The sequence below is a fragment of the Trinickia sp. Z7 genome, assembly GCF_056498045.1.
The window spans coordinates 453,534-511,204 of record NZ_JAUEQW010000003.1; the positions used below are offsets into that span (position 1 = coordinate 453,534).

46 protein-coding genes (2 of these 46 cut by a window edge) are annotated in these 57,671 nt (G+C 63.2%); 32 read left to right on the top strand and 14 right to left on the bottom strand.

What is annotated here, in order from left to right:
- The 3 genes from QQS38_RS08560 to QQS38_RS08570 form a co-directional block, all read left to right on the top strand.
- A protein-coding gene (locus QQS38_RS08560; protein ID WP_479644934.1) for an autotransporter outer membrane beta-barrel domain-containing protein crosses the window boundary here: on the top strand, positions 1–1,684 show its 3' end. The gene continues 1,886 nt to the left of window position 1, outside the view; 1,684 of the gene's 3,570 nt are visible here — the last part of the coding sequence; its start codon lies beyond the left edge, outside the window; it ends in the stop codon at positions 1,682–1,684.
- A gap of 514 nt (positions 1,685–2,198) precedes the next feature.
- A complete protein-coding gene (locus QQS38_RS08565) occupies positions 2,199–3,002 on the top strand; it encodes a ferritin-like domain-containing protein (RefSeq protein ID WP_479645001.1) in 804 nt (267 codons plus the stop codon).
- Positions 2,986–3,648, top strand: a complete 663-nt coding sequence (locus tag QQS38_RS08570; protein WP_479644935.1) for a hypothetical protein — start codon at positions 2,986–2,988, stop codon at positions 3,646–3,648. Before QQS38_RS08565 ends, QQS38_RS08570 begins: the two co-directional genes overlap by 17 nt.
- Positions 3,649–3,754: 106 nt before the next feature.
- On the opposite strand, the gene QQS38_RS08575 is transcribed toward QQS38_RS08570, so the two are convergent.
- The 3 genes from QQS38_RS08575 to QQS38_RS08585 all read right to left on the bottom strand — a co-directional run bounded on the left by QQS38_RS08575 (position 3,755) and on the right by QQS38_RS08585 (position 7,674).
- Positions 3,755–5,446 carry a DEAD/DEAH box helicase gene (locus tag QQS38_RS08575; protein WP_479644936.1) on the bottom strand — a complete coding sequence of 564 codons (1,692 nt, stop codon included), beginning with the start codon at positions 5,444–5,446 and terminating at the stop codon, positions 3,755–3,757.
- A 180-nt stretch (positions 5,447–5,626) separates the two neighbouring features.
- Positions 5,627–6,922 (bottom strand): c-type cytochrome, encoded by a 1,296-nt coding sequence (locus QQS38_RS08580; protein ID WP_479644937.1) that lies wholly within the window; start codon positions 6,920–6,922, stop codon positions 5,627–5,629.
- A gap of 20 nt (positions 6,923–6,942) precedes the next feature.
- Complete coding sequence (locus tag QQS38_RS08585) at positions 6,943–7,674, bottom strand: c-type cytochrome (protein ID WP_479644938.1); 732 nt, start codon at positions 7,672–7,674, stop codon at positions 6,943–6,945.
- 601 nt (positions 7,675–8,275) lie between these two features.
- Between QQS38_RS08585 and QQS38_RS08590 the strand changes: the two genes are divergently transcribed.
- Positions 8,276–9,193, top strand: coding sequence for a copper resistance D family protein (locus QQS38_RS08590; RefSeq protein WP_479644939.1), 918 nt, complete (start codon positions 8,276–8,278; stop codon positions 9,191–9,193).
- Positions 9,194–9,242: 49 nt separating this feature from the next.
- On the opposite strand, the gene dgoD is transcribed toward QQS38_RS08590, so the two are convergent.
- Entirely contained in the window at positions 9,243–10,391 is a 1,149-nt protein-coding gene (gene dgoD, locus QQS38_RS08595) for a galactonate dehydratase (protein ID WP_479644940.1), read from the bottom strand.
- A gap of 292 nt (positions 10,392–10,683) precedes the next feature.
- Between dgoD and QQS38_RS08600 the strand changes: the two genes are divergently transcribed.
- The 3 genes from QQS38_RS08600 to QQS38_RS08610 all read left to right on the top strand — a co-directional run bounded on the left by QQS38_RS08600 (position 10,684) and on the right by QQS38_RS08610 (position 12,561).
- Positions 10,684–11,364, top strand: a complete 681-nt coding sequence (locus tag QQS38_RS08600; RefSeq protein WP_479644941.1) for a FadR/GntR family transcriptional regulator — start codon at positions 10,684–10,686, stop codon at positions 11,362–11,364.
- 137 nt (positions 11,365–11,501) lie between these two features.
- Complete coding sequence (locus QQS38_RS08605) at positions 11,502–11,654, top strand: DUF6496 domain-containing protein (RefSeq protein ID WP_162878203.1); 153 nt, start codon at positions 11,502–11,504, stop codon at positions 11,652–11,654.
- A gap of 151 nt (positions 11,655–11,805) precedes the next feature.
- Positions 11,806–12,561 (top strand): DeoR/GlpR family DNA-binding transcription regulator, encoded by a 756-nt coding sequence (locus QQS38_RS08610; RefSeq protein ID WP_479644942.1) that lies wholly within the window; start codon positions 11,806–11,808, stop codon positions 12,559–12,561.
- Positions 12,562–12,737: 176 nt separating this feature from the next.
- On the opposite strand, the gene QQS38_RS08615 is transcribed toward QQS38_RS08610, so the two are convergent.
- Positions 12,738–13,847: a 2-aminoethylphosphonate--pyruvate transaminase gene (locus tag QQS38_RS08615; RefSeq protein WP_479644943.1), complete on the bottom strand. Its 1,110-nt coding sequence runs from the start codon at positions 13,845–13,847 to the stop codon at positions 12,738–12,740.
- Positions 13,848–14,064: 217 nt separating this feature from the next.
- Between QQS38_RS08615 and phnS the strand changes: the two genes are divergently transcribed.
- The 7 genes from phnS (at position 14,065) to QQS38_RS08650 (ending at position 21,690) form a co-directional block, all read left to right on the top strand.
- Complete coding sequence (gene phnS, locus QQS38_RS08620) at positions 14,065–15,156, top strand: 2-aminoethylphosphonate ABC transporter substrate-binding protein (protein ID WP_479644944.1); 1,092 nt, start codon at positions 14,065–14,067, stop codon at positions 15,154–15,156.
- A gap of 30 nt (positions 15,157–15,186) precedes the next feature.
- The gene (locus QQS38_RS08625; protein WP_479644945.1) at positions 15,187–16,284 is read left to right on the top strand and encodes an ATP-binding cassette domain-containing protein; all 1,098 of its coding nucleotides are present in this window, start codon (positions 15,187–15,189) and stop codon (positions 16,282–16,284) included.
- The gene (gene phnU / locus QQS38_RS08630; RefSeq protein ID WP_479644946.1) at positions 16,262–17,209 is read left to right on the top strand and encodes a 2-aminoethylphosphonate ABC transporter permease subunit; all 948 of its coding nucleotides are present in this window, start codon (positions 16,262–16,264) and stop codon (positions 17,207–17,209) included. Before QQS38_RS08625 ends, phnU begins: the two co-directional genes overlap by 23 nt.
- A gap of 44 nt (positions 17,210–17,253) precedes the next feature.
- Positions 17,254–18,069, top strand: coding sequence for a 2-aminoethylphosphonate ABC transport system, membrane component PhnV (phnV, locus tag QQS38_RS08635; RefSeq protein WP_479645002.1), 816 nt, complete (start codon positions 17,254–17,256; stop codon positions 18,067–18,069).
- Positions 18,070–18,340: 271 nt separating this feature from the next.
- On the top strand, positions 18,341–19,636 hold the full coding sequence (phnA, locus tag QQS38_RS08640; RefSeq protein ID WP_479644947.1) for a phosphonoacetate hydrolase: 1,296 nt from the start codon (positions 18,341–18,343) through the stop codon (positions 19,634–19,636).
- A complete protein-coding gene (gene phnY / locus QQS38_RS08645; RefSeq protein ID WP_479644948.1) occupies positions 19,633–21,096 on the top strand; it encodes a phosphonoacetaldehyde dehydrogenase in 1,464 nt (487 codons plus the stop codon). The genes phnA and phnY overlap by 4 nt, the downstream gene beginning before the upstream one ends.
- Positions 21,097–21,099: 3 nt before the next feature.
- The gene (locus QQS38_RS08650; protein ID WP_479644949.1) at positions 21,100–21,690 is read left to right on the top strand and encodes a phosphonate degradation HD-domain oxygenase; all 591 of its coding nucleotides are present in this window, start codon (positions 21,100–21,102) and stop codon (positions 21,688–21,690) included.
- Positions 21,691–21,714: 24 nt separating this feature from the next.
- Here the strand turns inward: QQS38_RS08650 and QQS38_RS08655 are convergent, their stop codons facing one another.
- Positions 21,715–23,157, bottom strand: coding sequence for a sialidase family protein (locus QQS38_RS08655; protein ID WP_479644950.1), 1,443 nt, complete (start codon positions 23,155–23,157; stop codon positions 21,715–21,717).
- A 519-nt stretch (positions 23,158–23,676) separates the two neighbouring features.
- Between QQS38_RS08655 and deoC the strand changes: the two genes are divergently transcribed.
- The 8 genes from deoC (at position 23,677) to QQS38_RS08695 (ending at position 33,672) form a co-directional block, all read left to right on the top strand.
- Positions 23,677–24,681, top strand: coding sequence for a deoxyribose-phosphate aldolase (deoC, locus tag QQS38_RS08660; RefSeq protein WP_479644951.1), 1,005 nt, complete (start codon positions 23,677–23,679; stop codon positions 24,679–24,681).
- An 11-nt stretch (positions 24,682–24,692) separates the two neighbouring features.
- Entirely contained in the window at positions 24,693–27,098 is a 2,406-nt protein-coding gene (locus QQS38_RS08665; RefSeq protein WP_479644952.1) for an aldehyde dehydrogenase family protein, read from the top strand.
- Between the two features lie 82 nt (positions 27,099–27,180).
- A complete protein-coding gene (locus QQS38_RS08670; protein WP_479644953.1) occupies positions 27,181–27,669 on the top strand; it encodes an RbsD/FucU family protein in 489 nt (162 codons plus the stop codon).
- Between the two features lie 3 nt (positions 27,670–27,672).
- A complete protein-coding gene (rbsK, locus tag QQS38_RS08675) occupies positions 27,673–28,617 on the top strand; it encodes a ribokinase (RefSeq protein WP_479644954.1) in 945 nt (314 codons plus the stop codon).
- A gap of 182 nt (positions 28,618–28,799) precedes the next feature.
- The gene (locus QQS38_RS08680) at positions 28,800–29,864 is read left to right on the top strand and encodes an ABC transporter permease (protein WP_479644955.1); all 1,065 of its coding nucleotides are present in this window, start codon (positions 28,800–28,802) and stop codon (positions 29,862–29,864) included.
- A 104-nt stretch (positions 29,865–29,968) separates the two neighbouring features.
- Positions 29,969–30,973: a substrate-binding domain-containing protein gene (locus QQS38_RS08685; RefSeq protein WP_479644956.1), complete on the top strand. Its 1,005-nt coding sequence runs from the start codon at positions 29,969–29,971 to the stop codon at positions 30,971–30,973.
- Positions 30,974–31,048: 75 nt separating this feature from the next.
- Positions 31,049–32,587, top strand: coding sequence for a sugar ABC transporter ATP-binding protein (locus QQS38_RS08690; RefSeq protein WP_479644957.1), 1,539 nt, complete (start codon positions 31,049–31,051; stop codon positions 32,585–32,587).
- A gap of 62 nt (positions 32,588–32,649) precedes the next feature.
- Positions 32,650–33,672 carry an ABC transporter permease gene (locus QQS38_RS08695; protein WP_479644958.1) on the top strand — a complete coding sequence of 341 codons (1,023 nt, stop codon included), beginning with the start codon at positions 32,650–32,652 and terminating at the stop codon, positions 33,670–33,672.
- 43 nt (positions 33,673–33,715) lie between these two features.
- Here QQS38_RS08695 and QQS38_RS08700 read toward each other — a convergent pair whose 3' ends face one another.
- Complete coding sequence (locus QQS38_RS08700; protein WP_479644959.1) at positions 33,716–34,444, bottom strand: DeoR/GlpR family DNA-binding transcription regulator; 729 nt, start codon at positions 34,442–34,444, stop codon at positions 33,716–33,718.
- Between the two features lie 567 nt (positions 34,445–35,011).
- Here QQS38_RS08700 and QQS38_RS08705 point away from each other — a divergent pair.
- From QQS38_RS08705 to QQS38_RS08715, 3 genes are read left to right on the top strand one after another with little or no spacing between them, the layout of a single operon-like run.
- Positions 35,012–35,380, top strand: a complete 369-nt coding sequence (locus QQS38_RS08705; protein WP_479644960.1) for a response regulator — start codon at positions 35,012–35,014, stop codon at positions 35,378–35,380.
- On the top strand, positions 35,373–36,005 hold the full coding sequence (locus QQS38_RS08710) for a chemotaxis protein CheC (protein ID WP_479644961.1): 633 nt from the start codon (positions 35,373–35,375) through the stop codon (positions 36,003–36,005). Before QQS38_RS08705 ends, QQS38_RS08710 begins: the two co-directional genes overlap by 8 nt.
- A 17-nt stretch (positions 36,006–36,022) precedes the next feature.
- Positions 36,023–36,976: a GGDEF domain-containing protein gene (locus tag QQS38_RS08715; RefSeq protein WP_479644962.1), complete on the top strand. Its 954-nt coding sequence runs from the start codon at positions 36,023–36,025 to the stop codon at positions 36,974–36,976.
- Between the two features lie 85 nt (positions 36,977–37,061).
- Here QQS38_RS08715 and QQS38_RS08720 read toward each other — a convergent pair whose 3' ends face one another.
- From QQS38_RS08720 to QQS38_RS08740, 5 genes are all read right to left on the bottom strand, one after another.
- A complete protein-coding gene (locus tag QQS38_RS08720) occupies positions 37,062–37,592 on the bottom strand; it encodes a TIGR00645 family protein (protein ID WP_479644963.1) in 531 nt (176 codons plus the stop codon).
- A 172-nt stretch (positions 37,593–37,764) separates the two neighbouring features.
- A complete protein-coding gene (locus QQS38_RS08725; protein ID WP_479644964.1) occupies positions 37,765–41,067 on the bottom strand; it encodes a bifunctional diguanylate cyclase/phosphodiesterase in 3,303 nt (1,100 codons plus the stop codon).
- Between the two features lie 14 nt (positions 41,068–41,081).
- Positions 41,082–41,462, bottom strand: coding sequence for a type 2 periplasmic-binding domain-containing protein (locus QQS38_RS08730; RefSeq protein ID WP_479644965.1), 381 nt, complete (start codon positions 41,460–41,462; stop codon positions 41,082–41,084).
- A gap of 84 nt (positions 41,463–41,546) precedes the next feature.
- Complete coding sequence (locus QQS38_RS08735) at positions 41,547–42,554, bottom strand: hypothetical protein (protein ID WP_479644966.1); 1,008 nt, start codon at positions 42,552–42,554, stop codon at positions 41,547–41,549.
- Between the two features lie 301 nt (positions 42,555–42,855).
- Positions 42,856–44,553 (bottom strand): pyrrolo-quinoline quinone, encoded by a 1,698-nt coding sequence (locus QQS38_RS08740; protein WP_479644967.1) that lies wholly within the window; start codon positions 44,551–44,553, stop codon positions 42,856–42,858.
- 1,196 nt (positions 44,554–45,749) lie between these two features.
- Here QQS38_RS08740 and QQS38_RS08745 point away from each other — a divergent pair.
- Entirely contained in the window at positions 45,750–46,139 is a 390-nt protein-coding gene (locus QQS38_RS08745; protein ID WP_232042013.1) for a hypothetical protein, read from the top strand.
- Positions 46,140–46,323: 184 nt separating this feature from the next.
- Here QQS38_RS08745 and QQS38_RS08750 read toward each other — a convergent pair whose 3' ends face one another.
- Positions 46,324–46,536, bottom strand: a complete 213-nt coding sequence (locus tag QQS38_RS08750) for a DNA-binding protein (RefSeq protein WP_425343190.1) — start codon at positions 46,534–46,536, stop codon at positions 46,324–46,326.
- 199 nt (positions 46,537–46,735) lie between these two features.
- Here QQS38_RS08750 and QQS38_RS08755 point away from each other — a divergent pair, with 199 nt between their 5' ends.
- Complete coding sequence (locus QQS38_RS08755; RefSeq protein ID WP_479644968.1) at positions 46,736–47,170, top strand: hypothetical protein; 435 nt, start codon at positions 46,736–46,738, stop codon at positions 47,168–47,170.
- A 208-nt stretch (positions 47,171–47,378) separates the two neighbouring features.
- On the opposite strand, the gene QQS38_RS08760 is transcribed toward QQS38_RS08755, so the two are convergent.
- On the bottom strand, positions 47,379–49,409 hold the full coding sequence (locus QQS38_RS08760) for a hypothetical protein (RefSeq protein ID WP_479644969.1): 2,031 nt from the start codon (positions 49,407–49,409) through the stop codon (positions 47,379–47,381).
- 460 nt (positions 49,410–49,869) lie between these two features.
- On the opposite strand from QQS38_RS08760, the gene QQS38_RS08765 reads away from it, so the two are divergent.
- From QQS38_RS08765 to QQS38_RS08785, 5 genes are all read left to right on the top strand, one after another.
- On the top strand, positions 49,870–52,416 hold the full coding sequence (locus tag QQS38_RS08765) for a phospholipase D-like domain-containing protein (protein ID WP_479644970.1): 2,547 nt from the start codon (positions 49,870–49,872) through the stop codon (positions 52,414–52,416).
- A 5-nt stretch (positions 52,417–52,421) separates the two neighbouring features.
- Complete coding sequence (locus QQS38_RS08770; RefSeq protein ID WP_479644971.1) at positions 52,422–54,119, top strand: hypothetical protein; 1,698 nt, start codon at positions 52,422–52,424, stop codon at positions 54,117–54,119.
- A 1,435-nt stretch (positions 54,120–55,554) separates the two neighbouring features.
- Positions 55,555–55,737 (top strand): helix-turn-helix transcriptional regulator, encoded by a 183-nt coding sequence (locus QQS38_RS08775; RefSeq protein ID WP_441459986.1) that lies wholly within the window; start codon positions 55,555–55,557, stop codon positions 55,735–55,737.
- A complete protein-coding gene (locus QQS38_RS08780) occupies positions 55,730–56,986 on the top strand; it encodes a DNA primase family protein (protein WP_479644972.1) in 1,257 nt (418 codons plus the stop codon). The genes QQS38_RS08775 and QQS38_RS08780 overlap by 8 nt, the downstream gene beginning before the upstream one ends.
- Positions 56,987–57,395: 409 nt before the next feature.
- A protein-coding gene (locus QQS38_RS08785) for a class I SAM-dependent DNA methyltransferase (protein WP_479644973.1) crosses the window boundary here: on the top strand, positions 57,396–57,671 show its 5' portion. The gene runs 1,284 nt beyond the window's last position; 276 of the gene's 1,560 nt are visible here — the first part of the coding sequence; its start codon is at positions 57,396–57,398; its stop codon lies beyond the right edge, outside the window.

Genomic DNA, 57,671 nt, shown 5'->3' on the forward strand with positions numbered 1-57,671 from the left:
AAATGGCGCCAACGTGTATTCAGGCGGTTCGACCGTGGCGGCCGGCGCGCTCATCGTCGGCGATACGTCGCACACCGCCGCCTCCATTGCCGGGGCGACGACAGTGGCCGCCGCCGCGACGCTGGGCGGCTATGGCACGGTCGACGGCGACGTCTCGAACAACGGGACCATAGCCGTCGCCAATGCGTGGAACGCGTTTGCGACGAGCGCGGGCGGCAGCTTCGTGATCAACGGGAAGTTGACCAACGCGGGCCTCGTGCAACTGGGCGGCGGCAACGGACAGGCGGGCAATTCGCTGCGGGTGCACGACTACGTGGGCCAGAATGCGACCATCGCGCTGAACACCGTGTTCGCAGGAGACAACTCGGCTTCGGATAAGCTCGTCGTCGATGGCGGCGCCGCAACGGGCGCCACTACGCTGAAAATAACCAACGTGGGCGGAGGCGGCGCACCGACGGTAGCGAACGGTATCCAGGTCGTGGACACGGCCGGGGGCGCGACGACCGACGCGGCCGCCTTCACGTTGGCGGGCGGCATGATCAAAGCCGGCGCATATGAATACTACTTGGCGAAGGGCGGCGTAACGCCAGGCACCTCGGAGGACTGGTATCTGCGCAATACGGTGGCGGCTGCGGCCGATCCGTCATCGGCCGGCGGTAGCCACGCGTCGGCCGGGGCGGTTGCCGCGGGAACGCCGGCGTTGCCGGCGGCGGGCAGTCGAGCCATCACGCTGTACCGGCCGGAAGTATCGCTCTATGCCCAGATTCCGAACGTGATGCGTCAACTCGATTGGATGCAGATCGACGAATTCCACCTGCGACAGGGCGATCAAATGTTGCTTGGCGAGACAGGCCGTCTACCGGCCTCGTGGGGCCGCGTCTGGGGGGCGAAAACCGTTCTGTCCGAAGCGGGCGACGTAAGCCCGCAATTCGACGGCACGCTCGGCGGTGTGCAGATCGGTCAGGACGTCTATGCCGATGGGACGCCAACCGGACATCGCAATCACTATGGGTTTTATCTCGGCATGGCTCGCGCCACGGGCGAGGTCAGCGGGTTGGCGGTCGGAATGCCGAACGCCGACGTGGGACATCTCTCTATCAATGCGTATAGCGTTGCCGGCTACTGGACGCATATCGGCCCGGGCGGCTGGTACACGGATGCGGTACTGTCGGGCACTTCGCTGGCCGCGGATACGCATTCGCGCGACAACGTTCAAGCCAGCACGCACGGAACCGCCGTCACCGCCTCGATCGAAGGCAGCATGCCGATCGCGATCGGGCATGGGCTCACCATGGAGCCGCAGTTCCAGTTGAGCTACCAGCATCTGGCGATCAACGATTTCAACGACGGTGCGTCCAAGGTGTCGTTCGGTGGCGGCAACACTGTGCTTGGCCGCTTGGGCGTCCGATTCGCGGGCGCGTGGGACGCAATGGGCGCAACGTGGCAACCGTATATCGGCTTGAATGTCCTGCATGCATTCGCCAATGGGGATCAGCAAACGTACGACAGCGTCACGTCGATCGGCACGCAGGTGAACCAGACGTCGGCGCGCATCGACGTGGGCGCCGTCACGAAGTTCTCGAAGCACGGCAGCGTATATGGGGCCGTCAGCTGGGGCACGAACCTCGATGGCGGGCACGTCCGGACCGTCGGCGGTAACGCCGGGGTGCGCTGGTCCTGGTAAATCGCGCGTCGTGAGCACCGCCTGGCTCGCGTATCCGTTTCCTCTGCGGAACGGCGCGACCCGAGGCGGTGTGCTGCATTTGGCGAAGCCGCGCAGCTGCGCGTTCCCTCGAGCCCCGGCAGTTCGAGCGATTCAGCGGGAACAACGTCTGCCGTTGCATCCCTATTTTCTATCGCCCGTTTTGACGCGATCTCGCGCGCATGCGGGATGCGCAGCGGGAATTTCGCCGCAATTCCCCCACGTCTCGAATCTATCGTCTAATACTTCGTAATACGATTGCGCCCCACGCATGCGCGCCACGCGGAACCCCACTTCAGGTCCGGCGGTCTGTGCATGATCGAAGCAGTTTCGTGAAACTGCGGCTAAGATCCATAGTGATTAGCCCTAATGAAATTTCACCGGCGCCGCATTTCGATTTCCGCAACAAGCTTTTGCGCACGACGTTCGCCGCGCTGCGGATCGAGGACTGCGGTTTTGGGAGCGCAACGCCATGACCATCGACTCGAAACACGTGATGCCTTGGCGCATCGAAGACATCGATCTCACGCGGATCGACCGCCAACGCGCCGCTGCCAACGAAGACTTGCTGCTGCTGCTATGTGCGGCCTCGTTCATCGAAAGCGGTACAGATCTTTATACGAGCAATCTCACGGCTTATTTTGACGGCGACCCGGAAGTGTCCGCTTGGCTCAATCAAGAATGGGAGCCCGAGGAACTCCAGCATGGGCGCGCGCTGAAAGCCTATATTACCCACGTATGGCCCGAATTCGATTGGGATACGGCCTTTCGCAATTTCTTCGACGAATACTCGAAGACCTGCTCAATGGAAGAATTCGAAAAAACGCGCGCACTCGAAATGGTGGCGCGGTGCGTCGTCGAGACGGGCACGGCCACGTTGTACCGCGCCATCAACGAATGCTCCGACGAGCCCGTGCTCAAGGAAATCACCGATCACATCCGCAGCGACGAGGTGCGCCACTACAAGCACTTTTTCAAGTACTTCAAAAAATACAACCTGATCGAGGGCAATGGCCGCCTAGCCGTGCTGGGGGCGCTGCTGCGCCGTGTCATCGAGATCAAGAGCGAGGATTCGGAAATCGCGTTGCGGCATGTATTCGCGATTCGCTATCCCGAGCGCGTCCACGATTCCGCCTACAACCGCGAGCGCGTGTCGCGCATCAGTTCGCTCGTGCGGCGCAATCTGTCTGCCGATATGTGCGTGAAAATGCTGCTCAAGCCACTCGATCTTCCCGCACGCATCCAACCGGGCGTGCATTACCCGCTCGCGAAAGTTGCACAGCATGTCTTCTTCCGCTGAACCGGCAGCAGCGCGCGCGCTCGAGCAGCGCACGTTCGACGCGTGGCCGCCCACGCTGCGGGCGCTGTTCGATGGGACGGCGCTCGCTTCGAAGGTCGGTTTCAGCGCTTCATTGGTTACCTGTGACGCCGGCGGGCATTTGCGGACGTCGCTGCTCGGCCCGGGCGAGCTCTATGCGCCGGATGCCCGACGTCTCGCATTCGCGCTGTGGCCCAGCGCGCGCGCGGTTCGTGCGCTCATGTCCGGCGCCGAACCGGTGGCTCAGCGCGCGGAATCGCACGCCGAGCATGCAGCGCGGACGCATCGTGATGGCCGACGCGCACGAGCGGCGCTTACCTTCGTGCATGAAGGCGCGTTCTATCAGGTGCAGTTGTCCGTCGAAACGATGTGTGCCGCCGAACCCGGGGAGGCCGACCAAAGCAGCCAGCCCGCAACCGCCGGTGCACTGTCCCATTTCATCGCATCGATCGATGCAGGCGAAATACAGCAGGTGGGATACGCCCGCCTAACCAGCGGTATCGCATTCGAGCTCACCGGCGCATCAGGCGATCGCGAGGGCGTGCTGACACGTTGGGAAGCCCAAATCGAGCGGTTGCGGCAAACCTCTCATGCCCATCTCGCCGCGAAAAAGCGCGCGGGCGCCTAGCTACTGCAGGCACGGCCGCGCCGCGCTGTCGTGCCCTCGCGACGGGGCACGCTCGTTGTCGAATCGACTTCGCCTATGGCCGCCTGGCCGCCATGTCCGGGGATGATCAGCCGCCTCGGTGAGCGTTACGTGCGGCTCCGCTACGCGGCTTGCCGCCCAGCAAGGCTCCCGGGTCGTTCGGCTGGCGGCGGCGGTCGCCCTGACCTGCGCTCGCGCCTGCCCGCGGCGCCTCGCCCGCTGGGCGCGCCTGGCCCCCATGAGGCTTGCCACGCCCTGCGGCATGCTCGGCCTGTTGTCCGCTTTGGGCCTGCGGCTTGCGTTTGTTGGCGTCCGGCTTGCCCTGCGGGGACGCCGCTCGGCCTTGCGGTTGGGGGTGCTTGACCGATGCCTGCGGCTTGCTTTGAGGCTGTGCGCGGCTAGGCTTTTGCGGCTGCGACGACTTCGGTTGCGACTCGCTCTTCGGTTTCGCCACCCGGCCGCTCTGCTCGTGGTCGGCGCCGCCGTGCCCTTCGCGCCGCGCTTCGCCGGCACGCGATGCCGCTTGGCCTGCCTGCGAGCGCCCAGTGTGCTTCGGCGCCTCGCCGCGCGGCTGCCGCCCCGCATTGGCATTGCCCTGGCCGCGGCGCAGTTGGATCGGCTCGGGTTTCGCGTTCGGATCGGGCTCGAAGCCGGGAATCACTTCCTGCTCGATCGTGCACTTGATGAGCTTTTCGATGTCTTTGAGCAATTGCCGCTCGTCGACGCAAACGAGCGAAATCGCCTCACCCGTCGCGCCCGCACGGCCTGTCCGGCCGATGCGATGCACGTAGTCCTCGGGCACGTTCGGCAGGTCGAAATTGACGACGTGAGGCAACTGATCGATGTCGATGCCGCGCGCCGCAATATCGGTCGCGCACAGCACCTGCAGCGTGCCGTCCTTGAATTCGGCGAGCGCGCGCGTACGCGCCGATTGGCTCTTATTGCCGTGGATCGCCAGCGCGGTGATGCCGTCCTTGGTCAACTGTTCCGCCAGCCGATTGGCTCCATGCTTCGTGCGCGTGAAGACCAGCACCTGGAACCACCCATGCTGTCGAATCAGATGCGTGAGCAGTTCGCGCTTGCGATCGCGATCGACCGGATGGATCTTTTGCGCGACGAGTTCGGTCGTCGTGTTGCGGCGGGCGACTTCGATCAGCGCCGGTTCGTCGAGCAAGCTGTCGGCGAGCGCTTTGATCTCGTCGGCGAACGTGGCCGAGAACAGCAGGTTCTGCCGCTTCGCCGGCAAGCGCGCGAGCACGCGCTTGATGTCGTGGATGAAGCCCATGTCGAGCATGCGATCGGCTTCGTCCAGCACCAAGACCTCCAGCGCCGATACGTCGATCGTCTTCTGTTGCATGTGATCGAGCAGCCGGCCCGGCGTCGCCACGACGATATCGACGCCGCGCTTGAGCGCCTCGATTTGCGGATTGATGCCGACGCCGCCGAACAGCACGGTGGACTTGAGCTTCACGTACTTGCCGTAGGCTCGCACGCTTTCTTCGACCTGGGCCGCAAGCTCGCGCGTGGGCGTAAGGATCAGCGCGCGCACCATGCGCTTCGCACCCGCGCGGCTTTGCGGCTGCGCCTCGCTCAAGCGCTGCAGGATCGGTAAGGTGAAGCCGGCCGTCTTGCCCGTGCCGGTTTGGGCGCCCGCCAGCAAGTCGCCGCCGCTCAGTACGGCGGGGATGGCTTGTTGTTGAATGGGGGTCGGCTTCGTATAGCCGAGTTCATGGACGGCTCGCACCAGCGGTTCGGACAAGCCAAGGGAATCGAATGACATAGAGAATTCTTCGCAATGCGGTGAGGCGGCCGACGTCCGTGTCGGACTTTGCGCGTGCTCGGCGCTCATGGCGCCGGCCGGCCGCTTGGGGTCCGGGCTCGGCCGTTTTACCGGCTCCGGAAAAGATAAAGGCGCGGCCGCGGTTGCCCGCGTAGCCGCGCCCAAGGGTGCATTATGCGCTTAGTCGAGCGGCGCCGAGCGCAGATCGCTCACTTGCTGCGGCGAGACCGGCGTGCCGTGGTTGCCCCACGACATCCGGATGTACGTCACGACCGCGGCGACTTCCTGATTCGACAGCGATTGCGCGAACGGCGGCATGCCGTACGGATGCGGGTTGCCCACCGTGCTCGGCGGGTACCCGCCGTTCAACACCATGCGGATCGGATTGACCGCGGACGGCATTTGGATCGACTGGTTGTTGGCGAGCGGCGGGTAGGCCGGCGGCTTGCCCAGACCGTTGTCCGCGTGGCACTTCGCGCAGTTGTCGGCGTAAATCTTCTTGCCCTGTTGCAGCAAGGCGTCGCCGTACTTCTCGGACGTTTCGTACTGCATCGTCTCGGGCGCTTCGCTCTTTTGCGGGATCGTCTTCAGATACGTGGCCATCGCGCGCACGTCCTCGTCGGACATGTACTGCAGGCTGTTGTGGACGACTTCCGCCATCGGGCCGAACACGGCGCCGCGCTCGGACACGCCGTTCTTGAGCAGATCGCCGATGTCCTTGATGTCCCAATCGCCCAGGCCCGCTTCCTTGTTCGACGTCAGCGAAGGCGCGTACCAGTTTTGCAGCGGGATCAAGCCGCCTGCGAACGCGGCGGAATTGACGGGGCCGCCCATCATGTTGATGGACGTATGGCACATCGTGCAGTGGCCCAGGCCTTCGATCAGATATGCCCCGCGGTTCCATTCGACCGATTTGGTCGGATCGTCCTTGTAGGTGCCTTCGCGGAAGAACAGCGTGCGCCAGCCGATCAGCAGGTTGCGGTTGTTGAACGGGAAGCGCAGTTCGTGCGGACGGCTCGGCACGGCCACGGGCGGCACCGAGCGCAAGTAAGCGTAGATCGCGTCGGAATCGGCGCGCGTCACCTTCGTGTAGCTCGCGAACGGGAACGCCGGGTAAAGCAGGCTGCCGTCCTTCGAGCGGCCCGTGTGGAGCGCGCGGTAGAAGTCATCCGACGACCACTTGCCGATGCCGTATTGGTCGTCGGGCGTGATGTTCGGCGTGTAGAGCGTGCCGAACGGCGTGGCCATCGGCAGGCCGCCGGCGAACTGCTGGCCGCCGCGCACCGTGTGGCAGGCGATACAGTCGCCCGCGCGGGCGAGGTATTCGCCGCGCTTGATGAGCTCGGCTTGGTCGGCCGGCGTGGCGGCTTGCGCCGAGCCGTTGTGCAGGTTGTCGGAGCCCGACCAGAGCACGGGCACGAGCGCGGCCGCGGCAACGACGAGGGCCGACAGAGCGAACAGGGACTTGCGTTTCATAGGTGTGTCTCTCCTCGCGCTTACTGTGGTTCGCTACCGCAAGCAAGCGGAGTCTTCATCGAGCGGGCCGGAGCCGGAACCGGGTTGGACGGGGCGGGTTGCGTCGACAGCCAAGCCGCGACGGCCGTCACGTCTTCGTCCGTCAGGCGCGAGGCGATTTCGTGCATGCAATCGGGTGCGATCGCGTGGCGCGTGCCCGAGCGCCACGCGCCCAGCTGGGCGCTGATGTAATCGCTATGCAGGCCGACGAGGCCCGGAATGGCGGGCTCCATGCCCGTCAGCGCCTTGCCGTGGCAGGCCGCGCAGGCCGGGATGTTCTTCGCCGTATCGCCATTGAGCACGATCTGCTTGCCGCGCGCGAGCACGTCGTTCGACACCGTCGGCTTCGCCGGGGTGGGGTACGGCGGGCGCTGCTGCGAGAAATAGGTCGCGATTTGGTGCAGATAGTCGTCCGAGAGGTACGTCACGAGGTAGTTCATCGGCGGGTACTTGCGCCGGCCCGCGCGGAAGTTCTCGAGCTGGTTGTACAGGTAATCGGCCGGCTTGCCCGCGAGGCGCGGGAAGTAGTCGTTGTCGGTGCCCTGGCCGTGCGCGCCGTGGCAAGCGGTGCAGCCTTGCACGCGCGCTTCCATCGTATCGGGGGCCTTGGGCTGAGTCTGCGCTTGCGCAGTGCTGAAGACGCCGGCACCGCCAATCAACAGAAGGGCGAGTAGCGGGCGGAAAATGCGTCTAGAAGACACGCGTAACTCCATCGTTATTCGGGGACCTACCGGGCTACGGTCGGCCCGGTATGGCTCTGTGGCTTGGGATTGAAAATTCGATGCGCGATGTTGCAGCGGTCGCGGCAAGGCGGGTCGCGGCAAACGAACTCGCCGGGCAAACGCACGGGCAGCCCAGGCGCTGCGACGCAGCATTCTATCATCGATGGAATAGGCGAGCCATTTGCCGAAAGCGACGCCCATCGGGCGAGACACGACATCGCGACAATATGCCGCGCGTAATCGAGTCGCGGCGCGGCTCGGCAGACGAACGGCATCTTTGGCATCACTGTCTCCTTTTTGCACATCGGTATCGGGGACGGCCCGATTGCGACCGGATCGGACGAGTTCTTGCTTCGAAAACGACCCTGAAGCGGCCGTTTCTCGATGCGGCGCAGTAGGCAGCACGCACCGTGCCCCGGTTCGGGCGCCTCGACTCGAGCCGATGGTCGCGCGCCGCAGCCTTCGCACGTACACTCTCGCCTTGCGGCGCGCGGCAGCGGTCGGCCCGCGGCGGGCCTGCGTCCGCGTCGCTCGTTTCCCAGCCTTTCGAATGGCTTCCAATGACTCTTTTTTTCGCGCCCCCCCTCCCTCGATGAATGCAACCGGACTCTCGATCGGACAGGTCGCGCTCGCCGCGCTCATGAACATCGCCTTGGCGTTCGCCATCGGTTCGGCCCTGCTGGAGCGCTGGCTCTCGTTCGAGGGCCAGTTGGCCCGCGCCGCCTGGCAGCGCGCCCGCTCGTCGCTGGTCGCCGCGACGTTTGCGCTCGTGCTCTCGGATCTGCTTTGGCTGCTCTATCAATCGGCATCGATGAGCGGGGTCGGGCTGGGCATGGCGCTCGGAGCGCTGCCGACCGTGATCGGCCACACGCAAGTGGGCCATGGGTGGGCCATTGCGTTCGGGGGCGCCCTGCTGGCATGGGGGTGCGCGCTCGCCGGCCAAGGCGGCCGCGCGGGACGGGTCGTGTTCTGGGTGGCGATCGTCGTGATCGCAGTGGGCAAGGCGGCGATCGGCCACGCCGTGGACGCAGGTACGTTTTCGATCGCCGTCGCGGTGCAGGCCGTGCACGTGCTGGCGACGGGCGTCTGGGGCGGCATCGTGCTCGCGGGCGGCATGCTCGTGCTGCCCGCGCTCGATACGTCGACCACGCGCGGCGTGCTCATTCGGGTCGCCGTGCAGGTTTCCCAATGGGCGGCGGCGGCCTTGGCGGTCGTCGTCGTGACCGGCATCTTCAACGCATACCGGGGCCTCGGCGGTTCGCTGGAGCCGCTTTCCGACAGCACGTGGGGTCACGTGCTGACGCTCAAGGCCGCGCTCGTGCTATTCGCCGTCCTGCTCGGCGGCCTGAACCGCACGCTGGCGCTGCCGCGCCTGCGCCGGACGGCATCGACGACCGACGCACATACTTTCAACAACGTGCTGCACCTCGAGGCGCTCGTCATGCTCGGGGTGTTCATCGTCGCGGCGGTGCTCGCGCATAGCCCGCCAGGTTATACGGTGCTGCATTGACGGCGCGGGCGGCGGCAGGACGCTCGCGCGCCGCGCCGCCGCCCGGGCATCACCATTCGGCGACGCTGCCGTCGGCGTGCCGCCAGACCGGATTGCGCCACCGGTGGCCGGTCTTCGCCATCTCGCGCACTTTGGCTTCGTCGACGTCGATTCCGAGGCCCGGGCCTTGGGGAATCGCGACGAATCCGTCTTCGTATTGGAAGACCTCGGGGTTGTGCAGGTAGTCGAGCAGGTCGCTGCCTTGGTTGTAGTGGATCCCCAGGCTCTGCTCTTGGATGAAAGCGTTATAGCTGACGGCGTCCAGCTGTAGGCAGGCGGCAAGCGCGATCGGGCCGAGCGGGCAGTGCAGCGCGAGGCCCACGTCGTAGGCCTCGGCCATCGACGCGATCTTGCGGCACTCGGTGATGCCGCCCGCGTGCGAGGCGTCGGGCTGAATGATGTCGACATATCCCTCGGACAGGATCGTCTTGAAATCCCAGCGCGAGTACAGCCGCTCGCCGAGCGCGATCGGCGTGTTCGTTTGATTGACGATGTCGCGCAGCGCCTCGACGTTTTCCGACAAGACGGGCTCTTCGATGAACAACAGCTTGTAGGGATCGAGCTCCTTGGCGAGCACCTTGGCCATCGGCTTGTGGATGCGGCCGTGGAAGTCGACGCCGATTCCCACGTGCGGGCCCACCGCTTCGCGTACGGCGGCCACGTTCGCGATCACCTGTTCGACCTTGTCGTACGTATCGACGATCTGCACTTCCTCGGAGCCGTTCATCTTCAGCGCCTTGAAGCCGCGATCGACGACCGCGCGCGCGTTGTTGGCCACGTCGTGCGGACGATCGCCGCCGATCCACGAGTAGACCTTGATCCGATCGCGCACCGCGCCGCCGAGCAACGCATGGACGGGCACACCGTGGTGTTTGCCGAGAATGTCCCAAAGCGCTTGATCGATGCCCGCGATCGCGCTCATGAGAATGGGGCCGCCGCGGTAGAAACCCGCGCGATACATGACCTGCCAATGATCTTCGATGTGGCGCGGGTCTTTGCCGACGAGGTAGTCGGCCAACTCTTGGACCGCGGCCTCGACCGTGTGCGCCCGGCCTTCGACGACGGGCTCGCCCCAGCCGATGATGCCTGCATCGGTCTCGATTTTGAGAAACAGCCACCGGGGCGGGACGACGAACGTTTCTAGTTTCGTGATCTTCATGAGCGCGATCTCCTCCTCTCGAATCTGGATCGACCAGGACGGCCGGACGGGCGAGGGCGGCCCGATGCGACGGCGCGTCGATGGCGGCATCTTACATCAAATTTTATTGAAGTACTATTAATAGTATTAATCGATTCGTCGCTTTTGTGCGAACGCGGGGACGGAACGCTTGCGCTTTATCGCGCGGCCGCGATAATCGCCCCAGCGGCCGGGGCGCTGGTCGGCGCAGGCACGACGGACGCACACTGGTTCGGTGTGCCGTCTGCGCGGGGCCGAAACTACAGGGAGAACGATGATTCAACGTGATTTGCACGGGCGCGTCGCCTATATGCTCGCGACCTCCATCTTGCGCGGCGACTATGCGCCCGGGACGTTGCTGCCGCGCGAGGCGGAACTGATGCAGTCTTTCGGCGTTAGCCGCACGGTTCTGCGCGAAGCGCTGCGGACGTTGACGTCGAAGGGGCTGGTGGAGTCGCGTCCGAAAGTCGGCACGAAAGTGAGACGCCGCAGCGCATGGAATCTGCTCGATGCGGATTTGCTAGAGTGGTATTCGCAAGTCGCGCCGCAGCTCGAATTCGCGCTGAAATTGCAGGAAGTGCGCGAGATGGTCGAGCCTTATGCGGCCGCATTGGCCGCCCGTTCGCACACGCGCGAATCGATCGACGCGCTCGAGCAAGCTCACGAGGCCATGGTCGCCGCTCGCAACATCGACGAATGGGTGCGCGCGGACCTGCGCTTTCATCTAGGCATTTTGACCGCGTGCAGCAACGAGCTGTTGATGCCCCTCGGATCGCTGATCGAGCGCACGCTCGAATCGCAACTGCGGCTCAATGCCAAGCGTGCGGACGTCTTCAACGCCGCTCTGCAGCAGCATACGACCGTCTTCGACGCGATTCGCACCCGGCGGCCCGAAGCGGCGCACGCGGCCATGGCGGAACTGCTCGGCGTCACGCGCAAGCGGATCGAAGCCTAGCCGCACCTGCGATCGCCTCGCGCTCGGGCCTGCTGCGTGGCTCGGCGGTGCGCAAGCGTCCTTCGGGGAGGTGGAACGCGCATTGCTGATTTCACATTGGGTTATCGGCAATGCGCCACGGCGCAAAGGAGGACAGCATGCCGCTCAAACGAGGAACATCCCGCGAGGACATTTCCAAGAACGTGAAGACCGAGATGAAGCACGGCAAGTCGCAAAAGCAATCCGTTGCGATCGCCTTGAATCAGGCCCGCAAGTCGGGCGCGAAAATCCCGAAGAAACACGAGAAGTAGCACCCGAAGGCGCACATCGCCCCACCGTGGGCATCGAGAGGTCTCGTCGTGGCGGGAGGGCCGCGGCGAGACCCCGCCGCGCGGCCAGCGCCGTACTACAATACGCGCGTTTCAGGCCCCTATGCCGCCGCTCGGCGGCGAACCCGGCGCGATGCTCGCAGAACAACGTCACCAACATATCCTGTCGCGCCTCGCCAAAGACGGCGCCCTGTCCGTAGCCGAACTCGTGCGCGAGCTCGGCGTTTCCCGAGAAACGATTCGCCGCGATTTGCGCGTGCTCGCCGAGCGCGGGCTCGTCGTCACGACGCACGGCGGTGCGCTATCGGCGCAGCGGCGCGAGCCCGATCTCGACGCGAGACAAGCCGAGCATGCGGCCGCCAAGCGCGCCATCGGTCTGCGCGCGGCTCAGTTGGTGCCTGACGGCGCTTCGGTCGTGATCGATTCGGGCAGCACGACGCAAGCGCTCGCGCGCGCGTTGATGAGTCATCGCCGGCTGTGTGTCTATACGAACGACTGGCGCATCGCGTTGCTGCTGGGCCGCCGCAATGAGAACCGCGTGACCTTGCTCGGAGGCGAGCTGGCCGATGGCGAAGACGCCGTGTTCGGGCTCGATACCGTCCAGCAGTTGAGCCAATATCACGCCGACTTCGCGTTCGTCGGCGCGGGCGGCGTCTCGGCCGACGGCGCGTTGACCGACTACACGCGCATGGCCGCCGAAGTGCGCGCACGAATGCTGCGCGCGGCCGGCACGGCGGTGGTGGTTGCCGATCATTCGAAGTTCGGGCGTGTGACCCCAGTGCGCATCGACGGATTCGAATTGGCGCGCTACGTCATTACCGAACGTGCCCCGGCGCGTGCGATCGCGAAAGCGATTGCGGCGCGCGGGCCCAAGCTCGTCACGGTCTGACGCATCGGCCTGAGCGCGCAGTTGCCGGCAGTGCGCGTCACGCGGATTCCGGTTTGAAACGCAACGCATAAGAGCGGTGAGCCAGGACATCGGCCGCAAGGTTGACGCCGGACAGGTCGCCCTTTGCCGCGCTCGAACGTGACGATGCCGTCCCTGTCCCTACGCAACATGCTGCTTCACCGAACGCGAATGCCGAGTTGCCGGACCGCTTCTTCGATCGCGGTTACCGCGCGACGCATATCCTCCGCGTCGATCGCGCCGATGCAGCCGACGCGAAACGTGTCGACCCGCGTCAGTTTTCCCGGATAGAGAATGAAGCCCGCTGCCCGCACGGCAGCGTAAAAATCGGCGAAGCGCCAATTATCATCGCGCGGCGCGCGGAAGGTCACGATCACGTCCGATTGCACGGCTGCCGGCAAGAACGGCACGAAGCCCAACGCGTTCATCCCTTCGATCAGCGTCGCGCGGTTGCGCGCGTAGCGCGCGGCGCGCGCGGGCTGCCCGCCCTGCGCGGCGAACGCATCGAGCGCGCCGCGCAGCGCGGCGACGACGTGCGTGGGCGGCGTGAAGCGCCATTGAGCCGTCTTGCGCATGTAGACCCACTGATCGTGCAAGTCGAGCGCAAGCGAAGGCGAGCGCTGCGCGCATCGTTCGAGCAGCGTTCGACGCACGATCGCGAAACCCATGCCGGGCGGCCCTTCCAAACACTTGCCGCTAGCCGAGATCAATGCGTCGATGCCCGACTCGCGCAGATCGATGGGCACTGCGCCGAACGAACTCATGGCGTCGACGATGAGCCGTTTGCCGTGACGTGCGCAGACAGCGGCAATGTCGTCCAGCCGGTTCAGCAAGCCTGCGCTCGTTTCCAAATGGACCTGCGCGACATGCGTGATGCGGGGCGCGCTCGCGAAGGCCGCTTCGATCGCATCGGCTCGCGCCGGCTCGTCGTCCTCGAGCGGCAGCGTGACGTAGGCGATGCCCATGCGTTCGAGGATGCGAACGATGCGCGCGCAATAGGCGCCGTTGTTCGGCACCAGCACGCAGCCCTCGCGCGGCACCAGCGTGCCGAGCGCCGCTTCGACCGAGAACGTGCCGCTGCCTTGCATCGGAACGCAGACGTATTCGCTTTCGCCGTGGACGATGGAGAGCAGATCCGCGCACACGCTCGACGTGATGCGATTGAATTCGCCGTCCCACGAGCCCCAATCGCGGAGCATGGCTTCGCGTGTGGCCGGGGCAGTCGTGAGCGGCCCAGGGGTGAGCAGGATCGGCAAGGTAGCGGACATCGAAAGGTCTCCCAATGGAGGGCGCCGAGAAGGCGTAGAGCGCAAAGAATCATCAGACGAGGTGGTGACCGGTTCGCGCAGTTTATTGGCGAAATGTGTCAAAAAGTTGCATTGGCGGCGAGTGTCACGGCGCTGTCACCAAAGCCTGTGAATCTTGCGATGCTCGGCGCATACGCCGGGACGCCTAAAAAAACGCCCGACACCTTTGGAGATCGACATGACACGGAGCCATAGCGCCCGCATCCAGGGCCGCCTAGGCCGCCTGCTCGCGGCGATGGCCGCGGCCGCTTTGTTCGAAACGCTCGCTTTGCCGGCCCACGCCGCCGGCGCGGTCGTGCTGTACACGGCCGACGGCCTCGAGAATCTGTACAAGGATGTGCTGCCCGCCTTCGAGAAGCAGGAGGGCGTGAAGGTCAATATCGTCACGGCGGGCAGTGGCGAAGTCGTGAACCGCGCGACCATCGAAAAGGATTCGCCGAAGGCCGACGTCATCGTCACGCTGCCGCCGTTCATTCAGCAGGCCGATCAAAACGGCGTGCTGCAGTCGTATTCGAGCGTGCAGTACAAGAACGTCCCCGCGATCGCCAAGGCGAGCAACGATGCGTGGGCGACCTTCGTCAACAACTACTTCTCGTTCGCGATCAATCCGGATGTCGTCAAGAACCAGCCAAAGACGTTCGACGATCTGCTGCACCCCGATTACAGCGGCAAGATCGCGTACTCCAATCCGGCGACGGCCGGCGACGGCATGGCCGTCATCATTCTGACGACCTCGCTCATGGGCGAAGACAAGGCGTTCGACTACCTCAAGAAGCTCGAACAAAGCGCGAAGTTTCATACGAAGGGCACCGGTTACCTCGACGTGCTGCTCTCGCGCAACGAGATCGCGGTGGCCAACGGCGATTTGCAAATGGATTTGGACGACGCAGCCAACGGCGGGTTGACGCTCAAGCCGATCTTCCTCACGGACAAGGCCGGTGGCCGGCCCACGACGTTTCAACTGCCGTACGCGATCGGGCTCGTCAAGAACGGTCCGAATCAAGCCGAAGGCAAGAAGCTGATCGACTATCTGATGTCGGCTCAGGTGCAAGCCAAGGTGCCCGACATCTTCGGCATCCCGGGACGCACGGACGTCAAGCTCGCGGGCAAGAACGGCGAGGCGGTCAAGCAGGCGATCGCGGGCGTGAAGCTCATTCCCGTCGATTGGACTGCCGTGATGGCGAAGAAAGCCGACTGGACGGCGCGCTGGAAGAACGATGTGATCGGCAACTCGGGCAAGCAGACGGACGTCGTCAAGCCTAAGCAGTAAGCGATCGAACGCCGACGGAGGGCGAGCCCGGTGAATACGGCAGGACTGGTGTTACAGGGCGCGCGCGCCGCGGCGCCTGCGCACGAGCCGACACTTCGCGCGCAGGCGCAAGGCGTCGAAATCGAGCGCTTGAGCGTGCGCTTCGGCGCACGCACGGTGCTCGACGATTTGTCGCTGTCGATCGGGCGCGGGGAATTCTTGACGGTGCTCGGGCGCAGCGGCTGCGGCAAGACCACGTTGCTCCGTTTCATTGCCGGATTCGTCAAAGCCGACTGGGTCGCCGGGCGCTTGCTCGTGGCGGGCCGCGATCTCACGCACGAGCGCGCGCATCGGCGCAATCTGGGCCTGCTGTTTCAGAACTATGCGTTGTTTCCGCACTTGAGCGTGTTCGAGAACGTCGCCTTCGGCCTGCGCGCGCGGCGTGCGAGCGCAGCCGATATCGCGCGGCGGGTGGCCGATGCGCTCAAGCTCGTGCAACTCGCCGATGCGGGCCATGTCATGCCCGCCCAACTCTCGGGCGGCATGCAGCAGCGCGTGGCGCTGGCGCGTGCGCTCGTGATCGAGCCGGACGTGCTGTTGCTCGACGAGCCCCTGTCTGCGCTCGACGCCAATTTGCGCGCATCCGTGCGGTCGGAGTTGAAGGCGCTGCATGAGCGGTTGCCGAACCTCACGATCGTCTGCGTCACCCACGATCAAGACGACGCGCTCGTATTGTCGGATCGCACACTGTTGATGCGCGACGGCCGCATCGCGCAAATCGGCACGCCGCAAGCGCTCTACGACGCGCCGATCGACGCCTTCGTCGCGCGTTACCTCGGGGTGGCGAACTTGCTGCCGCCGCGCGTGGTGTTTCCCATCGGCGATGCGCGTCATGGCGAACGCGATCGGCTCGCCTGTTTGCGGCCCGAAAGGCTGCATCTCGCGCCGCTGGGACAAGGACATCTGCACGGGACGATTGCCACGGTCGACTGGTATGGCCCGGTCCTATCGGTATCGGTCGTGCTCGACGCGGCGCCCGAGATGCCCGTGCTCGTCACCACCGCGCGCGGACACGGTATGACACCTGAGAAGGGGGCGCGCGTGTCGCTCAGCTATGAGGCCGATCATGTCATCCTCGTCGCACCTTGACACCGCCGCCGCAACGCTCGGCGTGGCGGCGCAAGCGGCGCCGATACCCGCGCACGGCCATGCCGCAGCCCACGCTCATGCCGGCGCGCGCCGCAATCGCCTTGCGTCCTTGCATGGGTTGTTGGTCGCAGTCATCGTTCTCGGCCCGCTCGTGATCTATCCGCTGACGCGTCTGATCTTGTTGAGCTTGACCGGCCCCCACGGAGCGTTCGGCCTGAACGCCTACACGGCGTTCTTCTCGAACCCCGACACGGCAGGGGTGGTCGGCACGACGATCGCGATCGTCTTCGCGAGCGCCGCCATCGCGTCCGCGCTCGGCGTCGCACTGGCGGCTTTGCTGTTCTTCAGGCCGTTCCCCGGCGCGGCGCTCATCACGCGCTTTCTCGAACTGTTCGTCGCCTTTCCCTCGTTTCTGGTCGCGTTCACGCTGATCTTTCTTTACGGCTCTCAAGGATCGATCAGCATCGCGTTACAGCGGTTGTTTCACTCGAGCGCACCGCCGCTCGATTTCTTGTTCGGTGTGGGCGGAATCGTGCTCGCCGAAGTCGTCTTTTACGCGCCGTTCGTCGTGCGCCCGACGCTCGCTTCGTTCGCGACGATCGACATGCGCCTCGTCGAAGCAGCGCGCAGTCTAGGCGCGAACGGCGTCATGGTCGCGCTGCGCGTCGTGGCGCCGCTCGCATGGCCCGGTATCGCCGCCGGCACGATCTTGTGCATTCTGCTCACGCTCAACGAGTTCGGCATCCTGCTCGTGCTCGGCAGCGCTCATCTCGTGACGCTGCCCGTTGCCATCTATAGCGCCGCCACCGTCGATCTGGACCTGCCCACGGCGGCCGCGGGGGCCGTCGTCATGCTGGCGATGTCTCTTTCCCTTTACGCGCTGTATCGCAGCGTCGATCGCCGGCAGGCGATGGGAGCGAAATGATGGCGGCGAACTTGGAAGCGCGCGCGCATGCGCGTGCAACGGCAATGCCCCGTGCATCGCGCGGCATTGTCGTGCGGATCGCGGGGTGGGTGATCACGCTGGCTGCGGCGCTGCTGTGCGTGTGGCTGTTCGTGCTGCCGGTCGCGGTGGTGGCGCTATCGAGCGTCGCCACGCATTGGTCGGGCACGATCCTGCCCGACGGCTTCAGCACGCGCTGGTTCGAACGGCTCGGTTCGAGCGATTTCGACGCCGTCACGGCCAGTCTCGAAATGGGCTTTGCCGTGGCGCTGCTCGGCACGGCGCTCGGGCTTTGGCTTGCGCTTGCGCTGGAAGGGCGGACGCGGCGAGGCCTCGGCGCGCTCGTCGACATGGTGACGATGATGCCCAACGGTGTGCCGAGCGTCGTCCTCGGCCTCGGTGTGTTGATCGCATATCACAAGGCTCCGCTCGATTTATCGAGTTCGCCGGCCATCGTCGTGCTGGTGCAACTTGCGCTCGTGCTGCCGTTCAGTTATCGATGCGCGGCCGCCGCGCTGCGTCCCGAGTTGACGGTGCTGCGCGAAGCGGCCGCGAGCCTGGGTGCGTCGCCCGCGATGGTGCTGCGGCGCGTCGTGCTGCCGCAACTCGTGCCCGCGATACGGGCGAGCCTCGCGCTGGGCTTCGCGCTGTCGCTCGGCGAGCTTGGCGCCACGCTCACGGTCTACCCGCCCGGCTTCGCGACCGTGCCGATCGTCGTCGTCGGTCAGGTCGAGCGCGGCTATTACCTGCCGGCCTCCGCGCTCTCGCTGATCTTACTCGTCGTGTCGCTGGCGGCGCTGTCGCTGATCGCGGCGCGGGCGCCGAAGCGCCATTCGATGTGATGCAACGCGTGGCGTGTCGTTGGCGCCATCTTCGCCATTAGCCGGTAGCCGGTAGCCGGGCGAAACCGCGGGCGTTCAAACGGCAGCGCCGCCGTGCGCGACTCGAGCGGCGCCGCGTACGACCCCTATGGGTAATTGGCTCCGAGGCCATGTGGTCGATGATCTCTCGGATGAAACGGCGGTTTTCGGATCGCGATTCGAGGTCGCCCATGCTCGTTTCGAAATGTGGCAAAATGTGGCAAAGCGATTGATAAATTGCAATAGAGGCAACATGGAGCAAATCAACGAAGCACGGAACGACGGGCGGATCGTCGAAGTCAACGGGCGCAGCTACGATCTGACCGGATTGGCGCGCACGCCGGTTGCCGTCGTCTGCATCGACGGTTGCGAGTTCGACTATTTGGAAGCGGCGGCGCGCGCGGGCGTCGCGCCCTTCATCGCGCGCCTCTTGCACGGTGGCGCTGCCACGGCGGCGCGCGCCGACTGTGTCATGCCGTCGTTTACGAATCCGAACAACCTGTCGATCGTCTGCGGCGCGCCGCCGTCGGTGCATGGCATCTGCGGCAACTACTTTTGGGACCCGCACGCGAACGACGGCCAAGGCGCCGAAGTGATGATGAACGATCCCGCCTACTTGCGAGCGGGCACGCTGCTCGCGGCAGCGGCCCAAGCCGGCGCGCGCGTGGCCGTGGTGACGGCCAAAGACAAGCTCAGGCGCTTGCTGGGCTGGGGGCTGCAGGGCATTTGCTTCTCCGCCGAGAAGGCCGATGCGGCGACCTTCGCCGAAAACGGCATCGACGATGCGCTGGGGCTGACGGGCTTGGCACTGCCCGATGTCTATAGCGCGTCGTTGTCGGAGTTCGTTCTTGCGGCGGGCGTGCGCTTGGCCGAGCGCGGCGATGCCGACTTGATGTACTTGTCGACGACCGACTACGTGCAGCACAAATGCCCGCCGGGGAGCAGCGGCGCGAATGCTTTCTACGCGATGATGGACGGTTATTTGGCTCGACTCGATGCACTCGGTTGGACCATCGGCCTCACCGCCGACCACGGCATGAACGCCAAGCACGATCCGAAGACGGGCGAGCCCAACGTCGTCTACCTGCAAGACGTGCTGGACGAGTGGCTCGGGGCACGAGCCGCGCGCGTGGTGCTGCCGATCACCGATCCCTATGTCGTGCACCACGGCGCCTTGGGCTCGTTCGCGACCGTGCATTTGGCGGATGCGGCGCAGGTCGGAGCCATCATCGAGCGCATCGCCCAGATCGAAGGCATCGAACTCGTGCTCGACAACGCACGCGCCTGCGCGCGCTTCGAGTTGATGCCCGAACGCATCGGCGACATCGTCGTCGTCTCGCGCCGCGATGTCGCCATCGGGTCGCGCCGCGCGGCTCACGATCTCTCCGGCTTGACCGTGCCGCTGCGCTCGCACGGGGGGCTTTCGGAGCAGACCGTGCCGCTCGTGTTCAATCGCCGCATCGACCGGGTCGACGCGCTCTACGGGGGGCGCCGCCTGCGCAACTTCGACGTATTCGACATCGCGTTGAACCATGCGAGGCGAGCATGAGCGCCGTCGCCTCCCAAGCGGTCCGCGATCACGAGCGGTTTCGCGCCGAGGCGCTGCGCCTGGCGGGCAAGCGGGCGTTTCGCGCGCGCACGTGCGATGTATTCGATCCGTACACGGGCTTGCGTGTGGGCACGGTGCCGCTCGCTAGCATCGACGATGTCGAAGCCGCACTCCAGTACGCGGCCGCTTTTCGTTCGACGTTGTCGCGCTTCGAGCGTGCGCAGATTCTCGAGCGCGCCGCCGCATTGCTGCGCGAACGCGTCGAAGCGGCCTCCGATTTGATCACGCTCGAGTCGGGTCTTTCGAAAGAGGACTCGCGTTACGAGGTCGGGCGTGTTGCCGATGTCATGAAGTTCGCCGCGATGGAAGCGCTGCGCGACGACGGGCAAAGTTTTTCCTGCGATCTGACGCCCCACGGCAAAAGGCGCCGCGTGTTCACTCAACGCGAGCCGCTTGCCGGCGTCATCGTCGCGATCACGCCGTTCAATCATCCGATGAACCAGGTGGCCCACAAGATCGCGCCGGCGATCGCGACCAACAATCGGGTCGTGCTCAAACCGTCGGAGAAAGTGCCGTTATCGGCCCTTTGGCTCGCCGATCTCCTGTACGAAGCGGGGCTGCCGCCGCCGATGCTGCAAGTGCTCACGGGCGAGCCCAGCGAAATTGCCGATAGGCTCGTCACACACCCGCTCGTGGATCTCGTGACGTTCACTGGGGGCGTGGCGATCGGCAAGCGGATCGCCGAGCGTGCCGGGTACCGGCGCTGCGTGCTCGAGCTAGGTGGCAACGACCCGCTGATCGTGGCGGACGATGCCGACGTGGAACGGGCGGCCGCGTTGGCCGTGCAAGGTTCCTATCGCAACTCGGGGCAACGTTGCACCGCGGTCAAACGCATGCTCGTCGATAAACGCATCGCCGCACCGTTTACCGAGTGTGTCGTGGAATTGACGCGTGCATGGACCTACGGCGATCCGTTCGACGAGGCCAACCGCATGGGAACCGTGATCGACGAACAGGCGGCGCGCACCTTCGAGACTCGGGTGAACGAGGCGCAGGCGCAGGGCGCGCGCGTTTTGGCCGGGCATCGGCGTGACGGCGCGCTCTATGCACCGACCGTGGTCGATCGCGTGGATCCGTCGATGCCGCTCGTGCGCGCCGAAACGTTCGGCCCCGTTTCGCCGATCATCGTATTCGACACGATCGACGAGGCGATCGCGCTTGCCAACGGTACCGCCTTCGGGCTCTCATCGGGTGTTTGCACCAATCGCCAGGACCTCATTGCACGTTTCGTGGACGAATTGCGAGTGGGAACGGTGAACGTTTGGGAAGTGCCCGGGTATCGGATCGAATTGACGCCGTTCGGCGGCATCAAGGATTCGGGCCTCGGCTACAAGGAAGGTGTGCAAGAAGCGATGAAAAGCTTCACGAATCTCAAGACCTTTTCGTTGCCGTGGGCGTGAGTGATGGCATTGGACCCGAGCGATATTCGTTTCCTGTTCGAGCGGCACGGCGCTATTGGATACAGCGGTGAGCCGGTCAGTCAGTTGCAGCATGCGCTGCAATGCGGCGCGCTCGCGCAAGCGGCCGGCGCCGCCGATGCGCTGGTCGCGGCGGCGTTTTTGCACGACATCGGTCATCTGATGAACCTGCAAGGCGAGACGCCGAGCGCACGCGGTATCGACGATCGTCATCAATACTTCGCGTTGCCGTTTCTGCGCACCTGGCTGCCCGACAGCGTCTTGGAGCCGATACGCTTGCACGTGGACGCCAAGCGCTATCTATGTGCGATCGATGGCGGTTATCGGCAACGCCTTTCCGCCGATTCGACGCGCAGCCTGGCGCTGCAGGGCGGCATCTTCGACGATGATCAAGTCCGCACCTTCATCGAAAAGCCCTTCGCACAGGATGCGGTGCGCCTGCGCCGCTGGGACGATGCGGCCAAAGAGGCGAGCATGCGCACGCCCGGTCTCGAACACTTCCTACATGTCGTCGAACGGGTCGCGCGCACGAACGCGCACGCGGAGGCGCAGGCAGCGCCGGGCGAGCCGCGATAGCGGGCCGCCCGGGAAAGGCAGGGTTTAGGGCGAGGCAAATACGTCGGTCGGATTGGCCGTGTTGCCGGAGTTCGTTTGCACGAAGAACGGCAGGAACGAAGTGCCGCGGGCTTCGAGTCCTGCGTAGTCGCCGACGAAATATCCCTCGGCGTAAGGCGCCGTCTTCAAGTCGAACGAGCCCGCCAAATGGGTTTCATTGCCGAAGGTCTTGCCGCCGTCGGCCGACGTCGTCATCCAATAGTCGGTGGGTAGCGTCGAAGTATCGCCCGCGGCGAGATTGCGCAGGTCGTAGTAACTGACGGCTACTTTGCCCGCGCTGTTGACGCGCACCGACGGATTGAATGCCAGTTTCCCCGTCGGCGTGTTGACGCGAATCGGCGTGCTCCAACTATTGCCGCCGTCGCTCGACGTCGATAGCGCGATCTCGTCGTACTTGCCGCCGCTAAAGCGCGCGTCCTGCCAGACCACATAGAGCTGCCCCGTGGCGGGATCGATCGCGGGCTCGGGGATGATGTCCCCCGTGCGCAGCGCTTCGCCCGTATTCGGGTCGACCGTATCCACCGTCTCCAAATTCGCGATGACGCGCGGCGAACTCCACGTCGCGCCGCCGTCGGTCGATTTGATGAACGCGACTTTGTACGGCGATGGCCGTTGCGGCGGCGTAATCAAATCGAAGAAGTCGTAGAGCGTGCCGTCTTGCCGGTTGACGACGATCTGATTGCCGATCGTCTGCTGACGCGACGGCACTTTGACGATCTGGGCAGGCGCGCTCCATGTTTTGCCGCCGTCCACCGTCTTCGAGAAATACGTCGGGCCGCGATAGGCCTGGGCATGCAGATCGGCGTATGGGTTCGAGTTCGGTTCTTCGAGTCGATCCCACACGGCATAGGCGACACCGGCCTTGAGCGGGTCGGCCGTCACCGATTCCTTGTCGTTGAAAAATTGCGTCGACGGCTCGTTGTCGGCAATCAGCACGCTCAAGTTGTTCCAACTCTGCCCGCCGTCGTTCGATACGGCCGCGGCCACCGAGTTGCTGTTGTTCGATTGATTGAACGAAATCGACACGGTATAGGCGGTGCCGTCCGGCCCGATCGACACCCAGGGATCGGATGCGCGTTCGTAACCGAGCCCGCCTGCGCAAGCGCTGAACGGAAGATTCGTTTGCCGCCAAGTTTGTCCGCCGTCGAACGAATATCCGGCCACGAGGCCGTGCGCACCGCCGTTGGACCAGCGGTCCTGCTGCCAGGCGCCGATGACGTTCGACGGATTGGCCGGATTGACGGCGACCCAAGGTTCGACTTCGGCATTGACATAGTTCGTGCCGGGACCGCCGATCGCGCAAGTGGCGAATGGGCTTGGGCCGGAGACGCGCACGGGGGCGGCTGCCGCAGCCGCGGCCGAAGTGAGGCCGAGGACCGCGATGGCGAGGCGCGTCAAGCGGATTCGAGGCGTGATATGGCGTCGCATGGAAGACCCTCTCGTTGAAGTACGGTCCACTGCACATGTCGCGCGACGCCTTCGGTCAGCGATGCCTTGCGCCAACCCAAGCGCTGTCGTGACGCGGCCGGTCCCATAGGCGCTGGTTACCGCCAGCGCGGCGGTTTGACTTCATCGACGACTGCATTCCGATCGAGGCGCGAGTGCCTTGATCTGGGCGAATGCGAAGAGCATGGACATGCAATGTAGGTAATGCGCGACGCATTCGCGAGAGATTTTTGTAACAGCGTGCGAAGCGCTACGAAGGCTCGTGGCCGTCGTGGAACGAGGCTTTCTCTGGGTCGAACGTTCGAATGATTTTGAGGCGACCGCCGGGCATGGACCGGTGCCACTCGAACGCGGCGGCGGCGCGGCATCGGCGCCGAGCGCCCGGAGGAGTTGGGCCAACGATAAAATTGTAACGGCATATTGTCACGATCGTTTCATGCGGCTACGATCGTTGCTAGTAAATCACCATGCTGTGTTGTGCATTGCACAATGCCTCCTCTCATGTCCGACGCTTCGACGCATTCGCTCGTTTTGCCGCACGGCCTCGCGGTGGCCCACGATGGGCGCAATCGCGGGGTGCCGTTCGACGCCGCTTGGATCGACGGCTTGCGCGTCAATCAAGCGGCCGTCGAACGCCGCACGGCCACGCTTGCACCGCGCCGCTCGGTCAAAAAAGATGCGCAGGCGGCATGGCTGCTCAAGGCCGTCACCTGCATCGATCTGACGACCTTGAGCGGCGACGACACCGAGGGCCGCGTGCGGCGTCTTTGTGCGAAAGCGCGGCGCCCGGTGCGCGCCGAACTCGTTCGAGCGCTCGGCCTCGAGCCCGAAGCGATCGTGACGGGGGCCGTCTGCGTCTATCACCGCTTCGTGGCGGCCGCGGCCGATGCGCTGCGCGGCACCGGTATTCCTGTCGCCGCGGTATCGACGGGCTTTCCCGCCGGCCTGAATCCGCATCCGCTCAAGCTCAAAGAGATCGAAGCGTCGGTGGCGGACGGCGCGGCCGAAATCGACATCGTCGTCACGCGCGAGTACGTTCTAACGGGCAACTGGCGCGCGCTCTACGACGAAGTCCGCGACTTTCGCGCAGCGTGTGGCGCAGCGCATTTGAAGGCCATCCTCGCGACCGGCGACATCAAGACGCTCACCAACGTGGCGAAAGCGTCGATGGTCTGCATGATGGCCGGCGCCGATTTCATCAAGACTTCCACCGGTAAAGAGAGCGTGAACGCCACGCTCGACGTATCGCTCGTCATGGCTCGCATGATCCGCGAGTTCCGCGAGCGCACGGGCGCCTGCGTCGGCTTCAAACCGGCGGGCGGCGTGTCGACGGCCAAGTCGGTGCTCGCCTATCAAGTGCTGATGAAGGAAGAACTCGGCCGCCCCTGGCTGGAGCCGTCGCTGTTGCGCATCGGTGCATCGAGCCTGCTCGCCGATATCGAGCGGCAATTGGAGCACCACGTCACGGGCCGCTATTCGGCTTTCAACCGTCACCCTGTAGCGTGAGCACATTCACGATGAGCGTTGCCGAATACTTCGAGACGATGGATTACGCACCCGCCCCCGAGGACGACCGAGCGGCTCGCGACTGGCTGAGCCGGCACGATGCCGCGTTCGACCATTTCATCGGCGGGCAATGGCGTGCGAGCGCCTCGGGTGAGACCTTCGCGGTGCATGCACCGGCCACGGGCGAGCCGCTGGCCCAACTCGCGCAGGGCGGCGCGGCCGATATCGACGCCGCCGTCTCGGCAGCGCGCGCGGCGCAGCCGGGTTGGCTCGCCGCGGGCGGCGCGCAGCGCGCGCGGCATCTGTACGCACTCGCGCGCATGGTGCAGCGGCACAGCCGCTTGTTCGCCGTGCTCGAAGCGCTCGATAACGGCAAGCCGATTCGCGAAACCCGCGACATCGACGTGCCGCTCGTCGCGCGGCATTTCCTGCACCACGCAGGCTGGGCGCAACTGCAGGACACCGAGTTCGCCGGATGGGCGCCGCTCGGCGTCATCGGCCAGATCGTGCCGTGGAATTTTCCCCTGCTCATGCTGGCGTGGAAAGTCGCGCCCGCGATCGCGCTCGGCAATTGCGTCGTGCTCAAGCCCGCGGAATACACGCCGCTCACCGCGCTGCTTTTCGCGGAACTGGCCAAGCAGGCCGGCTTGCCCGACGGCGTGCTCAACGTCGTCACGGGCGATGGCCGCACGGGCGCGGCGCTCGTCGAGCATCCGGGCGTCGACAAGATCGCCTTCACGGGGTCGACCGAAGTCGGCCGCGCCATTCGCGCGGCCACGGCCGGCTCGGGCAAATCGCTCACTTTGGAGCTGGGCGGCAAATCGCCGTTCATCGTGTTCGACGATGCGGACCTGGACGGCGCGGTCGAAGGAGTGGTCGACGCGATCTGGTTCAACCAAGGTCAAGTGTGCTGCGCGGGCTCGCGTTTGCTGGTGCAGGAAGGCGTCGAAGACCGATTCATCGCGAAGCTCAAGCGGCGCATGGCCACGCTACGCGTGGGAACTTCGCTCGACAAGGCGATCGACATGGCGGCGATCGTCGATCCGGTTCAATTGGCGCGCATCGAATCGCTGGTCGAAGCCGGGCGACGGGAAGGGTGCGAGGTTTGGCAGCCGCGCGAAGTCGCGTTGCCCGGCGCGGGCGGATCGTACTACCCGCCTACGCTGGTGACGAACGTTGCGCCGTCGAGCACGCTCGCTCAGGAGGAGATCTTCGGGCCGGTGCTGACGACGATGAGCTTTCGCACGCCCGATGAGGCCGTCGCGCTCGCCAACAACACGCGCTACGGCTTGGCTGCGAGCGTGTGGAGCGAGACGCTCGGCCGCGCGCTCGATATTGCGCCGCAACTGGCCTGTGGTGTCGTTTGGGTCAACGCGACGAACCTGTTCGACGCGAGCGTAGGCTTTGGCGGCTATCGCGAGTCAGGCTATGGCCGCGAGGGCGGCCGTGAGGGCGCCTACGAGTATTTGAAGCCGATCGGCTGGGGCAAGGGCGCATTGCGCGAAGCACCGGCTGGGGCCGCCGCCAAGCCGCCGCCGGGCGGCGGCTTGGCCGAGCCCATGGGCGGCAGCGATCCGATCGACCGGACCGCAAAGCTGTTCATCGGCGGCAAGCAAGCGCGGGCCGATGGCGGCAATGTACGCGCGGTCCATGCGCCGAGCGGCGCACTCGTGGGCGAAGTGGCCGACGGCAACCGCAAGGACGTGCGCGACGCCGTGGCCGCGGCGCGCAGCGCAGGCAAGTGGTCGCAGATGAGCGCACACGCGCGCGCACAAGTGCTCTATTACCTCGCCGAAAACCTATCGGCGCGAGCCGACGAATTCGCGCGCCAACTAGTGCGGCGCACCGAATGCGATGAGAATGCCGCGCAGCGGGAAGTGCAAGCCTCGATCTCACGGCTCTTTACGTACGCCGCTTGGGCCGACAAGTTCGACGGCGCCGTCCACGCCCCGCCGCTGCGCGGCGTCGCGCTGGCGATGCACGAGCCGCTCGGCGTCGTCGGCATCGCCTGCCCCGACGAGGCGCCGCTGTTGGCGCTCATTTCGCTCGTCGCGCCCGCGCTGGCGCTGGGCAACCGTGTGGTCGTGCTGCCGAGCGAGACTGCGCCGCTGACCGCGACCGATCTCTATCAAGTCGTCGAAACGTCCGACGTGCCCGCCGGTGCGCTGAACATCGTGACGGGCCCGCGCGAGGCCTTGCTCGCCACGCTCGCTAAACACGACGATGTCGACGCGCTTTGGTGCTTCGGCCGGGCGGCCGATTCGGCCTTGGTGGAGCGTGAATCGGTCGGCAACCTCAAGCGCACGTTCGTCGACTATGGGCGCCGGATCGACTGGTTCGAGCGCACGAGCGAGGGATTTGCCTTCTTGCGTCAAGCGGCGCAAGTGAAGAATATTTGGATTCCGTACGGCGACTGACTGTCGCGCCACGCAGCGAGGCGATGCGATCGCGGGGGCAGCCGGCGCCCGATGGAGCCCGATAACGAATCATGGAGACATTGTGCTGAAGAACCTCGACCCGCTTTTGAACGCCGACATCCTGCATGCGCTGCGCGCGATGGGCCATGGCGATGAAGCCGTGATTTGCGACGCCAACTTCCCGGCCGACTCGGTTGCGCGGGCAACCGTCACAGGCAAGCTGTTGCGCATGGATGGCGTCGATTCGGCGCGCGCCGTGCGCGCCGTGCTCTCCGTGCTGCCCCTCGACACGTACGTCGAAGCGCCCGCGATGCGCATGGAGGTGGTGGGCGATCCGCAGGCGCTGCCCACGGTGCAGCGCGAGGCGCAGCGTGAAGTCGACCAAGCCGAAAACCGCGCGGTGCCGTTCGCGTCGATCGAACGGCACGCCTTCTATGCGCGAGCGCGCAAAGCGTACTGCGTCATCGCCACGGGCGAAACGCGCGGCTACGGCTGCTTCATCTTCACCAAGGGCGTCATGCTCGCCCCCGATGCGCCGCTCGAGGCCGGCGGCGCGCGCCCGGGAGCCTGATCGATGAACGGGCGCGTCGTCATCCTAGGGATCTACGTGACCGATCTCACATTCCGGGCGGAGCGCATGCCCGTGATCGGCGAGACGATCGCCGGTTCCTCGTTCGCGATGGGGCCGGGCGGCAAAGGCTCGAACCAAGCGGTCGCGGCCGCTCGTTCGGGCGCCGACGTGCTCTTCTGCACCCGTTTGGGCGATGACGCGTTCGGCGCAATCGCCCGCGAGACCTGGCAGGCCGAAGGCATCACGGCGCGCGCGACCGTCGTCGAAGGCATGGCGACGGGCGCCGCGCATATCTTCGTGGACGCCGCGACCGGCTCCAACGCGATCATCGTCGCCGCGGGCGCGGCCGGCACGCTCGGCCCGGCCGACGCCGAAGCGATCGAAGCGGACATCGCGGGTGCGCAGGTGTTCGTCACGCAGCTAGAGCAGCCGGTCGCCGCGGCGCGCCGCGGGCTGGAACTCGCGCGCAAACACGGCGTGACGACGGTCTTGAATCCCGCGCCCGCGCTAGCGCTGCCCGACGACATCTTTGCGCTGTGCGATTACATTACGCCGAACGAGACCGAAGCGGCCGCGCTCACGGGCATCGAGATCGCTTCGCCCGACGACGCGCGCCGCGCCGCGGAGGTGCTCCTTGCCAAAGGCGTGCGCGCGGTGATCGTGACGTTGGGCGAAGCGGGCGCATTGCTGCATTCGCGGGCGCAATCGGAGCTCGTGCCGGCCTATCGGTGCGGGCCGGTGATCGAGACGGCGGGCGCCGGCGACGGCTTCACGGGCGGATTCGCCGCGGCGCTCGCGCGCGGCGAGACACCGCTCGCCGCGGTGCGTTTCGGCTGCGCGCTCGCGGGCATTTCGGTTACACGACCGGGCACGGCGCCGTCGATGCCGCGCTTGAGCGAAGTCAATGCGCTGATCGGCGCGGGCGCTGCCGTCTCTGCTTCCGTGTGACGGCCGCGCAGGCAACCGCCGCAAAGCGCGACGGCAGGAAAGGCTCGCCGCGGGCATAGCTGGGCAGGACCCGGGCACGTGACATTGCAGTAATGAATGACGGCAGCACCGGCCGCGATACGGAGCGTCAAGCGCCCTCGGCTCGGGTATCGCATCACGCATCACGAATAAAGGCATCGCTTATGAAAGGGAAAAGCTCGTTCGTTCTCGCCGGTTGGTTCGGCGACCGGCAGTTGAACTTTCTGCTGGGCGTCAACGTGCTCGTCGTGGTGGTTGCGGTGTGGCTTTCGCACGGTCAATTCGTGTCGATCGACAATCTTCAATCGATGGGTTCGCAACTGCCCGAAGTCGGCCTGCTCGCGCTCGGCATCATGCTGTCGATGCTTTCGGGCAACGGCGGCATCGATCTGTCGGGCGTGGGGCTGGCGAACCTATCGGCCATGATCGCCGCGCTCGTCGTGCCCAAGTGGGTCAGCGGCGACGATTCGCCGGTGCTCTATACGACGCTCTTTTGCGCGATCGTCGTGGCGATGGGTTTGGTCGGCGGCATGATCAACGGTTTGATCATCGCGCGGCTAAAGCTTACGCCGATCCTCGCCACGCTCGGCACCCAGCTGGTTTTCACCGGGTTTGCGGTAGCGCTCAGCAACGGCGCTTCGGTGCATGTCGACTACGTCGAACCGCTCGCGGACATCGGCAACGGCACCGTCTTCGACGTACCGATCTCATTTTGCATCTTCATCGCGGCGGTGCTGATCCTCGGCTGGCTGCTAAAGCGCACGCCGTTCGGGCTGAGACTGTACTTGATGGGCACGAACCAGCGCGCGGCGTTCTATGCCGGCATAGGCCGGGAGCGCATGCTGATCGCCACCTACACGATGTGCGGCGTGCTGGCCTCGCTCGCGGGACTCGTGAGCGTTTCGCACACGCTCAGCGCGAAATGGGACTACGGCAATTCGTATTTGTTGATCGCGATCCTGATCGCGGTGATGGGCGGGGTCAATCCGGCCGGCGGCTACGGCCGCATCGTGTGCGTGTTCTTCGCCGCCACGGTCCTGCAATTGCTTTCGAGCCTGTTCAATCTGCTCAACGTGTCGCAGTTCTTCGGCGATTGCACCTGGGGCTTTCTGTTGCTCGTCTCGCTCGCGTTCGCCGACGGCGGCCAACTGCGGGCGATTTTCGGTCTCGCGCGTGCGGACAAGCCGCACAGCGGAGAGCGCGGTAAAAGCGGATCGGGCGCACGCTGAATCGGGCGTCTCGGTAAGTCGCAATAGCGGGTTCGGTAGTCGGCGGACATCTGGCCTCGGGCGTCCGTCAGCGCAAACAAGGGGCGGGGAAGGAGACATTGCAGATGAAGCTGAAACGAACGAGCCTCGCGCTCGCGGCTTGCGCGCTCGGCGCGGGCGTCGTGTTCGCCGCGCAGGCGGCGACCAATCAAACGATCGTCACGGTCGTGAAGGTGACCGGCATCAGCTGGTTCAATCGAATGGAGGAAGGCGTCAAGGAGTTCGCCAAGGACAACCCCGGCGTCACCACCTACCAGACCGGACCGGGTCAGGCCGATGCGGCGCAGCAATTGAAGATCATCGAAGACTTGATCGCCAAGAAAGTCAGTGCGATCGCCGTCGTCCCGTACGATCCGCCCACGCTCGAGCCTGCGCTGAAGAAAGCGATGGACCGCGGCATCAAGGTCGTGACGCACGAGGCCGACAACGAGAAGAACACGATGGTCGACGTCGAAGCGTTCGACAACAGCGCCTACGGCGCGGCGCTCAACGACCGCCTGGCGAGCTGCATGCATCAGGACGGCAAATGGGCCACGTTCGTCGGCTCGCTCGGCAGCCGCTCGCAAGTGCAGTGGGCCGACGGCGGCATCGACAATGCGAAGAAGAAGTATCCGAAGATGCAGCTCGTCGAAACCAACATCGAGACCAACAACGACGGCGAGCACGCCTACCAGCAGGCGAAGGAAGTGCTGCGCAAGCATCCTGACATCAAGGGCTTCCAGGGCTCGTCTTCGCTCGACGTGCTCGGTATCGGCCGCGCGGTCGAAGAAGCCGGCCTCGTCGGTAAGGTCTGCGTCTATGGCACGGGCCTGCCCACGGAAGCGGGCAAATTCCTGGAAAGCGGCGCGATCAACGGCATCGCCTTCTGGGATCCGAAGCTCGCCGGAGAAGCGATGAACAAGATCGCGAAGATGCTGCTCGACGGCAAGACGGTGCAAAACGGCGCGAACCTCGGCCTGCCCGGCTACGAGAAGGTGACCGTGACGAAGGGTCCCGGCAAGGGTGTGATCGTGCGCGGACAAGGTTGGGTCAGCGTCGATAAGTCGAACTACAAGCAGTACAACTTCTAAACGGCGGCACGCGCGCGGCTTTGCGCCGCGCGCGCCGGGCGGCAGTTGGATTCTATGCGGGCGAACGGCATGACGATGAGCGACGAGAACGGTTCTTCGGATTTTCTGCTGCAAGTGATCGACGTGCACAAGCGCTTCACGGGCGTCTATGCGCTGCGCGGCGTTACGCTTTCGTTCGCGCGCGGGCAGATCTATCACTTGCTGGGCGAAAACGGCTGCGGCAAGAGCACGCTGATCAAGATCATTTCCGGCGCCCAGCCGCCGGATTCGGGGGAACTCGTCATCGAAGGCAAACGCCACGCGCGGCTCACGCCGCTCGAGGCGCTCGCGGCGGGTATCGAAACGGTCTACCAAGACTTATCGCTGCTGCCGAACATGAGCGTCGCGGAAAACGTGGCGCTCACGTCCGAACTGGCTGAACACGACGGGCGCCTCGCTCGCACTTTCGATCGGCGCGCGTTGCAGCAAAGGGCGGGGCGCGCGCTGCAAGCCGTAGGCTTGCCCTCGGACCCGGAATTTCAAGCGGCGCTGATCGAGGCGCTACCCTTGGCGACGCGCCAACTCGTGGCGATTGCGCGCGCCATTGCGAGCGAAGCGAAGTTCGTGATCATGGACGAGCCGACGACCTCGCTCACGCAAAAAGAAGTGGCGAACTTGATCGCCGTGTTGACCTCGTTGCGCTCGCAAGGAGTGACGGTGCTGTTCGTCAGCCACAAGCTCGACGAATGCTATGCGATCGGGGGCGAAGTCATCGTGTTGCGCGATGGGCAGAAGGTGGCGCAAGGACCGATCGCCAATTATACGAAGGCGCAACTGAGCGAGCTCATGACGGGCCGCGAGCTGGCGCATACGCGTTACAGAACACAGCACCAAGAGGCGGCCGATGTCGTGCTGGATGTACGCGCGCTCGGGCGCACACGCTACTTTAGCGACGTCTCGTTCGCGCTGCATCGCGGCGAGATCTTGGGCGTGACGGGCTTGCTCGATTCGGGCCGCAACGAGCTCGCGCGCGCGCTCGCGGGCGTCGCGCCCGCCGACGGCGGGACGATTACGCTCGACGGCGAGCCGATCGCACTCTCCTCGCCGGCCGACGCCAAACGGCACCGCATCGGCTATGTGCCGGAAGACCGCTTGAGCGAGGGGCTCTTTCTCGACAAATCGATCCGCGACAACGTGGTGACGGCGATGATCTCGAGCCTGCGCGACCGCTTCGGCCAGCTCGACGCCAAGCGCTCGCGCGAGCTGGCCGAGCGCACGGTGAAGGAGCTGCAAATCGCCACGCCGGACATCGACAAGCCCGTGCAATCGCTCTCGGGCGGCAATCAGCAGCGCGTGCTGATCGGCCGCTGGCTCGCGATCGATCCGCACGTGCTGATCCTGCATGGGCCGACGGTGGGCGTCGACGTAGGCTCGAAGGACATCATCTATCGCATCATGCAGGGGCTTTCGCAGCGCGGCATCGGCATCGTGCTGATCAGCGACGATCTACCCGAATTGCTGCAGAACTGCGACCGGATACTGATGATGAGCAAGGGCCGCGTGACGGGCGAGTATCGAGCGGCGGAATTGACCGAGGCCGAGCTTTACCGCGCGCTGCTCGCACAGGCGGCTTGAGATGCGCCGCGGCATGGCATCGACATGAACCAAGCGTCACCACTCGCACTATGAACCAGACAATGCGCTCCACCGATACTGCGGAAATGACCGAGCGGCGCCGCACGCCCGATTGGCGCACGAAGCTCGCGCGCCGCCCCGAATGGCTGCCCGCGGGCTTGATCGTGCTCTCGTGCATCGTGGTGGCCGCGATCAACCCGCGCTTTCTGCAATGGGCGACGCTGTTCGACCTGCTGCATTCGGCTACGACGACGACGCTGTTCGCGCTGGGCACGCTCGTCGTGCTTGCGGCGGGCGGCATCGACGTGTCGTTTACAGCCATTGCCGCGCTGACGATGTACTCGCTCACGAAAGCAGTGTTCGCTTGGTGGCCCGCCGCGCCGTTCTGGCTCATTCTGCTCGCGGGCGCGATCGGCGGCGTCGTGCTCGGGGTCGTCAACGGCTTGCTCGTGCATCGCTTGAAGGCGCCGTCGCTGATCGTCACGATCGGCACGCAGTATCTTTACCGCGGTCTCTTGCTCACGTTCGTCGGGACGACGTTTTTCATGAACATCCCGCACAGCATGGATCGTTTCGGCCGCATTCCGTTGTTGGCCTATCGCACCGTGGACGGCCTCGATGCGGTGCTGCCCGTCTCCGTGCTCGCGCTCTTCGCGGCCGCGGCGCTCACCTGGTGGCTGTTGAACCGGACGATGATGGGGCGCGCCGTCTACGCGATGGGCGGCAGCTTGGCGATTGCCGAGCGGCTGGGCTACAACTTGCGGGCGGTGCATGTGTTCGTATTCGGCTATACGGGCATGCTGGCCGGCATCGCGGGAATTTTGCATGTCGCCAATAATCGGCTGGCCAATCCGTTCGATCTCGTCGGCTCCGAGCTCGACGTGATCGCCGCGGTGATTCTGGGCGGCGCGCGCATCACGGGGGGCAGCGGCACCGTGCTCGGCACGTTGCTTGGCGTCGCGCTCGTGACGCTCGTCGACAACACGCTGATTCTCGTCGGCGTGCCCAGCACGTGGCAGAAGGTGATCGTCGGCGCGTTCATTCTCGTGGCGGGCGTGCTCTTCGTGCTGCGCCGGCGCAGCTAACGCTCGCACGCGGCAGGCGCGGCGAGCCGCGGCGCCAGCTGCGTCATGCCCTGCGCTCGCGCGGCTCGAGTCCGTTCTCGGTGATGATCGAATCGAACTCGTCGAGCTGCGAGAAGCGCACGGCCTTGACCACTCCGAATTTGCTCGTATCGGCGACAAGGTAGCGTTCGACGGCGTTCGTCATGGCGGCTTGTTTGATCGCCACTTCGTGGAAATTCCAGCAAGTCACGCCGCGCGCGCTGTCCACGCCGCCCGCGGAAATGAAGGCCTTGTTGATGCCCATTCTCCGCAGCATCTCGAGGCTCTCGTCGCCGGCGAACGAATCCGACGAGGGCACGTATACGCCGCCGAGCAAGATCATCCGCACGTTCGGCATGCGCCGCAGGATCTCGGCGATATTGAGCGAGTAGCAGACGACGGTGACTTGAACCTGCGCTGGAATGAGGCGCGCGAGGGTGGTGAGCGTCGTGCCGCAATCGATGAAGATGGTTTCGTTTTCGACGATCAATTGCGCGGCATGGGCCGACGCTTGCGCCTTGGCTTGCGCGAAGTGGTCTTGTTCCTGCTCGAGCGAATAACCGGCGGCGTTCGGCACGTTCGCGGCACTGACGATATAGCCGCCCAGATAGGTGAAGCGCTCGGGATTGGCGGCGATATCGCGCCGCACCGTCATTTCCGACACGCCGAGCAAAGTGGCCGCGTCGCGCAGACGCATGACGCTGTGCTTGGCAAGCGCATCGGCCAGCGCTCGCAGGCGATCGGGTTTGTTCATGAATGTGCGTTGAAGGCGCCGAAAAATAGGGCTGGATAAAACGACACGTTAGCTTTATAGCGAGCGCGTGATGGGATTATAACAAGCGCGATGCGCCATGACGTGGATTTCTCTTGATCTAAATCAATGCGAATTCGTCTGGCGATGAAGCAGGCTTCTCTTCGGACTATCTGGCATCTTTAGGACAACCGGGAGCCGGCTTCGACGCCAACCGGATTGAGGCGAGCCGCCGCTTCCTCGTTCATTGGTTTTGGTTTGGATTTTTTATCGACGCGCTCGGCTGCCGCGCCACGCGAAATAGCGCCGCGAATATCGGCCCAAGCGCGTGCGATATTCAAGGACAGGTTGGGCGGGGCGCGACCGGTTCAGCCCTATCGGTATGCGTAGTCCCTCTGCTGAAAATAAAAATCGAGGAAGGCGTCCGTCAAGAAATGTTCGGTGCGATTTAACGTTTTCGCTAACGTTTGCGGCGATTGAAAACGTTTTCTCACGTTGGGGTTTATGAGTACTTCAGATCTGTGCATATGGGCCGTTATACCGGACGTGGCTATGAAGGAACCGCCGAAAATGGGATTGCCTGTACTGGTCGTGGACGATTCGACGCTCGCCCGCCGACTGCTGATCAACGCTTTGCCGGAAGCGTGGGACGTCGAGATAACGCAGGCTGCGAACGGGCAAGACGCGCTCGCCGCCTATCGCGCCGGGCAGGCGTCGATCATGTTCTTGGATTTGACGATGCCGGGCATGACCGGGTTCGACGTGCTGGAGACCGTGCGCTCGGAAGGACTCGACAGTTTCGTGATCGTCGTGTCCGCCGACATTCAGCCCGAAGCGAAGGCGCGTGTTAAAGCGCTCGGCGCTGTGGCTTTCATCGACAAGCCGGTGACGAACGCCAAGCTGATGCCTGTCTTGAAAGAGTACGGTTTGTATGAGTGAGCCTATCCTCACCGAAGATCAGCGCGACGCGCTGCAAGAGATCGCGAACATTGGCATGGGCCAAGCGGGCGCGCGTCTTGCCGCGCTGCTCGGGCGCTTCGTGCATCTATCGGTGCCGCGCATTCGCATGGTCGACACCGACACGCTGCCGTCCGCCGTGCGCGACATGCTCGATTTCACGGAACCGGTAACGGCGCTGCGTCAGAGTTTTCGTTGCGATATCGCCGGTGAGGCGATATCCCTGTTCGACAGCCGCAGCGCGCAGCACATGAAGTTCGTGTTCCGCTCGGAGGAGGCGTCCGACGAGGAAGCGAGCGACGAGGACATGTCGGACGCGGAAGTGCTGTCGGACGTGGCGAACCTGATTGCCGGGGCATGCTTGACCGGTCTATTCGAGCAACTCGAGCAGTCTCCTACGTTTACACCGCCGCGCCTGATGGGCGAGCAGTTGGACCTCGAAGAGGTCCTGCATCCGTCGAAGCTGCCGTGGGACCGGGCGTTGTTGCTCGAGGTGAACTTGCAAACCGAAGATGGCGTGTTCGGCTCGCATTTGCTGACGCTCATGACCGCGAAGGCGGTGCAGTCGCTCGTCGGCGCGCTCGACGGTTTTCTGGCGAATCTTTGAACGAATAGAAGTTGCAGATGGACATTCCTGGCACCGCTCGTCTAAGCGAGCTCGCACTCGAGCGAGTCGGCCTCGGCATTTTCGCCGTGGATCGCGACTACCGAATCGTGCTGTGGAACCGCTTCATGGACGAGCATAGCGGCCTGCCCGCAGCGAAGGCCATCGGTTGCAGCTTCTTCGATTGCTTCCCCGATTTGCCGCGCGCTTGGCTCAAGCGCAAATTCGACACGGTGTTTTTGCTACATAGCGGCTCGTTTTCCACTTGGCAGCATCGCCCGTGGCTGCTGCCGTTCGAGCACGATTGCCCGATCACGGGCTCGCTCGATTTGATGCAGCAGGACTGCGCGTTCATGCCGCTGATCGAGAACGGCGAGGTCGTGGCCGTCTGCGTCACGATCGCGGACGTCACCGAACTTGCCGTTGCGTGGAAAGAGCGCGAGGCGGCGCTCGAGGCGTTGCGCGATTCCTCGGAGCGCGACGCATTGACGGGGCTATACAACCGGCGCCACGTCGACCGGCGCTTGCAAGCGGAATACAACAGCTGGACGCGTCACCAGGATGCGTTTGCCGTGCTGCTGTTCGATATCGATCACTTCAAGCGCATCAACGATACGTACGGTCACCCGATGGGCGACGCCGTGCTGCGCAAGATCGCTGCGACGGTGTCGCCTCAGTTGCGCAGCAGCGACGTGGTGGGGCGCTACGGCGGCGAGGAGTTCATCGTCATCCTCCCGCATTGCGACGAAGTGGGCGCGGCGGTGGTGGGCGAGAAGATCCGGGCGGCCATCGAGAACGATGCGCTCGAGGTATCGACGGGGCCGCTGAAGGTGACGGTGAGCGTGGGCGGCAGCGTCGCTTACGAAGGGCTCGCCGGCGTGGCCGCGCTCGTATCCGAGGCGGATCGCGCGCTATACGACGCCAAGCACGGCGGTCGCAATCAGGTGTGCATCGTCCACACGCATCCTGCTTGAGCGCATGGCGGCGGCGGGCGCGCCGCCTGCTGTCTGCCGCCTAACGCTCAACGCTCAACGCCTAGCTCCCAGCCTGGCTTCCCCGTCAATGATGCTCGGCGCGCGCGGCGATCCAGTCCATCGTCGCGAACAGCACGCCCGACACGATGAACGTCAGATGCAGCACCACGAGCCAGCGCAGACGCGGCTCGTCGAGTGAAATGTCCCGCTCGGTCAGGCTCATGAACGCGCGTAGCAGCGAAATAGCCGAAATCGCCACGATGGAGCCGATCAGCTTCATTTTCAAACCCGAGAAATCGAGCGTACCCATCCAACTCGGCCGATCCTCGTTATCGCCGGTGTCGATCTTCGAAATGAAGTTCTCGTAACCGGAGAAGATCACGATGACGACGAGATTGGCCGCGAGCGAAAGATCGATCAAGCCGAGCGTCGCGAGAATGATTTGCTCGGCCGTTGCGTGCATGAGGCCGGTCAGCCCATGCACGAGTTCGTTGACGAATGCGACCAGCAGCATCACCAGAGAAAAAACGAGGCCGACGTAGAACGGTGCGAGCAGCCAACGGGATTTGAACAGCGAGAACTCGAGCAGTTTTTCGAGGGGATGGCGTTGATGCATGGGGGCGTTCCTATTGGGAAGTCGGGCGCCGGCGCACGTGTCGCAGGCGTCGCCGTTTACCGAGCGAAGCCGCAATTTTACAGTTACCTTGTGACACGTCGCACGGACCCGTGGGCACGGGATGAGCGCGCGAAGCATTTCTCGGGCGCCCCCAAACGTGAACACGACGGCGCTACGTGGACGCCCCGCAGCGAGTGGGCGCAGTGGGCGCTGCCTCGGAAGGGCGCTCTGAGCGCGCCCTAACCCAATCCCCATGATCGAGCCCGAGCGCGAGACAGGTCGTGATTTCGCCGGCCGGCACGGGCGTACTGAAGTGAAACCCTTGGAACTCGTGGCATCCCGTCGCCCGCAAGAATTCCACTTGTTCCGGCGTTTCGACGCCTTCCGCGATGACGTGCATCTTCAACCGTTGAGCGAGCGCGATAATCGCGGCGGCAATGGCCCTGTCGTCCGCGTCGTTCGGCAACTCACGCACGAACGAGCGATCGATCTTCAAACGCGCTACCGGAAGATGCTTGAGCACGCTCAGGCTCGAATAACCGGTTCCGAAGTCGTCGATCGCGAGCTTGACGCCCAACTGCTCCAATCGCTCCATCGTCTGGATCGCGTGATCGAGGTCCTGTATCAACAGGCTCTCGGTCAATTCGAGCTCGAGGTATTGCGGCGCCAAGCCGGTGTCGGCGAGTGCGCTCGCTACGGCCTCCACCCAGCCGGCCTGCACGAATTGCCGAGCCGAAACATTCACCGACATGGTGATCGGCGGCAGGCCCTCGTCCTGCCAGCGCCGGTTTTGCAGGCACGCTTCGCGCAGCACCCAATCGCCGATGGGAATGATCAGCCCCGATTCCTCCGCGAGCGGAATGAAGTGCGCGGGCAGCAGCGTGCCATCGATCGGGTGATCCCAACGCAGTAAAGCCTCGACCCCGAATATTCTTCCGCTTTGCGCATCGATCTGCGGCTGATAGGCCAGCCAGAACTCGCCACGCGCCAATGCTTCGCCTAATTGCGCCCGATGGACCAAGCGTTCGTGCACATTGTGGTTCATTTCGGGCGCGTAGAGCTGGTAATTGTTCCGGCCCAGTTCCTTCGCGCGATACATCGCTGCGTCGGCATTGTGCAACAGCGTTTCGGCGGCATCGCCATCGGCCGGATAGATCGCCACGCCCATGCTGCAGGTCACGTGGTAACACTTCCCGGCCAGTTCGACGGGTTGGTGGATCGTTTCGCGCAGCCGCTTGACGGCGGTCTCGATCGCATGCGCATCGTTGCGGTCGCAGTCGATGACGAGCACGAACTCGTCGCCGCCCAGCCGCACCACCGTATCCGTCGAGCGCACGCAGCGCGCCATTCGCGCCGCGGCTTCCTTGAGCAGATCGTCGCCGGCGCTATGCCCGAGGCTATCGTTGATCAGCTTGAAGTTGTCGAGATCGACGAAGACCACCGCCACGCTGCGCTCATAGCGCTGCGCGTGCAGGATCATCCGTTCTAGCCGGTCCGGCAGCAGAGTCCGATTCGGCAGCCCGGTTAGCGCATCGTGCGTCGCCATATGATGAATGCGTTTCTCGGAAGCGCTGCGCTCGATCGCGATGCCGGCCAGGCGAACGGCGAGTTCCGCCGCTTGCGCTTTGCCGTCGATCGGTTCGGCGTCGCCGCCGGTGAACAGCGTGAGCGCGCCCAGCGTGAGCCCATCGTGGCCCACGATAGGCAGCGCACGGCAATGGGTGAACCTCACGGACGAGCCTGCGAGCGCGCGTGCGATGCGCGGGTCGCTCAGGCTCCGATTGACCGACTCGCACGTGTGCAGGGGCAGGGTGGCGGGGCTGGCGTCGGGGCCGATCGGCTCGCCATCGATGAGCGCCGCGAAACCGGGCGGTAGCGTGGGAGCGGCGCCGAGCCGCGCATGCATGCCATCGTCGTCGCGCAGTACGATGGCGCCCGCGCAGCGAGGAATCTGCGATTGGAGCACGCGCACGATCGAATCGAGAATGTCCTCGAGCGGCGCGCTCGCTGCGATCATCTCGAGCACGCGGATCTGCTCGGCGCGTCGCACGTCCGCGTGTTTGCGCGAGGTGACATCGCGCACGATGGCGACGAGGCCGTCGTCTACACGCACCACTCTGCGGTGCAACCAAAGCGGTGCGCCGTTCTCGCGCGTTTGCATCCATTCGTGTTCCTCGAAGGCATCGCTACGATAGACAGAGGCGAATTCTTCACGAATGCGTCGGGCATCGGCGCCCGTGAACAGCGTCTCGGGAGAAGTGCCGAGCGCTTGCTCGCGGCGCTTTCCGATGAGATCGAGCCCACGCCGATTGACCTCGCGAAGCACGAAGCCGAACTCCTCGCAAGCCGCATCGGAGCGCAACCCGTCACGCGGGAGGCGTGCGACGAGGTCCCACACGAAGAACGCATCGAGGCTCGCTTCGGAGGCGACCAGGTAGGTTTGTTGCAACCGCCGCGTGCGGCTGCGGCTCTTCGCTAGCTGTCGGCTCTTCAAATGGAGAATGACGGTCAATACGAGCACGAGCGCGCTAACCGCGCTCAGCGCCCGCAAGTCGTTGCCGCGCTCGCGCCGGTAGCGCTCGAGTTGTTCCGATTGCGCGAGACCGACTATCGCGATGAGCGGGAAGCCGCGCAGCACGCGAACTTCAGTGAAGCGCTTCGCCCCGGCATCCCAGGGCCGAATGGCGAGCGATGCGCTCGAGCGCGCCCCGAGCGCCGATTGCGCAATCGTTTGACCCCAGCTGATCGTCTCGCCATGCTGCAAGACGCGCATGGCGCCATCCTTTCCGAGCAACGCGAGCACCCCGTCCTTGCCGATGCGGGCGAAGTCGTAGCCGCTCGTGAAGTAGGAGGGGTCGACCGCGAGCATCACGATGCCGGAGAAACGACCGGACGCGTCTTCCAGTGGCCGGCTGAAGATGATCTCCGCAGCGCCGGAACGAGGATTGTGTTCGGTGCGGCCGACATACAGCCGGTCGGGATTGCCGTTGCGGCACGCCAGAAAATACGGCTGCGTCGCCACGTTGATGTTCGAGTCTCGCTGGGTGCTTGCGACGATGTTGCCGCGAGCATCGGTCATCGCCATGCGAAAGACGATGGGCGAGGGCAGCATGGCGCGATCTTGTAATTGCAGGAGCGCTGCATTGCCGGACGTGGCATACGCGTAGGCGACGGTCTTCAAGGTCTGATCGATCGCTTCGAGGCTGCGCACGACCTGGGCCTCGTACGCATCCGCCAATCCGCGCGCCTGTTGCAACGCCGTTTGCGTCGCGGCCTCGCGCTCGTCACCGAGCAGATGCAGCGTGCCTACCCATGAGGAACCGATCAGCACGAGCGCGAAGAGCGGAAACAGAAAGTAGTCCTCGGCCAGCCGCCGCCTCATGAACGCCGCAATGCCCGCCAAACGCGAGCGCGGGCGAGCGGGCTGCCGCGCATCGTTGCGCCGGGGGTGAGCTGGGGAATCTTTTTCGCTCATGTTTTCGCGCAATCTCAGTGCAGCAGGAGGACGGCTTTGACGCTGGGATCGAGTTCCTGTTCGTCGATATACCCGAGCGCATTGGGGTGATCGGATACGAATCGTTTGATCGTGGCGACGTCGTTGAAGATGCGAGGCGGTTCCGCGCTGCCGGTGAAGATCAGCTTGGACCAATACGCACGCAACTGAGCGGGCGATTTTCCGGTCACGATCTCATAGAATTTGCTGCGGTTTGCGCCTGCATCCGCTTGATCGAGCGGAATGGCTTCGGCGCCGCCGGGCAGTTGCGCCGTCCGCGCCAGATAGATGTCGGCGACCTCGGCCTTCGTAAGCGCCGTGACCGGGCTGTTCTTCGAAACGATGACGACGAGGTGAGCTTCGCATGGCGGTGCCAAGCTCAATGAGCCCCATAAGCCCACGCAGGCATTGAGCAGTAGGGTTCGAAACCGTCGCATTCCGCGGGCGCGCATGATGTGGCCTCAGAACACGAAATCCAACGTCGCCGTGACGACGTTGGCGCTCGGGCCAAGCTGAAATCCCGGCGCGAAATTCGTGAACCATCCGGTGGAGTTGGCGGGTGCCGATACGTGGTCGTACTGCAGTTTCAAGTCGACGTTGTTGGCGAAGTCCCATCGCATGCCCGCGGACAAATCGCGCTCTCCGAAGTTCAGGTTCATGACGGATGTCGGATGGTCGAGCGAATGCGTTTGCGCGTAGGTGACATAGGGCGTCAGCCGCGCGATGCGCACGCCTGCGCTCGCGTAGCCGCCGATGTAGCCCGGTGAAATGCCTGAGGCGGTTTGACGGGCGATCTCCGCTTGCACGAACCACTTCGACATATCGAGGCTCGCGCCCGTCGTGTACACCGTGGACGACGACTGCGGGGCGAAGGGCAGTTGCAAATGCGCGTGCATGTAGGCAACCCGCCAAGTCAAGGGGCCGCGCTCGATCGTATCGAATAGCCCGAGCGCGCTCGTCACCCGAATGCGGAAGGGACCCGGCGTGTGTAACGTGGTGGTGCCGGCGATAACGCGGACCGTATCGGTTATGCCGCCAAAGTGCATCCGGTACGACGCGTCGATCCCGTCGCTGCTCGTGACCGGTTCGAGGTTGTATAGCCCTCGCGGCACTCTGACCCATGGCAGTGCATAGCCCACTTCGCTGTAGTCTGCCGCCAGAAAATTCGGCACCTCGATGCGGCCGACGCGGACGTTGAAATCGGGGGTGAACGCGTAGTTGATGTAGGCCCAGACGAGCGCGGGCCTGAACCGGGAAGCATAGTCCTCATGGGCAACGACTTGCGCCAATGCCGAGATTTTGTTCGTGAAGTGGGCTTGCACCTGCAAGCCGAGCTTCGAGTCATCCTCGAAATCGACATTGCGGCTGGCGCCTGCGCCGGCGGCCTGAAACTGGCCGGACGCAAAGTCTGCCGTGGTCAGACTCGAATGCGTGGCAGCGAAGGTGCCGAAACCGCTCAGGGCAAACATCGAAGGCTGGTCCTGCGCGTGCGCGTCGAGCGCAGTGCAAGCGGTTGCCGCGACATATATCAGCGATATCGACGCGAATCGAACCCGTGCCAACCTCATGGAGCTTGTCCCACGCCGGAATGTTCACGGGCTCGATGTCGCCGGCTTGCTTGACCTTCTCACCCTCGATACTGGCTGCCCCTTGGCAGTTAGCTTGTTTACGGAACAAAGCGCGCAAACTTAAGCGCTCCGGGTCCGGATCGGCGGCGAGGGTGCGGGCGGACGTGTGGCGGGAAGTCTACGGGCCTACCATCGGGCGTGCCTAAGGCAGCGGCGCGAACACCGCCACGCCATTCGTCGTGCCGACATACACATGTCCATGCGCGATCATAGGTGTGATGAATTTGTTGCCCGGGCCGAACGTATCGCGTGTGCCGGATTGGTTGCTGTTGTATAGCTCATGCGAGAGGTTGCCGGCGTCGAATGCGTGGAGTGCGCCTACGCTGCCGTTTTCTGCGGCCCAAACGATGGCGTTCTGCGTGCCGTTGGCCGAGATGCTCGGCGTTGCGCCGGGGTAGGGGAAGACCCCCGGGCTTTTCGACGTTGGCGCGGCGGCCAAGCGTGCACCCGTGATCGGAAAGGCTTTGAGGGTATCGTCGACGGCGCCGTAGTAGACGACGTTGCCGTAATAGGCCGGCATGCTGAACACGCCGCCGCCGAGCTGTCCGTCGATCTCCTGCCAGATGGCGTTTTTCGTGCTGTCGAATTTGCCCATCGCATTGCGATCGACGACATAGATTTTTGCGTCTTTGCCTGCCCCGACGGCTAGATGCCGTGTCGTGCCGTTCGCATCGACCAGATCGGGGAGTACGAGCGCACCACCGGAGCCGAGGTCCGTGTCTTGGTTCGACTCCGTTACCGTGTTGAACGGCGCGAAATAATCGCTCACCGAGAGCTTCGGCGAGATTGCCAGTTTCAGGAACGTATTGCCGTAGTCCCCCTGCGACGGGAAGCCGTTGCCGTCCAGCGTCGTGTCGAAGCTGCCGTTTGCGTCGAGCAAGTAGAGCGACGTGCCGTCCGAGGCCATACCCGCGCCGCTCATCCAGACGGATCCTTCGCTGCCGTTCGGCGTGACGTTCAAGACGCTCGTCTGCGCGAGCGTGTCGGCGCTGTAGGCCATGATCCAGCCACTGTATGCTCCTTGATCGCAATGCGACGTCCATGCCAGATAGAGATTGCCGTTGACGAGCGTTAGCGCTTGACGCTCGGCGTATTGGCCGGGATCGAATGTCGTGATGCCGTTGGTGCTGTTCGCACCGTTGCCGGGGAACGTTGCGGCGATCTCGATCGGTCCGCCCAGCATCTCCGCGCCCGTGGACAGATCGAGCGCATGAAGCCGTTGATGATAGGCGCCGTTCGCGTCTTTGCTCATGGCGACGGCATAGAGCACGCCATGTGCGCCGCGCGAGCGATCGATGACGGGTGTGGACGTGATGCCGATTTCCGGTGTGATCTGGCTGCAGTTTCGATTGTCGCTCGGGGTTTCACCGCTGCCCAGCGCTGAACGCTGCCAAAGCGTGGCGTTGCTGTCGGCATCGAAGGCGTAGACGCTCCCATGTTCGGTGGCGACGTAGACGACGTTGTGCGTTGCGCCGTTGATCGATACGTTGCCGGCGTACAGCGGCTCGGCATCGACTTTGCCGTCGGCGGAAAGCAATGTCACCTTGCCGAATTGGCGCGCGTTGACGTTGGCGGGTGTCAGCGTCGTTTCGGCCAGATATTGACCGGTGCGGGCGATGTCGTTGTGATAGGTCAGGACATCGGGGGAGGGTGTGGCTGCGCCCGTCCCCGAGCTCGGTCCTGCGCCACCGCCGGTGCCGCCCGCGCTGCCAGCGCCTGGCGCTCCGCCCGACCCGCTTCCACCGCCGCTACAGGATGTGCAGAGCGTGGCAAGCACACTGACTATGGCGCTTCGCAGAACAATGTTGGACGTAGGATGCGCGCGATTGGAGCAGTGCATGACCTTCTCCCGGGTACGGCCACTGGGTAAATGGGAGCATTTTTTGTACCTGAAGAGCAGCGCGGAGGCAGGCGTTGGAGGTTGGGGATGCGCGGATCATCGTGGCGGCGTTCGGCCGGCGGAATAACTGGGCAGGTCTTTCCGTTCTGGCTTTGATGACATCTTGTTTTGCGCTCGCCGGCCGGGTGTCCGTTTGCCGACGCATGCGCGGCATTCGTCGAAGGAGGTGTGCGATGTCCTCGAATCGAGGCTGGAAACTTCTGCCGCTCGTTGGTATGTCGTTCCTGCTTGCGGCGTGTGCGCAAATGGGCGGCGCAACATCTTCGGCGGATGGGGCGGCTATCGCCAAGCCGGCGGGCGGTGCTTGTCAGAGCACGGACGGGCCGGTGGCCGATGGGACGATCGTTGCTAAATGCGCGGTGCCGGGGCAGGGCGTGACGGACTGTCCACGGTACCTATGCCGACGATGCAATGGGGGCACGTGGGGCGGTGAATATACCTGCCGGTTGCGTTGAATGACGCCGTCGTGCGCTGTGGCCATCGTGCCGGCGATGATCTTGCTCGCGTGTTACGAAAGCCGACCCAAAGCAAAACTGCGCGCTCCTTGCGGAAGCGCGCAGCCTTGGTAATGCGTGGTGGCGAATCAGGGACATTTTCGAAAATTTCAAAAATCCCCTAAATTCCAGCATATTCTTGGCTGCTTGGTTATCAATGTAGCAACTCGGTGTATCAGAATCAACATATTTTGGTAGATTTGTTCAGAGTGGATGACGGCTTTGCCTCGGTCGCCTCCCGTCAGCAATGAGGCCCGGTCTGGGATACGGAATAACGGCGACCGCGTGGCCGACCCTACCGGGTTGTGCGAGCCAATAGTGGTAAACGAATCGGCGCGTCACACTAAGACGAACTGCGGGGGTGGCTGCTCGCGGCCACATGGACTGACCATGGAAGTCTGTGTCAATGCGATACATGACGCGGTTGTGCGATGGCGGAGGACTGACTTGGTCCGAAGCAGCGGTGCTAATCTGCTGCGCAAATGCCGTGCCGGTCGTGTCGGCGGCTGCGTGCTTCGGAACCAGCCTGGTGCGGCATGGATAGCCGGCGTAAAGAAGCTTAGAAGGTTATCTTTCACGCAGCGCTGATGGTGGTGGTCGCAGGGCGATTGCCTAAACGCTATAACCCCAGGAGAACGTTCCATGGACGTACAGCAACTCGTTTCCGAATTCCTTGCCTCTGAACAGGGGAGCCAGGCTACCCAAGCCCTGGCTGCTCAAGGCATCAGTACGGGCGATGCGCAGGCGATGCTGAGCCAGGCAGCAGAGACGGCGCACGCCCACGTTGAAGAACAGAATGCTGGCCTGATGGGCGAGCATGGAGGCAGAAGCTTTTTTACAGCGTTCGCCGCAGGCCTCATCCGGGGTGACGGCTTCTTCAAGTCGCTGGTGGAGGGCGGCGAGGGCATTCTGACCGGTCGCGTGGCAGAGTCCCTGGCGGGAAAAATGGGCATTGACCCGTCCATCGCGTCGACCGTGGCCGCCGCCGCTACTCCGTATCTCGTGGCGTTCCTGAAGGAGCGGCTCGCCTGAGAAAAGCCTTTGTCGCTTCCTTACAGCCTAGAGGGTTGTGGCGCGGTTTCAGGCCCGTTCGATGGATTAGAGCAACTTCACGGCGCGGCAATCGCGGGCACTTTGGTGTCGGAGTTGCAAGCGAATAGATGCATGGCGTTCCACTGAGAAGCGACCCCGGTCGGGGTCGCTTAATCATGCATATTCAAGGAGGCGATTCCCGTTTGCCCTTAAGAGCCGAGGCTACACCCAGCGTCCGCATCGCACGAATGATTGTGCTGTAGCTTCCGCGTCCGAGTTCGAGCCGGATGTTCACTGGCCCGACGGGTCGTCCCTGCTTGCGCAAAGCATCGCAGGCGCGTTTGACATCTTCGACTGTAATGCCAGGGCGCCCCCCTCCGTTTTTGCGTTGTGCCATTGATGACCTCAGTGCTTCCGACGCATGTCGGAATCACTGCGTATAGGTACCGACGGCTTCTGCTTTGCCGCTGCCAACGAAATTTCGTCGGCCGGTCGGGTAGCGTCGACAGAGGTTTCGTAATCAAAAATCGTTGCATCTCGTTCCCGTAGGCGTCGACCATTGGTGTCTAGTTTTTGGACGTTCGATGGGAGGACAGATGAACGAAGCAGCAGTGAACTACGTGCCGGCGACCACCCGTGCTGTGCTTGAGCGATTTGGAGGTGAGCTTTCTGTACGGCTGGGTGGGAAGGATGTTGTGCTGCCCGCCCATGAATTGCCGGGCGAAGTTGAATGGCGCGTAGAAATGTTGAACTGGTACGTCATGCGACTCGTATGCAATACGGTCCAGTTGGCTACTCAGCCGCGTCTCGCGATGTTGACGTATGCGCGCTACGCCCTCGTTCAGGAAAGCGGGCTTCATAGTCTGGAGGCGCAGGCTGTAGTGGATATGGCGGGCCGGTTACTCGAGCGCGCAGGCTTTCGAGGAGTATCCGGCCCAATACAAGGCTTTGCGGGTGTTGAGGCGACGCTGCAAGGTGACTGGGACAAACTTCAACGTCGCTACCACCGTATTCTTGCTACCTGCCGGTGATAGTGACGCGGGCGACCGACTGCAGGCAGGAAGCAGCTCGTCCGACATTGTTAATCTTTACCCGCCGGGACGAGCACCATCTGCGAGGAAAGGGCGGCGGCAAAGCGGGCGCCAACTCTGCGCTCCAGTTACTGCCCTCCCTCGCAAAGACTGCCTACTATCGGCGCCAGCACGCGGCCCCATTTGGTGTGGGCCGGTCTTATTGAGGTCAAACCCTGGCCAATTTTGCGAGATGGGCCAGATGAGCACCATGCTGACCAAAGGCCTTGTCGGTGGGCTCGTGGTCGTAGTGCTTCAGCACCGTCTCCAACGTGTCGTGCAGCAGTTGCGCCACACGTCGGAAATTCCCTGGCGACTTGGACAGGAAGTCGGTTGCTACGAGATGCCGAATAGCGTGGGGACCCACGCTATCAATTTGCGGCACATAGCGCTCGGTGATTTTTCGTACCACCTTCTCTAGCGACGCATGCTTCCCGCCAGTCCGGCTATTCGGGAACAGCCACTCGGACGTTGGATTGTTGCGTATCAGCACCGGCCGGTACTCCTCAAGATATTCGTCCAGGCGCTCGCCGAGGCCATCCAGCTCTAACGGGGCGTCGTAGTCCGTCAGTTGGGCACCTTCACAGTTCTTGAAGTGACGTCCCATCAGCCGGATGTGCCATATGCCGTCACGATGCCTGTACAGGTGGCTGCGGTTGTTCGGATGCCAGCGAATCAGACTGATTGTCCGCGCCCGGAGCGGATTGCTGATTAGGAGCATCAAAAGCAGGGCGTCGCGCTTGCATTCGGCCTGCATCACACTGCCCGGCGGCGCGTTGGAGGCGGCTTCATCTAGATGCCGGATTGCCCGGAAGAGAGGGCCGAGCGGCTCATCGAGGTCGAGTAGCGGCTGAATGGGCTCCCCAGGGTCGCGCGATTTCGTTTTGGCTTTGTTGAATTTCCGTTTCCACTCTTGCGCGAGCTTGTACGCTTTCTCGCACATCTGCCGCCAATCGTTCTCCTCCAAAGCCTCGGCGGCCAGCTTGTTTGCAAACTCGGGCTGCTGCCAGAGATACCCGGTTTCCGGCCGCGTCAGGCATGCGACGAGCGTTGCGAATCCGTTATGCCCATTGTGGATAAGCCCGTCTGAACCTTCGGTAATGAAGTGAAGGTACGCATCAACGTACATCGGTACCGCAAGGATTGCCAGTGTCTGTACCTGGCTTAACTGAAGGCCGAGTCCCCTTCGGCGTTTGCGGCGCTTCTGTTCGCGCTGGGCTCGTGCTTCTGGTGTCTCGTTTTCACCGGTCGTTGGGATACAGAGGAACCCCATGAACGAGCGGATACGGGTGAGTTCGATGGACGCTGTAGAACAGGCGAAGCCGTCACGGTGCGTTAGCGTCGTCCTCGGGATGCAGCACTCATCTTCGGGTAACAGCCGCCACCCGCCATTGCGACGAAGCACGGTAGATGAGGCTGTTTTGTACGTGAAGAATGCCTGCCATTCTGCTTGCCAATCAGCGCTCAGGTTCGCGACTGGAACGAAATATGGTGTCCTTAGCATCCGCTCTCGAAACGAGATAGGCGGGGCAGATTGCGGAGGCTCCTCATGCATCGAAGGAAGCAGCTTTTCGAGGTGCCCACGCGCGAGACCCAAGGCGTGTTCAACACGGCGTAGCGAGGGAAGCCCACTCGTATTGGGGAACGCGCCTGCCATCCAGCGCTGAATGGCAGACGTGGATGCGCCCGCATTGCGCGCGAGCGCCTTCGGAGGCAAGTCTTGCATGGCAATGCAGCGACGCAATTCCGTATGGAACGTGGACTCGTGAACGGGTGCAGAAGGTGACTGAGCTGCAAGCACGGTTTGATGCCACGCGCGCAAATGAGACTGGCGGTCGGAGCGACTTTTAGGGTTATGCGCCCACTCAGCAAGATAGGCAGCAGCTTTCTGCTCGAATTGTTCGAGAAATTCTCGGCCTACGCGGTTATCGGCGGTCTTGCCAAGAAAGCTCAGATAGCTGTTTAGGGTCGAGCGTTGATTTCGGAAAGCTTGCGTCTCGATGGCGGAGACCCCATCGGCAACACTATCCCCACAGAGTCGTTTTCGGTGGAGGTCAATAAGTTGTGCATATGTCAAATCCATTTCGTCCGTAGGCTGGACGGCACAAACCAAAGGGAAGTTGATTGCGTTACGCTGATGCGTTATGTCGTAACGAAAAATTTGCAAGCTATTGAAATTAAGAGAGTTATTTCCTTTCATAAGAACCTATGCTTACGAAGCATAGGTACTCGCTTGCGTTATTTCATCCAGGTTTGTGCAGCCACAGTTTGTTAGTTAATCGGACAAAGTGTAGGAATCGGTTTTAGACTGCTCTCTCGATATTGGTCATTGGGGCCTTTGAAAACTATAACGAGCGATACCCGCGTAAGGCATTAAAGTACCGCTCTCCACGGGAGTTCCGGCGAACCGCTGCATCATCAACTTGACGGTGCCCGATTGTCCTGAGTTATAGGGTCAACGCCATCTCCCGCTGGCGCATTTTTTCTCATGTGGTCCAGTCTTGGATTTACCAGGCGATGGGCTGGAGCTTATTTCGCATCCCCTATGCGACAATAGACGCGGGGTTTGGCATTAATAGAGGCCTGCAAACGTGGGAACACCACACGCGTTGCACGGGGGTACAGAAAGAGAAACGACGCTAGTCGCCGCAACCGAGGTTATGTCCAATACGCTTGTTTCAGTTATCAAGATGGCGCGTCCGCGCCGAGCCCTCTTCACGACATTCACGTTCAGTCTGTCTTGGTTCGAGGCCCTCGTCCTGCCGGCCCTGCGGCAGGGCAACTGCGAGCAGATTGACGTGCTGGTTGATGCGCGGCAGGCCTGCAAGTCCACCGATGAAGCCGCCAGCCTGTACGCCGGTAGCGCCTACCGCGTCATCCCGGTCTACATGGAGAAGACCACAGTCTTTCACCCCAAGCTCGCCTATCTGGAAGGCTGGGAAGACCTTGACCATCTCGTGGTGGCCAGCGTCAATCTGACGATGTCCGGACATGGGCGCAACCTCGAAGTCATCGATGCCCTGAGCTCGGACACGGAGCCGGCGGTATTCGGCGAGTTTGGCGACTTCCTTCAGGCACTGACTGCAAAATATTCCTTCTCCGCAGAGAGTCTGGATGTGCTTCACGCCTACCGGCGCCGCGCGGCCACCCAGCTTGCGCGCGCGGGAACAGTTGATGAGGCGGCCCGCCGCACGTGGCTCGTGCACACGCTTGCCACGCCCGCCGACGAACAGTTCTTGGACCATGCAGCACGCATCGACGACGCTCATCGCCTGACGGTGCTCTCGCCCTTTCACGCTCCCAGCGGCGCTCCTGTCCAGAAGCTGGCGCGGGAAATCGGTGTGGACGCCCTGCGTATCGGATTGGACGCCCGCTCGCTTATCGCGCCGTTCACGGACGAAGACGTGTTCGACACGCAGCCCGACTATGTGATTGCCAAGCGGGAGGATGAAGACCCTCGCCCCTTGCACGCCAAGTGCTTCGAACTTGAGGGCAGCAACGGCACGCTCGTCATGACCGGCTCCGTCAACGCGACAGGCCAAAGCCTGAGCTCCACGGACAACGTGGAGGTGTCGCTCATCCGCATGCTGCCCAAGTCACCGTTCAAGTGGGCTAAGGCCACGCCGGTCGAATTCACGCCCTGCGAGTTCAAGGTCGACGCAATGACCGCCCGCAATCCGGCCATCCAGGTCACTTGGACGATAGCCAACCAGCTGGTGGGCCATATCGAGCCTGCCGGGGATACGGAACTGGTGACGCTGTCCATCTGGGATGGCGACGAACGCGCTGCGCTGGTAGACGAGGTCCGGCTAGAGAATGGCAAGTTCTCGGTCAACATGGGGCAGCCCGTCAATGCTCGCGGAGCCTTGCGCCTCATCGTCGAAGGGCTGGACTTGCATGCCGAGGGCTGGATTAACGTCGAACTCGACCTGGCCGGCGATGAAAACCAGCGCAACTTGGCCAAAGCCTCAAGTCGCGTGATGGCCAACGAATTTCGGCTGGAAGACCTGGACACCATCTTCGGCTGGCTCTCGCGGTTGCAAAACCATGTCCAGTCGCAGGAAAAGCGCGAACCGGGCGGCGCGAGCCGCACGTCCCCGTCGACCCGGAGTGGAACGGCGCCAGCCCCTGTCCGCAAGATGAGCTACGACGAGTGGCGCGCGAGCATCGAGGCGCCCCACGTGGCCAAAACCCCGGCGGGCCTCACCCGGAATACGGTCGAAGCCGTACTGCGCTGGCTGAACCGTGACTTAACGGCGCAGTCCCCGACCGCCGCACCGGAGAAAGGGGATACCCCACCTTCGGAGAGTATGCCCACCGGCAGGGCGTCGCCGCCGGTAAAGCGCGCGCTGCTGGCCACGGAGAAATCCGAGTTCACATCGGGAGGTAGCTCGGCAGATGAGGAGCGCCGCCAGCGCACCGAAGCGTTGTATCAGGCACTCCTGGAGGCCATTCCGAAGGGCCTCGCGCTGGAAGCCCGGTCGTCCGTCGCCCCGATGCTGGTCGAACTCTCGGGCTCTGCGCAGCTCAAGCATGCCCTTGTGCAGGGAGCTCGTGGCGGGCATGGAGCCGACCATCTCGCACTGATGCTGCAGGGTTGGCTGACCCGTTTTGCCACCTTCGAGTACGGTGAGGATAACCGTGGAGTTCTGCTGCCCTTCTTCTCAGCCATGGCGTGCTGTGCTGTCGCCGCGCACTCTCAGGTTTCGCTGCCGTCTCTCAAGGAGGCCCTGGAGCTGCTTGCCGGCCGCTCACTGGAGCCTGGCGAGATTGCAGCGGGCGCGCGCCTAGCCCTGCGCACGAACCGGTTCGACCGCATCCTGGAGGATATGAAGCGCGCCGCGCTGGAGGCCGCCGGGGCCATTGAAGCCGAGCAGACCCAGTCCCAGCGGCTGGTGTCCCTGATTGAACAGTTCACGAGTCCCGCCACGAAATCGGCACCGAAGGTCCCGCCCCGGTATCAAAAGGCGTTCGAGGCGCTGTGGCAGCATCGCAAGAGCACGCGCGGTTCTTTCGGGGTCCTGGCGCGAAGCATGGGTCCGATGGCCTGTCCATGCTGCTATGGCCGATTGCAGACGGAGGACGCTTCCCGTTTGCGGGCAGACCAGGTCTGTTTGTGTCTGAACTGCCAGCGCCCCCTCTTCTACGCCCTCGATACCGCCGCCTTGGACCAGAACGGTCTGGCTGGCCGTTACAAGAAGAACTGAATCCCATGCTCCAGCACCTCGACAAGCCATATTTCACCGACTCGCTTACCGACAACTTCGTGCTCGACCCGCTGGGCACAAACGCGGTGGTGGAGTCGCTCTACCGGTCGGTGTTTCCGGGCATCAACAACGTGGTGGCCTTCATTCGGGTGTACTCTGCCATCTGCTGGATGGCGCGCCAAATTGACGAGACGGCCCGGCGCAAGCGCGACCCGGACATTGAGGCGCTCTCCCGAGATGGCCTTGAGAAAATCCAGTTGCTGCTCGGCTGGTACAACGTGCGGCAGAACATCCGGGGGCTCGCTGGCGGCGGGCGCCTCTACCCGGAGGGGCGCACGAAGGTGAAGCTGAGCATGAAGGTCATCGTTGGCGCGCAGGACCAGAAGGCCATGGACCGCGACCCCGACTACGAGCCGAGCTCCGGTGCCAATTTCCTGCAGGCCGTACAGTACGGCCCCAGCATCATCAACGGCATGCCCTGTCTGAAGGTGACGGGTATTCGCGGTGCCTATCTGCTGACGGAGGCGGGCGAGAAGCTGGCTGACGCCTATGAGAAAGCCATTGCAAAGCATCCACGCCGTGACTGGCTTGCCGACATCGGCAAGCAGCACATCTCAGATGAGGAGGTCGCGGAGATGGGCGGCATGCTGGACCTGCTCAAGCCGTCTGCGGGCGAGATTGACGCGTTCATCGAGCAGTATTACCCGGAATTCCCGGATGGACTCACCTTGGGGCCGAACTGGGAGTATCGCCACCAAGGCTTGACCCTCGCGCTGCGCGCCATCTACGCTGAGCAAAAAACCCGCATGTATAAGGACGGCGTTCCCGAGAACGTTATCCGGTTCGCAATGGCACGTGGCCGCACGCACGATGGCAGCTACGAGTTGGCGCTTGATGATTGCGCCCAGGCCCAGAGCTGGTGGGCCAGTTTGCAGTTGCGGCAGTACCTCAGGATTGCCCAGGGCGTTCTCCTGCGGCTGTGCGAGTCGTGGGTACACAGGGCGGTCATGACCAACAAGCCCCGCGAGATTCTCGACTGTGCGCGGGGCCTGGGCGAGAAGCTTCTCACCCTTCTGCCCGAGAACACCCGCCACGACGTGGCAAGCCTGGTCAAGATGATGGAAGACTGGCGCGGCAATGAGCCCACGCTCTACGCGGCCGGGCCCCAGCTAGAATATTCGCAACGTATTGAATCCCTGCTGGATTATCTGCTGGGTGTGCGCTACTTCGTGCACAACTCCGATGAAGAAGGCGAGGCATTGCGCAGCGTCTACATCGCCTTGCTGTACTGTGCGAGCGAGGCGAAGAACTTCCGGACGGACCCGTATTTCGACCAGGCGCTAGAGAATGAGCAACTGACGCTTGGGAAGCTCACCGACGTCATGCTGGCGCACATGCACGATTCGCCAGCAGTGTTCATGACACACATCGTCCAGCACTACGTGTTGCTCCAGCATTTCGGTGTGGTGCAGGAGCGGGCCGCTAGGGACGGCCGTAGCCGCTACGTGTTGCTCAAGGGCGACCAAGGCCTCGAGCGAATGGGGAATGGCGAGGACTTTGTCGGCTTTGACCTGCTGGCGGACCGACTGCGGCATGCCCTGCTCCTCGCCGCGCAGTGCAACCTGCTGGTCCAAAACGAGGAGGCTGGTACGTTCTCGCTCACACCTGAGGGCCTGCGGCGATTGCAGACGGCCGCCGCCTGATGTGTACGATTTGTTCGGCCAACCGCTAGCCCCGCAAATTGACCAGCCTGAACTGGCTACCCTGCCGACGATGGCAATGTCACGTTATCCGCGTGTCCTATAGTTACCGAGCCATGAAGGTCCGTCACGGTGACTGGGATTCTGGCATCCCCTTTGGTCTTTACGGCAATGCGCAGCGACAATATGAGGTGGAAACGCAATGATTACGCGCTACCAGCAGCCGGAATATTCACAGCCCTAAGTCCGAGCAAACGCAGGCTATTTCAGGCATGAAATCTTTAACCAAAGCGTATAGATGATGGCGAGCAGTGCCTCCGGACAAGATTCCCCAAAGCGGTACAGGTCGTGCCCAAAGAGGACTGCTTCGCGGACTTTTAATGCGTCCGGCTGGCTTGGCGAATCCGTTTCGCCCAAGTGACCGCATCATTCGCAGCGCAGGGCAGCGGAGGAAGCTCGTACCGGCGCTCAAACCACCTCAATAGCTTACGGCCCAAACGCTGGTCATCGATTGAACACCGAAGTCTTTCGAGGCCATTCGACAGCGCGGCCTCCGTTCGGATGTCGAGTCCCGGCGATTGAAGCATTGGGGCGGCTGCCTTTTGAAGGTAGCGGAAACCAGCTTCGAAAGCACACGCAATTCGTGTGGCGTCAGACAGCTCGGCGACCTGCGCGTCGCGTAGAAGAACGTCGGCAAGCGCGAGTGGATGGCTGGGTGAACTGTTCATGGCGGGGTACTCCATCATTGGCGAACATTGGCGTGGGCGCAACCTGACTATTTTTGCTCTGGTCCGCGCGGGAGGGAAGAGAATGTACATTGCACAACAACGATGTACATTGCACATCAGTCTTCCATGGCGCAGGAAAAAGCCGTCGGCTTTGCACTGACCTGCATCTGGCCCACCAGGTCGCAATTTCCCGCTGCTCCTGACGCTCGAGCTGTTGAAATTTCAGCAATGAAACTCTGGCTCGCTGGCGAACCGATGGCTGTAAGGTTGATTGTGGCGGCCCATATGGGGTGAGCAATCAGCTTAGCGAAGTGATTCCTGCGAGCCCCCGCACCACCTTTGTACCAACATTGCTCCAGCTAAGCCGGAAGAGGCCGGCAGCGGAATTACGAGGCATTATCACTGAAAAATTTGGGCGTTCCAGCTGCTCCGCCACTTCGGCAAAACTTTTCTTCCACTCGCCCGCGCTTAAAGTTTAGGAAAAAGGTTGGAGCAGTTGGAGCGACCGGCGAATCGGCGGGAAATACATCGCATTTACCTGCTCCAACAGTTCGGAATCAGTTGGAGCAGGGGTTGGAGCAGTCGAAGTGGAATGGCCTCGCGAAAGGGAATCTCGAGGCTGCTTCAGGTCGGCGTCTATGCCAAGCAAGAGCACGTTTAAACCGCCGTTGATACACGCAATTACTAGCAACAATTGCGAAGTATCACTTATGGAAATCATATCAAAAACAGAACTGGCAGAGCTACTGCGCATTTCGCCCCGCACCGTCGACCACTGGGTAAGCATCGGGAAGCTGCCAAGGCCGGGCTACCTCGGTCGCCGTGCCTTTTGGAAGCGCGACGAGATTACCGAAATCATCGCTGTAGCGTTCTCGCGGAGCGGCAATGTCTAATTTCAGGCCGCACGACTACGCTGAGCATCTGAAGCAGACTGGGAACTATGCGAGCGACCGGAGCCTTCTGTACCACTGGAACGGTGTTTTTTGGGCGGCCGTGAGCGAGGAATTCGGCGAAGCGATGGCGTACGAATGGCTAGTGAACACCGACCGGGCCAACGCCTCGCCACGCAATGCCAATGCAGCACATAAAGCCGCAATCCTATGGGTTCCCTTGCTGCCGCCCGTGCCAGATGAATTCGTCATCCCGTGTACGAATGGTTACGTTCGTATCTCGAATGATGGGCCCGTCCTTATTGCGCCGCGTCGCGATTGGGGCGTGCAGTACTCGTTGTCCTGTCCTTATGATGTGGCGGGACCAGAGCCGCGCAGGTTCAAGCAGTTCATCGAAAGAGTGCTGCCAGACGTCGATGTACGTCAACGCGTTCAGGAGTATGCGGGGTACACGCTGACCGCTGACGCGCGGCATCAGCGAGCTCAATTTTGGATTGGTGGCGGAGCGAACGGAAAGGGGGTGCTGGCCAACGTAATCCAGGCTCTGCATGGCTATGTGGCCGCCATCAGTCTCGATGGTCTCGACGGTTTCAAACTCTCGGTGCTTATCGGCGCGAGCCTTATTTATTGCGATGAGGCTCCGCGCAAGAATATCAACGAGCAATTGCTCAAGTCACTCATCGCGGGCGAGCGCGTCTTCGTCGACCGAAAGTACAAGGACCCGCTGAGCCTCTGTGTTATGGGGAAATGGCTTGTCTTAGGCAATCACTTGCCGAGAATCGAGGACCACTCGCATGGTTTTTGGCGACGTTGGGACATTGTTCCGTTCAACGTGACCATTCCCGAGGTCGAGCAGGACCCCCTGCTGGCGGAGTTCATCATCCGCGAGGAGCTGCCGGGCGTGTTGGCTTGGGCCTTGGAGGGGCTTATGCGCCTGCAGAAGCGCGGCTCGTTCGACCCTGTGCTGCCCAAGGCAATGTCGAGCGCCTTGCATAGCGCTCGCATTGAGACGAACAGCGTCAAAGCCTGGTGTGCCGAGGACGAGGTTTCCTGCGAGGGGGTACCGAGATTGCCGAAGAGTGACGTCTACGACTCATATGTGTCGTGGTGCCGGGATAACGGGGCGGCAGCCATCGGCCAAACGCAATTCTGGATTCGAATTCGGGATACGTTTCCACAGTACATCGAGCACAAGATTCGACGGGACGACCGCAGTTTCCGAACCTGCAACCTCTGCGTCGGTCCTGGATAACGAAGCAACGGATTCATCGATGACGTTCGAGTTGTGGGAAATTTCAGATATGAAATTTCGGTCCGGGCGGCCATTATGTCGGTGCCTACATCGTAGCCAGGCAACCTTTGGAGGCTATGAAGGGGGCCGAAACTGGTGCTCTTGCCCCCCCTCAGCACTCACAGTTCGTAGCGGCTATCTGTGGTGCCGTGTTTGACGCCTGTGCGTTGTCAAATGGGTTTCTGGCCCAAAGCAGTTACTGAGACTTGAGGCGGCCGCTCAAATTGTGATGCGTTGCTGGAGCTCTACGCTAATTTGATGCCCAATGTGGCCCCAATTTAGTGGCGGCGCGGCTAAGGTAAGGGCAATGGCTCTGGAGCGGCTTCTTAGCTGATAATGTGAGACGGATTTTTCTAATTCACGGCCTTCAATGCTCCAAGACATCAAGAAAACCCTCTGGGCCGCCGCCGACAAGCTGCGCGCCAATATGGACGCGGCGGAATACAAGCACCTCGTCCTGGGTCTCATCTTCCTCAAGTACATCTCCGACACCTTCGCTGCTCGCCGCGCTGAGCTGACGCGCCGCTTCTCCGACGAGAGCGACGAGTACTTCCTGCATGACTGCGATGACGAACTGCTCGCGGAAGAGCTGGAAGACCGGGACTACTACAAGGAAGTCAACGTCTTCTGGGTGCCCGAGTCGGCC

Bases quoted from the DNA above. Each gene is read 5' to 3' on its own strand.
- QQS38_RS08565 (WP_479645001.1), top strand. From the start codon at position 2,199: ATGCCTTGGCGCATCGAAGACATCGATCTCACGCGGATCGACCGCCAA.
- QQS38_RS08570 (WP_479644935.1), top strand. From the start codon at position 2,986: ATGTCTTCTTCCGCTGAACCGGCAGCAGCGCGCGCGCTCGAGCAGCGC.
- QQS38_RS08575 (WP_479644936.1), bottom strand. From the start codon at position 5,446: ATGTCATTCGATTCCCTTGGCTTGTCCGAACCGCTGGTGCGAGCCGTC.
- QQS38_RS08580 (WP_479644937.1), bottom strand. From the start codon at position 6,922: ATGAAACGCAAGTCCCTGTTCGCTCTGTCGGCCCTCGTCGTTGCCGCG.
- QQS38_RS08585 (WP_479644938.1), bottom strand. From the start codon at position 7,674: ATGGAGTTACGCGTGTCTTCTAGACGCATTTTCCGCCCGCTACTCGCC.
- QQS38_RS08590 (WP_479644939.1), top strand. From the start codon at position 8,276: ATGAATGCAACCGGACTCTCGATCGGACAGGTCGCGCTCGCCGCGCTC.
- dgoD (WP_479644940.1), bottom strand. From the start codon at position 10,391: ATGAAGATCACGAAACTAGAAACGTTCGTCGTCCCGCCCCGGTGGCTG.
- QQS38_RS08600 (WP_479644941.1), top strand. From the start codon at position 10,684: ATGATTCAACGTGATTTGCACGGGCGCGTCGCCTATATGCTCGCGACC.
- QQS38_RS08605 (WP_162878203.1), top strand. From the start codon at position 11,502: ATGCCGCTCAAACGAGGAACATCCCGCGAGGACATTTCCAAGAACGTG.
- QQS38_RS08610 (WP_479644942.1), top strand. From the start codon at position 11,806: ATGCTCGCAGAACAACGTCACCAACATATCCTGTCGCGCCTCGCCAAA.
- QQS38_RS08615 (WP_479644943.1), bottom strand. From the start codon at position 13,847: ATGTCCGCTACCTTGCCGATCCTGCTCACCCCTGGGCCGCTCACGACT.
- phnS (WP_479644944.1), top strand. From the start codon at position 14,065: ATGACACGGAGCCATAGCGCCCGCATCCAGGGCCGCCTAGGCCGCCTG.
- phnU (WP_479644946.1), top strand. From the start codon at position 16,262: ATGTCATCCTCGTCGCACCTTGACACCGCCGCCGCAACGCTCGGCGTG.
- phnV (WP_479645002.1), top strand. From the start codon at position 17,254: ATGCCCCGTGCATCGCGCGGCATTGTCGTGCGGATCGCGGGGTGGGTG.
- phnA (WP_479644947.1), top strand. From the start codon at position 18,341: ATGGAGCAAATCAACGAAGCACGGAACGACGGGCGGATCGTCGAAGTC.
- phnY (WP_479644948.1), top strand. From the start codon at position 19,633: ATGAGCGCCGTCGCCTCCCAAGCGGTCCGCGATCACGAGCGGTTTCGC.
- QQS38_RS08650 (WP_479644949.1), top strand. From the start codon at position 21,100: ATGGCATTGGACCCGAGCGATATTCGTTTCCTGTTCGAGCGGCACGGC.
- QQS38_RS08655 (WP_479644950.1), bottom strand. From the start codon at position 23,157: ATGCGACGCCATATCACGCCTCGAATCCGCTTGACGCGCCTCGCCATC.
- deoC (WP_479644951.1), top strand. From the start codon at position 23,677: ATGTCCGACGCTTCGACGCATTCGCTCGTTTTGCCGCACGGCCTCGCG.
- QQS38_RS08665 (WP_479644952.1), top strand. From the start codon at position 24,693: ATGAGCGTTGCCGAATACTTCGAGACGATGGATTACGCACCCGCCCCC.
- rbsK (WP_479644954.1), top strand. From the start codon at position 27,673: ATGAACGGGCGCGTCGTCATCCTAGGGATCTACGTGACCGATCTCACA.
- QQS38_RS08680 (WP_479644955.1), top strand. From the start codon at position 28,800: ATGAAAGGGAAAAGCTCGTTCGTTCTCGCCGGTTGGTTCGGCGACCGG.
- QQS38_RS08685 (WP_479644956.1), top strand. From the start codon at position 29,969: ATGAAGCTGAAACGAACGAGCCTCGCGCTCGCGGCTTGCGCGCTCGGC.
- QQS38_RS08690 (WP_479644957.1), top strand. From the start codon at position 31,049: ATGAGCGACGAGAACGGTTCTTCGGATTTTCTGCTGCAAGTGATCGAC.
- QQS38_RS08695 (WP_479644958.1), top strand. From the start codon at position 32,650: ATGCGCTCCACCGATACTGCGGAAATGACCGAGCGGCGCCGCACGCCC.
- QQS38_RS08700 (WP_479644959.1), bottom strand. From the start codon at position 34,444: ATGAACAAACCCGATCGCCTGCGAGCGCTGGCCGATGCGCTTGCCAAG.
- QQS38_RS08705 (WP_479644960.1), top strand. From the start codon at position 35,012: ATGGGATTGCCTGTACTGGTCGTGGACGATTCGACGCTCGCCCGCCGA.
- QQS38_RS08710 (WP_479644961.1), top strand. From the start codon at position 35,373: ATGAGTGAGCCTATCCTCACCGAAGATCAGCGCGACGCGCTGCAAGAG.
- QQS38_RS08715 (WP_479644962.1), top strand. From the start codon at position 36,023: ATGGACATTCCTGGCACCGCTCGTCTAAGCGAGCTCGCACTCGAGCGA.
- QQS38_RS08720 (WP_479644963.1), bottom strand. From the start codon at position 37,592: ATGCATCAACGCCATCCCCTCGAAAAACTGCTCGAGTTCTCGCTGTTC.
- QQS38_RS08725 (WP_479644964.1), bottom strand. From the start codon at position 41,067: ATGAGCGAAAAAGATTCCCCAGCTCACCCCCGGCGCAACGATGCGCGG.
- QQS38_RS08735 (WP_479644966.1), bottom strand. From the start codon at position 42,554: ATGTTTGCCCTGAGCGGTTTCGGCACCTTCGCTGCCACGCATTCGAGT.
- QQS38_RS08740 (WP_479644967.1), bottom strand. From the start codon at position 44,553: ATGCACTGCTCCAATCGCGCGCATCCTACGTCCAACATTGTTCTGCGA.
- QQS38_RS08745 (WP_232042013.1), top strand. From the start codon at position 45,750: ATGGACGTACAGCAACTCGTTTCCGAATTCCTTGCCTCTGAACAGGGG.
- QQS38_RS08750 (WP_425343190.1), bottom strand. From the start codon at position 46,536: ATGGCACAACGCAAAAACGGAGGGGGGCGCCCTGGCATTACAGTCGAA.
- QQS38_RS08755 (WP_479644968.1), top strand. From the start codon at position 46,736: ATGAACGAAGCAGCAGTGAACTACGTGCCGGCGACCACCCGTGCTGTG.
- QQS38_RS08760 (WP_479644969.1), bottom strand. From the start codon at position 49,409: ATGAAAGGAAATAACTCTCTTAATTTCAATAGCTTGCAAATTTTTCGT.
- QQS38_RS08765 (WP_479644970.1), top strand. From the start codon at position 49,870: ATGTCCAATACGCTTGTTTCAGTTATCAAGATGGCGCGTCCGCGCCGA.
- QQS38_RS08770 (WP_479644971.1), top strand. From the start codon at position 52,422: ATGCTCCAGCACCTCGACAAGCCATATTTCACCGACTCGCTTACCGAC.
- QQS38_RS08775 (WP_441459986.1), top strand. From the start codon at position 55,555: ATGGAAATCATATCAAAAACAGAACTGGCAGAGCTACTGCGCATTTCG.
- QQS38_RS08780 (WP_479644972.1), top strand. From the start codon at position 55,730: ATGTCTAATTTCAGGCCGCACGACTACGCTGAGCATCTGAAGCAGACT.